Raw genomic sequence first — 56,252 nt, forward strand, 5'->3', positions numbered from 1 at the left:
CGAACTGCACCCCTACTTCCAGCAGCCCGACGTACAGGAGGCCAATGCCCGGCACGGCGTGCTCACTCAGGCGTGGTCGCCGATCGGCGGGATCACGTTCTACCCCGGCTTCGGCGAGGGCCGCGTCAGCGTCATGGACGATCCAACCATCGCCCGGATCGCCCAGGCGCACGGCAAGACCCCGGCGCAGGTGATGCTGCGCTGGCACCTCGACCAGGGCCGTTCGGCGATCCCGAAGTCAGTCAACCCCAGTCGGATCGCCGAGAACTTCGACATGTTCGACGTCGCCCTCACCGGCGACGAGATCGTCGCGATCAACGCTCTCGACACCGGTGTGCGCGGCGGCCCAGTGCCGGCCGACGTCACTCTGGAGGACTTCAGCATGGACATCCCCGAAGCCTGACCCGCCCACGACGGCTGTGCCGGCCCGACCCAGAGGCGGGCCGGCACAGTCTCGTGTTCCTCACACGCACACACGCACGATCCGGCCAGGTGTGTCCGGAAAGGAGCCCAACGATGACAGACAAGCTGCCACTGCTAAAGACCATGATCGTCGGCGGATCACTGTCCGGGCTCATGGCCGGGAATGCCCTGGCCCGCCAGGGCCACGAGGTCACGTTGCTCGAACGCGCCGACCGCCACCGCCCCTCGGGGCGGCGCTATCGGTGCGTGAGGCCGATCTACGCACCATCCTTGGCCCCGAACACGCCCGCGCCGCCGTCCAGATAGCCGGGCCCCGAGACGCCCGCGCCAGCGCCGCGGTGCCGTAAACCTGGGCCGGCCTCTATGATGGCCTGTGCCAAGCCGCTGAGACCGAACCCACTATGCGCCTGTGTTATCGCACTCGCGTCACCGCCGCCGGCCAGAATGGGGCCAACGCCTGGGTGCGCACCGACGATGGCCGCCATCACACCACTGGTGTGCTCATCGGTGCTGACGGACACCGCAGCGTCGTTCGTCACGCCGTTGCCCCGACCACCCGCATGCCACCTTAGCCGGATACGCGCTCCGGCTCGGCGTCGCTGACGAGGCCGACCTCGACTACACCGGTTACTGGCCAGATGGTCTCGACATCCGTGACAGAGGTGACCACGTGCTGCTCGGCTACCCGTTGGCCAGCCCCGACGGCTCCATCGCACCAGGCGACCGGCGCCTCGGCTGGGCCTGGTACGACGGCACGCGCAACTAGCTCTTCCGCCAAGCCGGTGCTGTCCGCTAACGCGAGTCTCCATCTAACCGAGAGCGGTTCAGATCTTGGGTCTTGGTGGGTCTCGCACTCTTTGCGGTACTGGTCTTTATGGGCGTGCTCTGCTGGGTGATCTCCGCCGGGTTCTACCTTGCCGGCAAGACTAGCCATGACCGGTAGGTCCCAATGAGTGAACAAGTGCTTATAGCGTTCATGAACGACTCACCCTGTTCAACCACATAAAAATGCGGGTCGGAGAGATGGCTCGCCGACCCGCATCGCCTTTAATTCTCCGTACGCGATTTCTTATCACTGATCATCGCGACAACACCCACCGCTGCCGCGCCCGCCGCCAGCGGAATCATGATAAATTCTACGCGCTGGGACTCGACGCCCGATGCAACCAAGACAAAGTTTGCGATCACAAAGACAGCTACCAGGATCCACGAAACCGTGGCAATCTTCCTATTTCTGTTCATTAGCAGGCGCCTCCATTCTGAATAGCGTTATTTCCAGCATGTACAAGAACTCCTACGATAGATCCTGTCACCGCGCCCGCCGCTGCACCAGGGACTGCACCCACACCTGCTGCGAACGCTCCGCTAGCACCACCGGTGAAAGCTCCACCTGCTGCCCCCTCGCCGAGAGCGTTGAGGTAACCGCTCTTGCAGTCACTTGCCGCAAGAGTCATGGCCTGCCCTCCTAGTCCCGGCTGACTAGTAGATGCGCCGGATCCCACGCCATCAAAGGTTACGTCCACTTGATGATCGCTGACCATCGTGTAGTGTGCCTTCACGCCCTGGCCTACCTCCGCTTCAAGGGCGGAGGTGTTGCCCGCGTTATCCTGGACCTGAATGTCCTCATTGTCCGCCTCGGTGAATGAGTACCCCTCCGAGAGTGTCACCGTCAGGGAATCAGCGTTTGCTTTCACAAGGTACGTAGAGTCCTAATTTTGAGCAGCTGCTTGTTGTGTAGCCGAAGCCGAAGTGGTGCCCGCCACCATGGATGGGCTGATGACACCACCTACTAGTCCGAGTGTCGCGATCCCGGCAACCGAGGTGCTAACAATATTTCTGCGGATGCCCATAGGGCGCCTCCGATCTTCTTGGTCCAAGAACGTGCTACCTAGAAAACGTAATTAAGAATATTTTCTCATATCAAGCAGAGTTGTTACGTTAAGATTACGATGCTATCTGGTTTTCACTGGCAATTATCATGAAAGCAGTTTTGAATCCAGTCGACTACACGTCGACCCTACAACCTACTCTCAGGGCGTGGGCCCGCGTTCACCGACCCCGCGACTAATGCGGTTTCTCGTCCCGGTGGTGTGTTGGCTCTGGTTGATGCCCGCTAGGCGAAGAGTTTCCCGACCTGATGCGCGCTGGAGTTCGCCAACCGCCGCCGGGAGTGGTCGTAGCGGCGGGTGGTTCGCGGGTCGGCGTGCCCCAACGAGTCCTGTAAGTGGTGCAGTGGCACTCCGAGCTCCAAAGCGAGGGTGGCGTGGGTGTGGCGCAGCACGTGGGAGCTCATCTTCTTCTCGATCCCGGCCCGTCGGGCCAGGGTCGTCAGGGTGGTGTGGGCGTTGTTCCGTGGCCAGGGGCGCCCGGTGCGGGTGGTGAAGATCAGGCCATCGCGCTCCAGGCCGAGAGCTAGTTCGTCCCCAGTGGCTCCGGTCATGGTGCGTAGAGCGGTGACGGTGTGTTCGGGTAGGTAGATCACCGCCTTCTTCCCGCCTTTACGCCTAATTACCAGCCGATCCGAGCTCAGTCCGGAGGTTCGGGCGGTGAGTGCTTCGCTGATCCGTACCCCGGTGGAGAGCAGCAGATCGACCAGGGCGTGGGAGCGGGCGGAGTGGGCTTCGGCGGCCTCGAGCAGGCGCATGGCCTCCCGGCGGGTAAGTGCCGCGGTGGTGGTCTCGTCCGCGCTGATTTTCGGTCGGCGCACGAAGTCGGCCGGGTTCGCCGCGATCGCATCCACCGTCAGGGCGTATTTGTAGAGTGCTGAGACCGCGGCGATCCGTCGACCCAAGGTGGTATCCATATCGCCGGCCTGGGTCCGGGTGCGGGCGAAGACATCCAGGTGAGCTCGTCGCACCTCGAGCAGATCCAATCCGGCGGCATCTAAGAACGTGCAGAACAGAATCGCGTCTCGCCGGTAGGAGGCGCGAGTGTTCTCGGATCCATAGGAGGCTAACCACGCGCCGATCAGCTGTTGGTGTCGGGTTGCGTTGGGTGCGGGCAGCTGATGTGCGTGGATCACGCTCAAGGTAGGTCCTTCAGGTCGGCGGGTCGGACGCGGACCCCAGTCTATAACATAACAGACATTATGTTCTGCTTGGTCCGTGACTCTGCGAAGACCTTGAGAGGGGTCCTAGAGTGCGGTATGCGCGAAAAATTTAGAAAGCTCTGGAGTGTCTGAGGTGCGTTGATAAGCTGTAGTTGGCCGGTCTTGTCGCAGATGGCTGCTGTGACCGCTAGATGGTTTGGGTCTTCGAGGAGGATGCCGTGGGGTTTGAAGTTTTCGGTCAGCGCAGAATACCGATGAAGGGCGCACCGAGTGTGACCATCCAAAAACGTGGTGTCATCTCGATCAACGCCGCGGCGCATAGCCTGATCGATACAGCTGAAGTTGTTGAGGTGCTCTTCGATCCTGATCGGCAGGTCGTAGCCTTCCGAGAAGCTGAGGTTTCTCCCTGCAGCTACCGGCTGCGCATCTCCCCCAGCTCTGGACAAGCGCAGATGGCGGCAGTCAGTTTCCTTCGCCACTACCGGATTGAACACGAGACGAGCCGGCGTTACGAGCCCTTCATCGAGGACGGCATGCTGTGCGTAAATCTACGAAGCGCCTCCGTTGAGGTGCACGGAAACCGCTCCCAGACCGTGACCACTGAGACCGAGGATCCCGGGGAACTCTGAACCGGCAAAGATGCTGCACGCCCGGGTCGGTGAACCCAGATGTGCAGCACCGGCATGGTGGGTCCCTAAGTCCTCTCGGAGCACCTCGGGTCACCATCGAGCAGACAACCGGCGCCCTTGCCGAAAACCAACCGTGAAGAGAGGATCACCAAGCAGGCTCAAACCCATGTCAGCTGTTCGGGCACCCACACTCCGCTGGCCTCTCTCGATAGGACCGGGTCGATGAATAGTGTCATCGATTCACGAACTTGCGCGATCGCGGCATACCGTTTCGCAGCTGCGGTATCTTGGGCCAGCCACTGATACGCCTTCCCCCAGCTCTGCGGAGTAATCAGCCGTCCGAAGGCACCCAGCTGTCGACATCGGGCCTCCACCCTGATCGCTTCTCGAAGCTCTGCGGAATATATTTTATATCGTCGAGTTCCAAGGTTATAGGATTAATTATATCGGTATGCGAATTTTCGATATAATATATATGTCACGATATTAGATTATGAGGGGGTCTCGAGAGTTTCCGTGCGGAACCATCCGATGGTCTCCACGGTTAGATACTGCCCGCACTCGGAGCAAAGCTCAGCAGTCCGCGTTGATTCACCGCATGAGCGACATATTAAATAAATACCTTCGCCTTCTTGCTGATTGGTATTCTCCTTCCCCCAGAGGGCTAAGGCATTCATGACTCCTAAGGCTGCCTTGCCGGCAGCCGCGAGGTGATATTCATATCGTGGCCGCACCTTTTCAGTATATGGACGACGCATAATTAGTCCTTGCTTCCGCATCCAGTCGAGACGGCTCGCTAGAGTACGATCCGAGAGGGCAAGACTTGCACGAATGCTTGCATATGTGTGCTGCCCCAGTAGCAGCTCCCTCAGCACCAGCAAAGTCCATGGGTCTCCCAGGACATCGGCGGCACGAGCGATGGGACAGGGTTCCTTCGAGAGGTCAGTTCTTAGTGCCATCGATCATCACTTTCCCAGGTGTAAGCTTCCTTTGAGGTAGTCTTAGAACAGTCTAGCCACGCGAGCCCATCTCATCACGCGAAGTAGAAGAGGTCCTTATGAAGATCCAGCACAGTACAGCACTTGTCACCGGTGCGACGGGGGGCCTCGGCCAGCAGTTCGTTGCCCAAATCCTAAGCCGTGGAGCGAAGAAGGTGTATGCGGCCAGCCGTCGGGAACACCACTGGAACGACGAGCGCGTCGTGCCCTTGCACCTAGACGTCACCGATCCCGCCGAAGTGCTTAATGCGGTTGAGGTGGCGCAGGACGTGAATTTGCTTATTAACAACGCCGGTGTCACCGGGCCTACCTCCTTATTGCACGCAAGCGAGACCGACATCCGTGACGTGTTTGAGACCAACCTCTTCGCACCGTTGGTCCTGACGAGATCATTTGCACCCGCGCTTGCTCAAAACGGCGGGGGTGCAATTATCAACCTCCACTCAGTGCTGTCCTGGCTGGCGCAACCTGGGGTTTACAGTCCCAGCAAGGCGGCATTCTGGGGTCTGACCAATAGCCTTCGTCTCGAGCTCGCTGATCAGGAAACACAGGTCCTCGGTGCGCATCTCGGGTATGCCGATACGCCGATGACCGAACGATTGACCGGTGTCGACAAGGTCAATCCCTTTGACGTGGTCGCGGCTGTACTGAATGCTCTCGAAGCCGGTGAAGAGGAGGCGATTACCGATGCCGTTAGCGTCTCGGTCCGCTCCGCCTTGTCCGAGAACACCACCGGCCGTCTGCAGTCGAGTCGCTAAGCCCTCAGGACTAACGAGATGAATCTGTACCTGCGTCTGCTCCTTCTGCGCCTCAGGGCCAAGCGCGCGCCGGCATTAGATCTCTGGGACACCGCAGAGACCCCTCTGCGTGTCGCGTTCACGGATCTGGATTTGCTGCGCCACATGAATAACGGCAAGTATCTCTCGATCCTCGACGTCGGCCGCATGGACCTGTTGCTTCGGTCCGGGTTATGGAAAAAATTACGAGGACGGGGCTGGTATCCGGTCGTCGCGGGACAAACCATCACCTACCGTAAGTCCCTCACCCTGGGGCAGCGCTTCAATCTTGCCACGCGTATCCTCGGATTCGATGATCGGTGGGCCTATGTCGAACAGGTCTTTCATGCCGGATCGAGCGTGTACGCCCACGCCGTGGTGCGTACACGGTTCCTCCGAGACAGCGGGGGGTCTGTCGACCATGACGAGCTGGCCGATTTTATCGGTGGCTTTCCTGTAGAACGCATGGTTCCGGACTGGATGCAGGAGTGGACCGCGGCAACCCAAAACTCGCCTCAACGATAGAAGAGTCTCGATGTAAAGTATTCCGAAGAGCCTGTGCAGATAGTCCAGGAGATATATTAATGTTTCGTAACGACCTCCGCTACGCGCAGCGAAATCACTCGAACGCTACATCCTTCGCTCACTGGAGTCCATGGAGGTGCCCCATTCGGAAATCCGCTGGGTAAACTAGACTCGGTGATGTTACCCCGTGATGAGGATCATGCTGCCAATGTGAAGGGTTCACCCATCCGATCGGTCCGCCTTGCCGAACACCTACTTGTCAGTAACCAAGACCTAAGTCTTAACCATATAGGACGACTGGGTGTAGATCATGGATGAAGGACACGATATGGGTAGGCGTTCAACGGTAAACAAGCAGCAAGTGACTCGCGGAATCGTCGAGGCAGCCTCACGATGTTTCGCAGAATCCGGGTATGCCCAGGTCACCGTCGACGACATCGCCCACGAAGCGAAGATCTCGAAGCCGATGCTCTATCGTTACTTCGATTCCAAATCCGAGTTGTATGAGGACGTATTGCACGCCCATGGCCGGGAGTTCATGGGCCGCCTGGATGTAATCCTGGATCGGTTCTCGACCCTAGACCAGTCTGAAGTTGTTCGGGAACTGCCGATCCTGGCGGTCTTCGTGACCTACGCGAAGGACTCTGATGATGGATATCAGCTGCTTTTTGAGTCGGAAGCCATTTACGACCCGGAATTTTCCGAGATCGTGCAAGATTTCATCCGCTCGGTACGGACTAAGCTCATGTCGTTGCCTTATCGGTGCTTCAGTGAAGGTGTCACCGATGAGGTCAGGCATGCCGAGTCCCAGGTGATCCTGGGTTCGACGATCAACATCGCCCGGAGGATCAGCCGAGCTCGAGGTGGAGGAGCTGAGGGGGCTGTATCGCTCGCTGCTGCTGTTGCCTAAGCTCACCGATACCGAACCGGACTGCGTGAGGACCCAGCTGAGGCTGGCCTGCTGAGATTCTGCGGTGGGTGATTGCTTGTCGTAGGTGCGCAGTTCCGTCAGACCGTGGGCACCGATGACTTCGAGGAGATCCTCAAGACCGGGCGTCCCACCCGGGAGGAGTCGATGCACAAGCCGGCCGGGGACTCCCCGCAGGTCAGTTTCAGGGTCCCGCGCGAGCTCTATGATCAGCTCGGGCGACTGGCCGAACCGGGCCAGTCGGCGAACCAGGTCGCCCGCCGGTTGCTGGCCGAGCACCTGGATCAGATGCGCGGGCACGCGACATGAGTCCCACCCCGGACCTTCACCCCGGCGCCCCGCGCCTGGGCGAGTCTCCGAGGCGCGGGGGCTCGCCGAAGATCAACTTCGTGATGGCTCACGCAGACTACGCCGAGCTGGAGGACTACGCCCGAAGCCTCGGGGAGAAGCCTGCGGTGTTGATGCGCAGGCTGCTCACCGAGGCCCTGACTGCCGGGGCTGGGAGCTGGGAAATTTCAGCGGGACTCATCACCGTTGCCCATAGGCGTTGAACAGGCGGGCGGCGTGTGCGGCGGGGTTCGAGTCTACCCACCGGCATTTGTGCAGGTAGGTGTAGAAGCTGGCGACTGCGGTGAGTCGGCGAGTAGATCACCGATTGTCCTAGTCCGCGTTGACGCATGGATAACCAGTAGACATCGACGGTTGCCCGGCTTGATTCGAAGAGGTCTTTGTTCGCGGCGTTGAGGTACGCACACCAGTTGGCGATGTCGAAGTGGTAGGTCCGGCGCAGGCCCCTTGAGCCGAGGGTGTTCAGTCAGGCTTGGATCAGACGAGCGTGACGATCGGTATTACTGACTTGGGGCGTAGTGGTGCTAAGCAACGGAACCGGTGCGCTGAGCGGTGAAGAGGCCACCGACCCAGCGTAGTCCCTTACTGCGTGATAAGGGACATTATCACGCAGTAAATCGACGCTGCAGATGACCAGCACTTCCATGCATAGCTGCACCCCGGGGAACCCTTCCGACTACCCTTGGAGGCATGCTTCCTTCCCAGCGCAACCGCCGCCGAGACAATGCCGAACTTGATGCCGCCGGAGCGGACTGGGCCCTCGAGATTGACTACCGAGCCCGTCAGCGCATTGCGGAACTGTGGGACGTTATGGATGAAAATGCTTATATTGACCTGAAGCGCGTGGGGAGAATTCTGCGGGCGCAGGGAGGGTGGCGCGCTAACTATACTGTTAGTTCTCTAGACCTCGTGAACTGCAAAACCCCATTGTACGCACTTGACATGGTGGCTGCGGGAGCAACTGCAACGGCCTCTGAAGACCGTCGCCACGAGTACGAAGATCTTGTCAATGACGTCCTCAATGAACACCGCATCGGGTACAAATTCATCGACGGTGAACTTGTTGCCTATCAAGACGATGAGCTGATGCAGGAATCCGTCGAGCCAGCACTGCGCCTGCTGGTCGGTGAGAAGTTCAACAAGGCGCACCAGTCCTACCTGGCAGCCCTGCACCAAATCAGCCAGAACGAGGCCGGGAACGCCATCACAGACGCGGCAACCGCGTTGCAGGAAACCCTAGAAGCTCTTGGATGCCAAGGGAAAGACCTCGGCAAGCTGATTGCAGATGCGCGAAAGAAGGAGCTGTTCGGACCGCAGGACTCACCGATGACGGAGGGCATCCAGTCCATCGTGAGATGGGTTGCTTCAGAGCGAAATCAGATCGGGGACGCGCACCGATTCTCCCCTGCCCGTCGTGAAGACGCGTGGCTGATAGTGCACGTGGTGGGTGCCATTATCGTTCGTCTGGCGGAGGGTAGCTCGCGACCCGAGCCCAAGAAATAGGTGTTGCTCCCGCGGACCGGTGGGAGGGGGATGGTGCCAATCAAGCTCAGCGCCGCTTTGTGTGTTACACTTGTTGGGTGGGAATCAAATTCACCGCCTCGGCCGAGAAGCACCACATCCCCCACGGGGACGCGATGTACGCGATCGAGCACTCCGTGGCCCGGGTCAAGATCCCGGGACGGGACGGGCACCCCGGCCCGGTGATTCTGATCATCGGTCACCCACACGGGCAGACCGACAGGTACCTGGAGGTCATGTACGTCATCGACCCGCCCCGAGGGCTGAGCATCTTCCACGTCATGGACCTGACCGATAAGTACCGCCACCTGCTCCCGGAAAGGAACCAGGCATGAGCACCGAATACACCGACGACTACTACGCCAAGCTCCTGGAAGACATCCAGGCCGATTCCACCCCCATCGACCCGGCCGCGGTCGATCACACCCCCGGCGCGGGGGCCGCGGACCTGATCAACGCCACGGGCACCTCCAGCATCGAGGAGTTCCACCAGGTGGCCTACGGCCGGCCCCGCCTCGGCGAGGACCGCCGACCCGCCCCGCGGCTGGGCACCCGCGTGCCGGTGGAGATGAAGCAGAAGGTCCAGGCGCTGGCCAAGCAGCGCGGCCTGCACGAATCCGAGGTGGTCTTCGAGGCGCTGAACGCCTACCTGAAGAACGTCGCCTAAGCCCCTTGCCAGCTACTCAGAGATCGGAGACGGGCATGTATCGAGAAGTCGAGACCGTCGCGGCCTACGCCGTGGAACACGCGACCCCTGAGCAGATCGCCGGGACGCTGCGCGTGCTCGAGCTGATGGCAGCCCCCGCCCACACCGAGACCTTGGCGCGTGCGATGAGCACCGATGCCGCGGGCAACCCCCTAGTGGATACCCCCGAGCGCGCGGCCGCGCAGCACCGGTGGTCCAGCGCCCAGAGCGTCCAGGACCAGATCGAGGGGCTACGCGAGGCCCTGGCCTCCGCCCGAGACCGCCGCGATCGCACTGAGGAGGACACCTGATGACACCGGGAACCGAACACGAGCTGACCCCCGGGCGCCGGCCCCTGGGTACCAAGCAGCCGGCCGGTCATTCCCCGGCGATCAACGTCAGCATCCGGGACTGGGTCCACGCAGCGCTGAAAGACCTCGCCGCCCAACGGCAGAGCACCGTCTCGACGGTGGTCCGGGAGATCATCAGCGAGCAGATCCTCACCGGTTACACTCCGACCAGCGCGGCGAAGCGCGGGGTCGGCCCGCGCAAGATCCTGAACTTCCGGGTCCCGGCCGCGGTCTACGCCCGGTTGAAGGAGACCGCCGAGCACTCCGAGGTGAGTCAGGGCAAGCACAGCGCCTTGGCCGCGGCGATGATCCGCGACTGGCTACTCAACGCCGGTTACGGCCCCGACGAGCGGACCTGAACCGCTCGAGCTCGAGCACGCACCGGGTAGGGTTGAGACCCAGCCCCACCCACCGCGCACCTCCCTTCGTCGACGACGAGGCCGGTGCGCCACCTGATCTCCGGTGCCGACTGTGATTTCCCTTCCGGTCGGCCCCGGCCCCGGCCCGGGACGTCTGATACCGTCCCCGGCCACCAGCAGGGCCCGGTCCTTCGCGAGTTCTTCGCCACGGACCGGGCCCTGACTCATCCCTTCGTGAGCACGACGTCGACGACGAGCTCGCAAGCGCCTCGCGCAGCGCACATGCGGCCACGTCGACGTCGCCTGTGGTGAAGCGGCCGGCGCCTGGCGGCGCCGCGGTCCTACCCCCAAATGGACGCCGCTGGCGCGGCGGCTGTGCCCGTCACGGCACCAAGGCCCGCGCACACGATCCGCCCTCCCTACCGGCTGCCGTCTCCAGGCCCAGGCGATGCCGGCCACCGGTGCTCGCTAGCTCGCCCCGGGCCGTATCCGCCTGGCCCTTCCGTCGTCATCCTGCAGGGCCCTCACGGATCGAGCGGGCCTTGGCACCGCACCGGGATTCCCCGTTTTGTGCCTTTCGACTTGGCCACGATACGCGCCGTCTCCAAGCTGGCAAGCCCCTCCTACGTCGGGGCCGGCGGCCCAGAAAATCTGCCGCGGCGCTTCGCTTATTTCCGCGGCAGATTTTCTGGCCCTTGCCCTGACGGGTTGCCAGCTTTCCGCCGACGCTGCTCGCTTCCGCTGCGCCGAAAGGCAAAAACGACCGGGGGGTATCAGCCCCGCAGATGGAAGCGCACCGCTTCCCGCCAACGCCACGCAGAAGGGAACACCGACCATGATCACCATCACCCACACCCACGAGGCCGGGACCATCATCGAGGGCACGGCCAAGGGCGACGGCACCGCCACAGTACTGAAGGCCCACCGCTACCGGTGGGGCCGGTCCATCCCCGCGTGGTACCTCCCGCACTCCCGGGATGCCCGCCCGAACACCTACCGGATTACCCGCCTGGTCACCGCCCTGGAAGAGGCCGGATTCACCGTGGCCCAGGAGCTTGACCACACGGTACGCAGCGCGGCCGAGGTCGAGGCCGCCAAGACCCAGCGCGCGGCAGATCGCGCCGAGGCCCTACAGGCCAAGGCCGAACGCAAGCACGCCGACGCCGAGACCGCCCAGGCCCGCAACCGCGAGGCCCTGGACCGGCTGCCCGAGGGCGGGGAGCCGATCAAAATCGGTCACCACTCCGAGAACCGGCACCGCCGCGCGATCGACACCGCCCACCGCCGCATGGGTCAGGCCATCGAGGCCGAGACCGCCGCCGAAGAGGCCGAGCGCCGCGCCGAGATCGCGGCCAAGGCCACCGCACGCCGGTACTCCCCGTTCCAGGTCGCCGGGCGGATCGAGAAGGCTGAACGGCAGATCCGCCGGATCTGGCGGATCCTGGACGGACACACCACCGAGTCAGGTACCCCCTACGCCCGCCAGGTGCCCGCCGCCACCGGTGAGCGCCGCGAGTACGCCCTGTCGCTGCTGGCCGAACAGGAAGACCACCTGAGCTACTGGCAGGACATCCGCGCCCAGCAGATCGCCGAGGGCAAGACCGGGGACTACTCCCGGGAGAACATCGGCAAGGGCGACGCGGTGAAGGTCAACGGGTCCTGGTGGAAGGTCGCCCGCGCGAACCCCAAGACGGTCACCTTGTACATGGACGCCGAGCGGGAGGTGACCAGCACCTACCGGCCGGGGTATGCGAAGATCACCGATCACCGCAGCGCCGAGCAGCTGGCCGCCGCACTCCAGTAGCAGAGCACCGGTTGCGGGAAGGCCCGCCGGCCCCATGCCAGGGGCCGGCGGGCCTACCTCGTGCCCCCAGCGAGCTCGCCCCGGCACCCGCGGCATTCGGGGTGAAGCGGCCGGCGCCTGGCGGCGCCGCGTCCTTATCCCAATTCGACGCCGCTGGCGCGGCGGCTGTTGCCGTCGCGCCAGTCGGCCCGCGCACACGATCCGTCTCCCTACCGGCTGCCGGTTCCAGGTCCAGGCGATGCCGGCCCCAGGAGCTCGCGAGCTCGCTCCAGGCCGTATCCGCCTGGCCCTTCCATCGGCATCCGGCAGGGCCCTCACGGATCGAGCGGGCCTTAGTGCCGCGCCGGACTCCTGAGTTTTTTGCCTTTCGACTTGTCCATGATACGCGCCGTCTCCAATCCGGCAAGCCCCTCCTACGTCGGGGCCGGCGGACCAGAAATTTTGCCGAGGCGGTCGCTACGCTCCCTTATTTCCTCGACAAATTTTCTGGTCCTTGCCCTGCCGGGTTGCCGGCTTTCCGCCGGCGCTGCTCGCTGCGCTGCGCCGAAAGGCAAAAAACGACCGGGGGGGGTATCAGCCCCGGACGGGGAAGCGCACCGCTTCCCGCATTCAGTACCGAAGAAGGGAAAAACCCATCATGACGACCCAGAACGCCACTCTGGAAATGATCGACCCGACCGCGCTGATCGTGGACACCAACGTCCGTTCTACGCCCGAGCTGGGAGAGGACTTCATCGCCTCGATCAAGCACCACGGGGTGCTCACTCCCGTGCAGGGCTACCAGGCCGAGGACGGGGTTCACATCGTGGCCGGTCAGCGTCGGACCCTCGCCGCGATCCGCGCCGAGCTGGCCACGATCCCGGTCTACGTCACCGACCCCGCGCAGAACGAAGGGGACCAGCTCGCCGCGCAGATCGTGGAGAACATCCACCGCGCGGAGCTGACCGACCGTGACCGCGCCGAGGGCATGGAACAGCTCGCCGCGTTCGGCATGGACGCCGGGCAGATCGCCCGCGCGCTGTCGACGACCCGCAAGGAGGTCAAGCACACCCGCGAGGTCCACGCCTCCGCGACCGGGGGCAAGGCCCTGAACGCCGGGCTGACCCTGGATCAGGCCGCGATCCTGGCGGAGTTCGAGGAGCACCCCGAGGCCCTGGCCCGGCTGGAAACCGTCGCCGGGGACAACCCGGCCCAGCTGACCCATTCCGCGCGCAGTGAGCGCTCTCGCATCGAACGCGAGACCCAGCGCGCGGCCGAGCACGCGGATGCCGAGGCCCGGGGGGCTGAACATCCTGGACGGTGACCCGACCTGGGACACCAGTGTGAAGGCCGTTGTCCTGCGGGAGCTGACCCACCAGGACGGCTCCCCGGTCACCCAGGACGAGGCCGACGCCGTGCACCTGTCCCACTACGGTGAGCCGGTCTACGCCGTGGTCGATTGGAAGGCCCGTGGCCTGCGTCGCAACGGCTCCGCCGCCGGGGGCGGGATGACCGAGGAGCAGAAGGCCGAACGCCGCGAGGTCGTGGCGAATAACCGGGCCCTGGACGATGCCAACGAGGTCCGCCGGGAGTGGTTGGCCGGGCTGGTCAAGCGCGCGAAGCTTGCCCCGAAGGCATCCGAGTTCACCGCCGCGACCCTGGCCGAGCGATCAAGCCGGATCGACCGGAACGCGGCGGCGAAGATCACTGGCAAATCCGATCAGTACGAGTTCGCGCTGTGGGGCTCCAAGACCCCGTCCAAGGCCGGACACGTCCTGCTGGCCCTGGCGGTCTCGACCTACGAAGGTCAGTTGTCTAAGACCTCCTGGCGCGGGCACCGAGGCGAGTACGCCGCCTACCTCACCCAGCTCGCCGAATGGGGGTACACGCTGAGCGAGATCGAGCAGACCATGACCACCAAGTAGACACGTAGACATGTAGACACACAGGCGGGGCCGGGGAGAATCCCTGGCCCCGCTTGCGTGCGATACCCCCAAAACCACTAGCTAAGTAGTACAGATATGTGCTACACTAGAGGTAGTTCCACAGGGGAACCCCGGGGGTATCAGCCCGGGAACATCATCAGAAGGGAAACCCCAGATCATGACCACGTTCACCAACCTCCACGACTTCGTCCGCAACGCCACCCCCGGCCAGACCTGCCGGGAGACCAAGCTCGGCAAGGAGCACCGCACCATCACCGATCACTTCCTGCTGGCAGTCAGGGGCGTGGATGAGAACGGGGAACGCCACATTGCGACCTCCACGATCCGCACCACCTACAGCCCTGGGCGCGGCTACCGCTCCACCCACTACCCGGATCACCAGCTCTCGGCCAACGAGAACTTCACCAGCGAAAAATTCACCTTCCCCAGCATCACCGACGGCGAGCTGATCCACGTCGAGGCCAAGCGATTCTCCGCCAAGCGCCTGAACGAGATTCACGCCGACGCCCTGGCGCTGGACCCCACCTGCCCGTTCTAACCCCTCCACCGGCCCCAAGCGGGCGGGGTGCATGCACCCCGCCCGCCCCGGGTCGGCGTCGATGATCAAGCCCGCCAGAAGGAGAGGAGAATCTGCGGAATCGTGCGGAAAGCGACTACCCACACCACGTATTCTGTAGTACAATATAGACATGGCCATCGAATACACAGAGAGTGCCGCAAAGCACGGACTGACCCAGCCCGAAGCGACCCACGTCATGCTGAACTACCGGTGGAAGGTCGAGAAGTTCGGGGAACCCCGTCTCCCCGGCCTCCCCGCCCCGGACCTCTACATCGGAGCCTCACCCTCGGGGCAAATGCTTGAAGTCATGAGCTACCGTCAAGAACCCCGAGACCTGGTGATCTTCCACGTCATGCCCCTGCGGACCAAGATCAGAAACCAAGCACTGGACGAGCTAGAACGCCGGAGCAACCAGCAGTGACCACGCGAAAGGACGCCACGATGAACCCCACCCCCGACCACGAGGCCCTGAGCCGCTGGGCCGAATCCGACGCGATGCCCGAAGCGATCAAGACCGCCGAGACCATCCGCGAAGGCACACCGGAGAACCACGCCGCAGAACGCGCCATGCTCGAAGCCGTGACCGGGCGCCCCAACCTCGGGGCGGTCCACTCCGGAGCCGGGGCCTCCCCGCGGCGTCAGGTGCGCCTGCCCAAGGCCATGAGCGACCGCCTGGACGCCTTTGCTGAGGCTGAGCACAAGAAGCCCTCCGAGGTCATCCGCGAGGCCCTGGAAAAGCACCTCCCCGCCGCCTAACCCCCCGGGGTGGCTCGCTGATCGAGTCCCGCAGCGGGTCACCCCACCCAAGGGGCCTACGCGGCCCCCTGGGGACCCCCGCGCCAGCGCCCCGGCGCTGGACCCGGGCACCCAAGCACCGGCTGCCGCCGGTGCTTGAAGCCCCAGCTCGGCCCGGATTCGTTGCCCACTGCCCCCATGTGCACGGCTCCCCCAGACCCCCACCGCTAAAGCGGTCTGGGGGACCCGCACCCATGTGGACAGCGGGACCCACCGGGACCGCCCGACCACCGGCGGCAAGGCACCTTCACGCCGGGAGCTCGAATTTCGGGATCGCCGCCCGTGGACGGCCTCTACGTGCCTGGGCACACGAAAGGCGCAGCACGCGCGCCTACGACAGGTTGGACCCCGTACAAGGAAGCAGCACACGTACCGCGCCTATCGGCTTCACCCTCACCCCGCCAGCCCGGGGTGAGCACCCCGGACCAGGGGTGATCTACCCCAAGACTCAGCCCTCGGACCGGTACTCACGTTCGGTGTCCAAGACGTCCTGGACCAAAATCTCCCACGAATCGGCAGAGATCCCCTCATGGATCCGCGACGCGTACTCCTCGAGGTCGTTCGGATCGTAGACCCTGTCCGACCCAGCCGATCCCGTGGCCAGGCCACCGCAGCGGGGACCCGACCGTGCGCACACGGGGACCGTAGTTGTGAAGGCATCCCGCGGCCAGCGTCATGTCCCTCGTATCAGCCCCGCAAGCCCTTCTCTTGCTTTGATGGGTCTATCGACAGAAAGACACCCCCGGAAAGTTTTTCGACAACCTTTCGTATCGTGTTGGTGATTAGCTAGATGCCTCGAGCGGCGCCGGCCATCGGGCAGTCAAACGGATCGCGAGCCCCCAAACCCACTCGATTCAGGTACTGCACCACCGCTGCATAGGACTGCAGCAACGTGACCTCGTGATAATTGATCCCCCGCGCGGCGCAGAAGTCACGCGTAATTTCCTGAGCCCGACGAAGGTGCGGTCGAGGCATGCTAGGAAACAGGTGGTGCTCAATCTGGAAATTCAACCCACCCATCAGGTAGGTGTTGAACCGGGTGCCCACGATGTTCCGCGAGGTCGTCACCTGACGCATCAAGAAGTTGATCGTGGCCCGATCCTGGATCTGCGGCATGCCCTTGTGGTTGGGGGCGAACGAGGCCCCCATGTAGAACCCCCACACCGCGATCTGCACCCCCAAGAAGGCCAAAGCCAGGCCCCAGGGTAAGAACCAGAACACCAGGCCAGGCAGTAGGACTAAGCGAACCAGCAACAAAGCGATTTCGACGCGGCGTCTTTTCAGTTTCTTCTGAGTGCACACCGTGATGATGGCATCTCGGTACAAGTTCAGGCCCTCTAGGAGCAGGAGCGGGAAAAACAAGTAACCCTGACGAGCAGTGAGCTTTTTAGACCATCCCGTCCTGGCTTGTGCCTGTTCCGGAGTGAAGGCGATGACCGGATCATAGATATCAGGATCCTTGCCGACGGTATTCGGTGCAGCATGGTGGCGATTATGCTTATTCGTCCACCAGCCAATAGATAACCCCACGAACAGGTTGCCGACGATCAGCCCGAACCAGTCGCCGAGTTTGTTGCCGGAGAATATCTGCTTGTGCACGGCTTCGTGGCCGAGGAAAGAAAGCTGGGTCATCAGCACACCCAGCACGCCCGCGAGGATGAGCTGGTACCAGGAATCCCCGAGCAAGACGAAGCCGGTGATACAACCAGCCAGGGACAGCAACAACAGCGAGGTCATCACCGTGTAGAAACGAGGTGTTCGATGCAGCAGACCGGCGTCGACGACCAGGGTCTTCAGGGCGGCGAAGTCACTGGTGGCCGCCTTCGCCCCGACGCCGCGGCGCGCACTAGCGCCGAGGCGCGGTTTTTCCTCAAGAATATTGCCGGGTTGGGCACTCATGACTGTCCTAAAAAGATGGTCGTGTTGCCCGGTTTACAGCTTGGATCGCTACCCCGATTACCTACGAGCCTAATAAATAGACTCTACCACCTGGGAAATTATTTCCGCGGCCGTGAGCTTGGAAAATCCTGTCAGTATTCTGCATGGCTGAAATTCCGGAACGGATGCACACGAATCCCCGGTGGATTTTAGTCGAGATTGAGGGCAAAAATTGGATTTATCCTCCACTGCCGGCCTCCGGAGCGCGGAATAAGCGGTGCTGCTCTCCATTCGAGGGTTGTTGTGGGTGGAGCCTGGTTCTTGGGTTGAGCGGGTCCCGGGTCTTCGTGGGCACATCAGCTCGCCCTGGGCGGTTGCCCCAGGGGTATCCGCGAGGGCCAGCGAACAGACTCTCTCTCCTGGCTCTGCCTGATCCGTACCCGCCACCCGCATCGCTGAGAGCAAGGCCCTAGGAGGTACGGTGTGCCCGATCGTTGAGGGTGGGATGATCGTGGGCTTTGTGGAGGGCCGGAGGGCAACGCCAAGGGTGTCGTTGGCGCGATGGCACGTCCACCTGGCCACACGGTGCCCCGAAACCGCTAAGACTGGGCGATGGCCAGCACCGAGGGGCATTCCAAGCGTTCCCGATTGTTCATAAACCAGGGTCACATCCGGCGTTTCTGTACAGTCAGTAAAAACACTAGTTTCTGGACACTTTTCGACCCCTCCCCGGCCCTCAAGCTGCTTGAGGCCGCGGTGTCCACAAATCGACCGATTAAAAGACAGGACCCGATCATGACCGAGACGTATCCAACCGTGCTCGACCACGACCAGTCGGGATGCCCGGCCAGCGCGGATGACCACCACCTCATCGACTGGTCACCGGCCCCCTACGCCACCAAGACGCACAGCGCCGGCACGTGCCTGTACTGCCGCCTGGCCTTCATCACCCGGAAGGTGTCCACGTGAAGATCGGATACGCCCGAGTCAGCACGCAGGACCAAGGCCTAGGACTGGAGCAACAGCGCGCCGAGCTGATTGCGCACGGGTGCGAGCGAGTGTATTCGGACATCGTCAGCGGCGCCAAGACCAAGCGCCCCGGCCTGGAGGCCGCCAAGGCGTACCTGCGCGAGGGAGACGTATTGGTCGTGACCCGCCTGGACCGACTGGGCCGGACCACCGTGGACACGTTGAAGACGATCAAGGACCTGGATGAGGCGGGCCAGCGCATCAAGGCCCTGGACTTGGACCTAGACACCCGCACCCCGGCGGGCCGACTGGTGGCCAGCGTGATCATCAGTCTCTCCGAGTGGGAGCTGGACATGATCCGCACCCGCACCCGGGAGGCCCTGGCCACCGCACGCGCGGCCGGACGCGTGGGTGGCCGCCCGGGTCTCCCGGCGGAGAAGAGGTCAGCGATCCTTGCTTCGGTGCAGGCGGGGATGAGTGTGGTGCAGACCGCGAAGTATCACGGGGTGAGCCGGACGACGGTGTACAAGATCAAGGCACGGGCGAACGAGCAGTAGTAGCGCGCGGCAGGGGCGTGATGGGTGGAACGCCAGCATATTTCTAGCCCTCCTTGAACTCTAGTTCTAGCCCGTCTAGAATAGTAGGATGACGAGGAACCAAGAGATCTTGAAGAAGCTGCGCAAGGCAGCGCGGTCCGCTGGCTGCTCGTTCGAGTTCTCCCGCTCCGGGGGTAGTCACGACATCTACGACCTGGACGGGGTGATGATCGTGATCCCCAGGCACCGGGAGATCAACGAGCTGACGACGCTCAGCATCTACAAGGCGGCAGAGTCGAAGTTGGGAAAGAAGTGGTGGCGATGACGAGCTATCAGGTGATCGCACAGCGATCCGAGAAGTACTGGCACTTAGAGGTCGAAGGACTCCCCCAGGGCACTCAGGCCCGGAACCTCGCCGAGGCCGAGGCGATGGCCAAGGAGCTCATCTCGATCTTCACCGGTCAGGCCATTGAGTCCATCCAGGTGATCTTGGAGGTGAAGGTCCCGGAGCGCATCCGCGAAGCTCAGGAGGCCGCGGTGCGCTATCGCGCCGAGGCCGAGCAGGCCTCGAGTATGGCCGCGGCGAAGTCGCGTGAGGCGGCGCGGTTGATGAAGGAGCAGGGGATGACGTTGAAGGACATCGGGCAGACGCTGCACGTGTCGTATCAGCGGGCCGGGCAACTGGTCTCCGGGTAGGTCTTGCTCGACGAACGCATCACGGTCAGACGGTGGCCGTTGATGCATCAGTACCTGCCGAAAGAGGCCGACCTGGACCGGATCGCGGCGAAGATCAACACCCGGCCTCCTCGGATGCCCGGTTGGGACACCAGCTGCGACCGATTTCTCGACGCGCTCAGACCTGACTGCGCCAGAAAAGGGATCGGGTCTATCGAGACGGTCTAGGATGAACGGATGGAGTTGGCGTGGTCGTCTAGTGGGGCTAAGGAAGCGGACACGTGAGTGGGCTAATCGCGGTGACCGGCGGTTCACGTGGCATCGGCGCGGCCGTCGTGGAACGGGTCGCCGCAGCCGGGAATGATGTCATCATCGGCTTCCGCAGCAATGAAGACGCGGCACACGCCGTGGCAGAGAAGGTTCGCCGAACTGGTCAGCAGGCGGTGGTGACGCGTGTGGACGTCACCGACCCGCAGTCGTTGGACAAGTTCTTCGAAGCGGGGGCGGCCCTCGGCCCCATCACGGGTCTCGTCGCGTCAGCCGGCGCAGTCAAGGCGGTCGGTCCGCTCACCGAACTCGACCCCGAAACAATCAAGCACGACCTCGAGGTCAACCTCCTCGGGGCAGTACTGACCGCCCGAGCGGCGATTCCGCACCTCACTGTATCCGGCGGATCGATGGTCCTTATCGGCTCGGCTGCAGCCACAATCGGCAGCCCCGGTGCTTACGTCCACTACGCTGCAGCGAAAGCCGGTACCGCTGCACTGACGATCGGACTGTCCAAAGAACTCGCCCCGTCTGGGATCCGCGTCAACTGTGTCGAATCCGGCACGGTCTGGACCGAATTTCACCAGGATCCGGAACGACCAGCGAAGGTCGCCGCGTCGATCCCGTGGGGTCGAGCCGGCGAGCCAGTCGAGATTGCCGGTGCCGTCGCATGGTTACTGTCCTCTGAGGCTGGCTACGCCACCGGTGCCACACTGCGCATCGCCGGTGGGCTCTGACAGTGTCCGTCGCAGACAGTCATCGGCTATCGAACCGACGATGATCATTGGTAAGACTGATGCTGATCTTCTGCGCCATGATGTCCCTTCCAGGAAGCGGTGATTGACGGTGTGAAACCCCGAGACTGCTCCCGCCGGCAGTCGGAATATAATCCACGCTGGGGTGAAAAAATTGGAGCAAGCATCCCCTTGCCCGCGGGGCTGAACTGCTCTGAGAAAGGCGCTCCGGATGCTCACCCGAACCTTGATGCCGAGGCGTGGCATGCCCCCCCCCCCGTGTTGGGAGGGCAGGCGTTGCGCAGTGGAATCTTGAGCGTAGGCTGGGCGGATGAGTCCATGGCGTGCATCACACCCCACCCACTACCACGACCCCTACTTCGAGCTGTTGCTCAAAGCCCGTGGATACGCGGTACTGTGCGGCAACAGCGATACCAGTGACCTGTACTTCCACGACGATCGAGTCGATCAGATGCTCCAGGAAGCCCACCACCTGACCAAGAACCAGCTGGGCGATGATACGCCCCCTGATCCGGCGGTGCGGGTGGTCGATGTGCTGATGGTCTTCGCCGAGACCGTGAACCAGATTCGGCGAGAACTCGACAAGCCCGAGTATCCGCTGGGGCGGCTCTTACTGACGATGGAGCTCAACGTCGCCGGATGGCTCGATGATGAGCAGCTGACCGCGATGCGCAAGGTGTTGCTGCGCAGGCTCAACGGCCAGCCATGACCCCGATCTCCAGCGGCTCTTGCTCGAGGATGGCGTAGGAGACCTTCTCGGAAAGCTCCACGGCGAGCTGATCGACCTGGGTGAGATCATCCCCCTCGATCCGCAGTGGCTCCTTGTTCTCGAAGGCAGTAAAACCCCAGGGTGTCCAAGTGCCGGCGGTGACCAGGATCCCGCTGATGCCGGGTTCGATCAGCAGCGCGGCGAATTCGTCTCCGATGGTGATGCTCATCGGCGCAGTCAGCGGCAGGCCCGTGTGGTGCAGCTGCAGGGCGATCTGGCGTGAGATGCGCAGGTGCTCCACAGCGGAGTCGTGACGCAGGGGCAGGTGGTGATCAGCGGGCACCATCGTGGTCTCCATCGAAAGTCGTAGGCTCTTCGATGGAAGCGTAGCACCCCTCAAGCCCAAAACGCTTTACAATGCAACCTATTTTCTAAGAGATGACAGCGGTATTACGTCAACGACTCCACCGGCGTAGAAGCCATGAGCCGGGGCGGGGGTGTCAGTGCGCCCGCGGGATCGGCTGCATCCGTTCACCGATCGTGCCGTGGGGAAGTGGTAAAGCCCAGCACAAGGGGGCGACGATGCACGATGAACGGTCCGGGCGCGGTCCCTTCCGGATGCCAAACGACCCCGTGCAGAGCGTGTCGCTGCGCACGGGGCCGTTCGGGTTCTCAATCACTCGCACCTTCTGGAGGTACTCCCCACTGTAGGAACCCACCCTGCGCGCGACCTGTGCCGAACCCACCGGAGAGCCCGACATCGCCTGGACTACTCCTGGACCACCCAACGCAGACCCCTCCCAACGGGAAACTGCGGTTAAAAGTCCCGCCTCACGGCCACTGCCAGCACGACATCTCAAAGTTCATTTCTAACGCATCGGCCCCGCGCCGGCGCTTCCACTCCGTCACCAAATGTGACGCGCGAGTGGCTCATCACCGCAACCCCCTGTCAGAAGCGCTCTGCAACCTGTAAACGCCTGACCCCCCGCAGGGGAGCGGTCTACCACGATGAGCTATCATCTCTCGTTGCCGCGCCCTGCCCAATCCGCTCGGAATGGAGCAAATCATGCGCACCAGCCATAACCGTCCCGTCGTTGATATCCAGCCTGGACACGAGAACGATCCCCGGGCCCGCACGAATCTAAATTTCGCCTACCATGCCCTCGCCTGGGTTGGCTCAGGGCCGATGGCCATAGGCAATGGGCCCGTCCTCGAGCTCTTCACCGGCCTCCTGTAGTCAGCGACCGTTTAGGAAATCAAGAAGAACTGCCCCACGAAATACGGAGCCTAACTCAGCATCCTGAAGGCTCTCCAGCAATAACAGCTGAAGGGCCTTCATCGTTTGGAACACAACATGGAATCAATTCTTGGCGGTAATCTTCCACTCGTACTTGCTCCAGGGCCAGCGCTTGCTGCAAGTCTTATTGTGCACCTGGCTTTCGTACCCGATTTTTACTAGGTAGCGGGCCGCTGAGTCATACGCTCTCGCACATGTTAAATAGTTGGGGGAGGACCCTGAAAGGACTTTGGTGGCAGCTTGAGCGGGCGGGGTCGCAACGGAGCTGAGCCCCGCCGCAAGGCAGACTGCGGCTGCTACCGCGCCAAGGCGGTGGAACGTGGAAGGCTTAGGGTGGACTGATGTCGGACGTGCCATGGGTAATCTTTCGTAGTTGAGCGATATGGACACCTTGATGTTGCTGATTTCAGACTAGACGACATCTGATGGTTCTGCGAGTGAACGAATCGCAGAACGTGTGGTGACAGAATGTAGTCGACTCTTTGGACATGCGCTAGGGCGAGGTTCGCCGGATCAGTGCTATGAGGCAGGGGTCGAGGTTGTTGAGAAGCAACCGCGCAAGGGAGTGACGGATCCTTGGTTGACCCTGGGATTGGGTCGCGGGACTAGATCTCTTTTTATCGCCTTTAGGTTCACGGAGCGTGTCACGGGTTGCCGCCGCCGTGGCGATACCAACACGAGCTGGTGAAGCGCCCTGGGTTTCTTGAAGACTCCTGATCTTGGAAACGAGGGTGGGGTTATGCCGGAGGAACCGGCGCATGGGAAGTCGACGACGCGTCGCTACTCGCTCTAGACGAAGGTCCCCGTACGGATGGTGAGGACGCTGCGCGCTGAACTAGGCGTGACGCAAGGGACCGCGCAGTGGGTCGCGACGCAGCTCGACTACGGGGTTGAGTCCGTGGGGATGTGAGTCAAGCAGGTCGACATCGACGATGGTGTCACCGCCGACGAGAGCAGCGCCGAAACGCAGCGAGTGCGTGAGCTGGAGCAGGAGGTCCGGGAGTTGCGTGGAGCCAAGCGACGGCAACAACTAGGGGATGCGTCAGAGATGTATCCGCGCACCTCCAGGTTCGTCTCCGTCAATCTGACAAAGCTAAGTCGAGATCGACCCTGCGCGGATCGAGGAGGCGGTGCGCGCAGCCGAGGAGCGCGCCGTCCCCCACTTTGACTACACCACCCAGTGGGCGTTGGGCTGCGCGGAGTTCATCGACCGCGAGATCATCGCGGCCCGCGCGAACAGCACCGCTGACAGGGAAGGCTGAATCGTCATGCGGATCGGATACGCCCGGGGCAGCATCCGGGACCAACGCGAGGCCCTAGAGGCCCTGGGCTGTGCCAAGGTCTTCACCGACGTCGCCAGTAGCACCCGGGCGAGTCGGCCCGGGCTGGAGCTGGCGAAGAGCCACGTCCGCGACGGCGACGTGTTGGTGGTGACCCGCGTGGACCGGCTCGGCCGGACCGCTTACGACACCTTGAAGACGATCAAGGAGCTCGACGAGTCCGGGGTGCGGGTGGAGGCGCAGAAGAAGAACCTGGACACCGGCACCCCGGCCGGACGCCTGGTGGTGACGGCGATGGCCGGCCTGACCGAGTGGGAACGGGACATCCTGCGCGAACGCACCCGCGAGGGACTGGCCCACGCCCGGGCCACCGGCCGGGCCGGTGGCCGCCCGCCGGCCCTGACTGGACCGGCGCGCGATGCCGCGCTGGCGCAGCTGGCCGGGGGCATGTCGGCGTCACAGGTGGCGGCGTTTCATGGGGTGTCGAAGTGGATGATCCAACGGCTTCAGCGCTCGGCTGCAACGGAGCGTGTGGATCAGGGGCTGACGTCTGAGGATGATCGCCTGATCACTGTGATTAAGGTCATGCTCCCAATGTGATGCGTTGACCCATCCGATTGGTCTGCCACAACGAATGCCTACTCGTTAGTAAACAACACCTAAGTCTTAACCATATGGCATGACTTAGGTGTAGATCATGAATGAAGGACACGACATGGGCAGGCGTTCAACGGCGAACAAGCAGCAGGTGACTCGCGGGATCATCGAGGCCGCCTCACGATGTTTCGCAGAATCCGGTTACGCCCAGATCACCGTTGACGACATCGCCCACGAAGCGAAGGTCTCGAAGCCGATGCTCTACCGCTACTTCGACTCCAAGGCCGAGCTCTATGAGGACGTGTTGAACGCCCATGTCCGGGAGTTCATGGGCCGTCTGGATGTGATCCTGGATCGGTTCTTGATCTTGGATCAGGCCTCGATCGTTCGGGAACTGCCGATCCTCGCGGTCTTCGTGAACTATGCGAAAGACTCTGATGATGGGTATCAACTGCTCTTCGAGTCGGAGGCCATCCACGACCCGGAATTCTCCGGGATCGTCCACGATTTCATCCGCTCGCTGCGGACCAAACTCCTCTCCGTGCCCTACCGATGCTTCAGTGAAGGTGTCACCGATGAGGCCCGGCATGCCGAATCCCAGGTGATCCTCGGTTCGACGATCAACATCGCCCGAAGGATCAGCGGAGCTCGTACCGAGCTCGAGGTGGAAGAGCTGACGGGTCTGTATCGCTCGCTGCTGCTGTTGCCCAGGATCGCCGAGATCGAACCGGACTGCGTGAAGAACCAGCTGAGATTGGCCTGTTAGAACTTCAGGAACCGGTGGCGCGGTGTTTCTTGTCGTTATCCAGGACCTGGCGCCCGGAGAGATCCCGTCCCAGCCCGTCGTGTGCTTCTGGGCGAGGTGCGCCTCGCGGAGATCGGTGCGAATCGCCAGTCCCACCAGGGCGCCTGGCCAGCCTCACCCTATCGGGGGAGGCCGGCCAGGCATCAGAACTTGCCTACGCAGCACCTATTTCACCGGTCCTGCGCAGGACTCGATGCACCGACCGGGCAGCACCGCAATCGACAAGGAGTAGCCACCGCGATCCGCGGGCCGCGATTCGTACTCCGGTCCAGTACTCTCGATCCGAGGATGACTCCAGGGCGCGGGCGGTGAGCTGTTGCAGGACCTGAAGTTCGCCCTACCACCCGTCATTATCCCGTCGTGCCAAGCGTGCGATCTCAGGCATCGCATGAGGCGATCCAGCTTCTTGCCGACATCAGCTGAAAGGCACCCCTCGATGAGCACCACCTCCGCTGCCCGACCCCTGGGGCTGATCTTCGCCGCCTCTCACGAGGCGGCGATGGCTCAGAGTATCCAGCGCATGGAGTACGGACTGAAGCGCCTAGACGATGAACATCAGACCCTGCTGCGCTACGGGGCCAGCGCTGAGGCGCTTGCTGCAAACCGGCTGACCCACCACCACCTTCAAGACCGCTATGCACAGCTCACCGATGCCTGGCACGTCGTCCGAGCCGAGCTCGAACTGATGCAGTCTTACACCGCATCTGTGGACCCGCTGCTTCCCCACAGGATCCGAGCACACGCTGGTCAACACTGCCCTTCCACTGCCACTGGCGCCCACCGTCCAGTCATCACCTGCACATCACATCCGGTGGGGATCACTGGAAGCGTCTCGGATTCGATGTATCAGTGCGCTGGCTGCGCGGTCACCCTCGGCGAGACCTCCACTCCGACCCAGATCGCATGAACCTGGCTCACCTAGACTCGATCGCATGAGGATCAGCGAGGAGCAGCGGTTCTGGCAGAAGGTCATCAAGGGGCCCCCGTGCGGATGACTGCTGGCTGTGGACCGGTGCGATTGGCGATGACGGGTACGGCCGATTCTGGACCACGCGCAACGGGGACCAGAAGATGATCCGCGCCCACCGCTACTCCCTCGCCCAGACCCACGGCGGCCTGGAGGCTATCGCCGAGCTCGAGGCCTGCCACACCTGCGATAACCCGATCTGCGTCCGCGTCGATGCGCACCACGTCTACCTCGGCACCCGGGTCGAGAACATGGCCGACCGCGCGCGACGTGGCCGGCACAACCGACAGACCGCGGCGCAGTTCTGGCGGTACCAGTCCCAGCAGGAACGCGCGGGCATGGCACGCGCCCTACGCGACCATGTCCTGGCCCACGGATGGGATCAGTCGATGATCGCTCACCTGTTACGGGGGGCTACCACGGGTCAGGGGCAGTTATTTTGAAGACCACCACGGTCAGCACGGCATCGTCGGGCATCGAGGGGTAGAAGTTGGTGCGCAGGTCCTCCACGAAGACGGCCATGTCCGTGCCGGGGAGTGCGTGGGCTTGTTCTGCGGTGAGCCGCGCGGCCGGGTAGGACTCGACGCTTTCGACCCATCCACGCATCGGCGGATAGTTCTCGTCGTCCCCGAAGTGGAAGGTGGCGGAGCCGGGGTGGATCTTCTCGTTCCAGCGCACGGTGGTTTGTTTCTGGTGGCGCAGGATCGGCCCGTAGTAGCTGGGGTGGAACATGATCTGCTGCATCGATGATTCCTCCGGGTGGATCAGGCAGCGGCTGCGCTCACCGAATCCTGCGTGGCTGCGTCGTTCGTCGACGAATCCGCGGCTGCGGTCTTGCTGGCACCGAGCTTGAGGTATCGGGCGACCTCACCGGTGGTGAGTTCCAGGCGTTCGGCGATCTGAGCGTTCTTCAGCCCCTCGGCCTTCATCTGCTGCACGTAGGTGGTCGCGTTCTCCGCCGGGGCATCGAGGCCCTTCAGCTGCTCCTCGAGCTCGGCGATCTTTGCCCGCAGCTCCTCGCGCTTGGCATCGACCTCCAGGGTCTCGGAGAAGAACCCCTCAGCCGCACCCAGCAGGCGCTGCTCGCGTTCCATCTGCGCGGCCGCCGCCGCCCGCGCGCGTTCCCGCGCGGCGATCTTCGTGGACGACTTTCGCTTCGGTGCAGCCATGATTCTTCCCCTCACATCACTAGCGGTCACAGACCCGAAAACTCCTGGTCGGGTAGGTACTGCCGAGTCTACACAGCGGCGTCCCACGACGACGCACGATCCATGACCCGAGGCCCGCCGCGGGCGCCGGTGCTGAGCCACTTCGGTGGCTCAGCACCGGCAACCGCGGAACGGTTTTACACCGTCGGCACGCTGCACCCAGGACGAGTCAGCCACCGTCCCAGCGAACACTTGCGTCTCATTGTCAGGCTGACTCGTCCTGTGCACAGCTCACGGCCATGGACAATCCCTGCACACAACCTCTCCCCCGCAAGCTCCTCCGAAGTTGTGCACAGCGCTTGACCACAGCCGTGGCCTCCCGTGCAAAACCGCGAGCATCACAGATGCTCGGACACCCTGAAGCGTCCAGAGCTGTTCCTCGTCGTTCCTCCTCGGACTCTGAACCCTTCAACGTCGTCACACCTCATGCATCCAATAACTACGGGACTGCTATTCTGAGCAATTCATAATTAGATGCGTGTAGAATCGTGCGCATGATGACCGTTCACAAGCTGTCGGCAGGCGACGGCTACCGCTACTACACCCACGAGGTGGCCAGCGGCGATCAGCTACGCGCTGAGGGACGGGAACTCGGGGACTACTACACCGTCGACGGGATGCCCCCGGGCCAGTGGGTCGGTCGAGGCATCGGCCATCTGGAGGTATCCGGCGAGGTCACCGAGGCGCAGATGGAAGCGCTGTTCGGCAACGCCGATGCCCCCATCGACCCCGAGAAGCTACGGGAAGCTTTCGCTGAAGCGCACCACAAGCACGAAGACGTCTATGCCCGTGTCATGGACCAGCAGCGCGTCGCCGCGGCGCAGAACGCATGGTTAGTTGTCGAGCCCTACCAGCAGGGAGCGACCCAGGAAGCCATCGCGCTGAAGGTCTCCGAGTCTCTGCCGGAGGGGCAGAGCATCGGCCAGACCGCGGTTGCAGCGCGACTGAATCAGTACCGTCTCGCGGGTAATGACATCGTGAAGATGAACCACCTCGACGGTGGGATGATCCCGCCGAATCGGCAGCAGTTCATCGACAGCTACTCGATGACTCCTGCCGAGACCAAGCACGCCGAATCCCTAGCAGCCAAGACCGCCGAGACCGAATCCGGGGACTGGCTGAAGGCCCAGCGGCTCGGGGGCAAGCCGCGCGAGTATCAGCCCAGTGAGTTCATGAACCGGGTCTCAGAAGAGGTCCGCCGGCACACCGCCACCCAGCACGAAGAACCCACCGGTGAGCAGACCAAGGCGATCCGGAACCGGGTCGGCGGGCAGCTCTACCGGGAGCTGCACGGACGCGATGCCACTCCCCCGGAACTTGTCCGATTCATCGCCAACGAGTCCAAGCCCAAGCAGCAGTCGGTCGCTGGCTACGACCTGGTCTTCACCCCGGTGAAGTCCGTGTCGATGGCCTGGGGACTCGGCGACACCCAACTACGCGAAGGCATCGAAGCCGCCCACAACAAGGCCGTCGCCGAGACCCTGACCTACCTCGAGGACAACGCCCTCTACACCCGACGTGGCCGGGATGGGGTGCGGCAGATCGACGTCGACGGCGGGCTGATCGCCACGAAGTTCCGCCACTACGACAACCGCACCGGGGACCCGAACCTCCACGATCACCTCGTGGTCGCCAACAGGGTCAAGGGTGCGGATGGGAAGTGGTCCACGGTCGATGGGCGGATGTTCTACCAGTACAACGTCGCGGCTTCCGAGCACTACAACGCCCGGATTCGTGAGCACCTGATGAGTGATCTCGGGGTGACTTTCGATGCGCGGGAGCAGCGGGGCAAGAAGATCTGGGAGCTCTCCGGCTTCACCCCGGACATGCTCTCGGAGTTCTCCTCCCGGCGGGTCTCGATCGACACCGCCCTGAAGAACCTCGAGCGGGACTTGATCGAACGCAACGGCCACGCCCCGACGCAGAAACAGCGCATCGCCTTATCCCAGCAGGCGACCCTGGCGACCCGGCCGACGAAGGACGGGCCGAGGTCCCTGGAGCAGATGAACGAGCAGTGGCAGGCCCAGGCGAAGGCCAAGACGAAGGACCTGCCCCTGGGCGAGAAGCTCCTGCCGTTCATCCAGAACAGTGCCCCCACCGATGAGAACGGTATCCGCCGCGGCCCCGGTGGCGGGGATGAACCGGGCCCCACGATCACCCCGACCGAGCACGCCCCGGGCATCCTCGAGGACCTGGAGGAGTCGAAGTCCACCTGGCGGATCTCCGACATTCAGGCCGCCACCGAACGCTACCTCGGGGACACCTTCCCGAACCAGATCATCCCCACCGCCACCGTTGCCGAGACGGTAGCCGCGGTGCGGGAGTCCTCCATCGGAATGACCCCGCACGATGACCTCCCGATCCCCGGTGCCTACCGGCGCGCGGACGGTTCTTCGATGTACCGGGTCGCCGGCAACGAACGCTTCACCTCCGCAGGTGTGATCGCCGCGGAACAGCACATCCTCGATGCCGCGGCCACCTCCCAGGTCATTCCCACCGCCACGCACGACGTCTTCCAGAACGCCTTGGGGCAGGTCGACCCCACACGGATCTCGGCCGCGCAGATCGCGATGGCCCGAGAGTTCACCACCGGAGAGCGACTGCTGGCCGTGGGCATCGGGCCGGCCGGTGCGGGTAAGACCACCTCGATGAAGCTCACCGTCGCCACCGTCGAAGGCGCCGGGAACAGCGTGCACGGGCTTGCGCCCACGGCGGCCGCGGCATCGGTGATGAGCACCGAACTCGGTATCCAGGCGACCACGATCGACTCCCTGCTCGGGCCCAACGGGGCCGAGGCGATCGAGAAGATCACCCCAGGCGACATGCTCCTGGTCGACGAGATCGGCATGGCCACCTCCCCGAAGCTCTCCGCCCTGCTGGACGTCGCCGAGCAGCGAGGCGCGGTCGTGCGCGGCATCGGTGACCAGCGGCAGCTCGCAGCGATCGGCGCCGGCGGTGCGCTGCGCCTGATCGACCAGCAGGTCGGTGCGGTCCACCTCGAGGACGTCTTCCGCTTCCGCAACGCCGACGGCACCGTGAACCACGAGGAGGTCGCCGCGTCCCTCGCGCTGCGCGAACCTGCGGCCCGCGGGGAGGACAAGCCCTTCGACTGGTACCTCGAGAATGGGCGGGTCACCGCTGGTGATCGCGATGTCATGGTCAAGGACCTGTTCACCAACTGGGTGACCCAGACCGAGGCCGGCAAGACCTCGCTGATGATGGCCCCGACCAACGACCTGGTCGACGAGCTCAACGAACTTGCCCAGGCCCGCCAGGCCCAGCGCGGCAAGCTCGACACGACTGGCCCGAACTTCACCACCGCTTCCAGTCACACCGTGCACGCTGGGGACACCATCGTCACCCGCCAGAACGCCCGCGCCCTGTCCACGAACCAGGGTAAGGACTTCGTGAAGAACGGGGACCTGTGGAACGTGGAGAAGATCAACGCCGACGGGTCGTTGAAGGTCCAGCACGAGAACCACCACGGCGTGCTCACCTTGCCGGCTTGGTACACCCGGGAGAACGTGGAGCTGGGCTACGCCTACACCGGCAACCGCGCCCAAGGCGCCCAGGCCCAGACCGCCGGCGCGATCCTCACCAGTAGCACCGACCGCGCCGGTGCCTACGTCCAGGGCACCCGCGGGCAGGAAGACAACCGGTTCTTCGTCGTAGTCGACGAGACCACCACACGCGATACCGTCCTGGAGACCATCGCCGGGAACTACGACCGCGACCTGTCCGTGCACGAGCAGACCCAGGCCGAGCGCGACACCCACCGGTCCGTGCCGCAGCGCCTGTCGAAGTACGAGGACCTGGAGCTCTACGCCCAGGAGCACGCGATGGCCCACGTAGCCCGCGAGGCCCTGGGTCGTGGCCGCGGCAACGAGATCGTCGGTTGCGAGGCGTGGCCGGCCCTGGCGCATGAGCTGGCCGATGCCACCGAGCACGGCCTGGATCCCGCCGGGGTGCTGGCGCGGGCGCACGATCAGCGGGACTTCGCCAACGTCGAGGATGACGCCGCGGTGCTGCACTGGCGCATCCAAGGACTGCGCGCAGCCGATGACGCCAAGCTTGATGCCGGGCACCCGCGCCCGTTCGCCGCGGTGCCCGACGAGCACCTGAACGAGCTCGCGACCCGCGCGGCCGCGAAGCAGCCGGCCCCCGAACCGGTGCTCGAGGACCCGAAGTGGCATACCCGCGAGTACGGCATGACCCCCACGCCCGAGTTGAACGCGCGCCGGGCGGAGCTGGCCGCGACGATGCGCGAGAACTCGAGCCCGCAGGATCGGTGGAAGATGGCCGAGATGGACGCAGAGGTCACCCGGCGTCGTTGGTCGACCCCGGCTCAGAAGGAGGCGGAGGAGATCGCCCGCGGGGAACGCGCGCGCGTGGAGCCCGGGCAGGACCACCACCTCACGCTGGCGCAGGCGTTGCGGGAGGAGCAGAAGATCCGCGCCGGACTGCTGCCCACCCGGGAAACCCCCGAGGTCCAGGCGCCGGAGAAGATCAGTCGCGGGGTCTCGGGGCACACGGTGAGCACGTACTGGCAGGACTACCAGTACACCCCGGCCGCCACCCGCGAGATGCTGGGCAAGCACCACGAGCAGATCGGCGAGCTGAACCGTCTCCGTGGGACCCAGATCGCCGAGCAGAAGCCCGTGTGGGCTGAGGCCCTGGGCGAGGTGCCGGCCAACCCGCGTAACGCCGAACGCTGGTACCGGGTGGCCGGTGAGGTCGATGCGTACCGGGCGAAGTACAACATCGCCGATACCGAGCCGGCACCGGTGCCGAAGGACTACGCTGCATCCGAGCGGGGCCAGTATCTCGCGCAGCAGGTCGTGGACGTGCACAAGCGCGGTGCACTCTCGAACCGGCCCGCGCGATCGGCGATCGAGAATGAGGCCACCGCCGAGCAGGTCGTGAAGCAGCGCGCCGAGACCGAGCAGCCGAGCCCGGCGGAGCAGAAGATCGACCCGGTCACCGCCGAGCGCAACGCGAAGCTGGACCGGCTGATGAACCGCACGAAGAAGAACCAGCCCACCCAGGCCCCGGAGAAGGCCGAGGACCGGAAGGACTCGATGCGCGAGAAGATCCGCAGGATCGAGGAGGCGCGCAAGCAGCAGCCCAACCGCGCCCCCGGGTACAAGCCCGGGCCCGAGCAGCCGAAGCCGACCGGACCCCGCCGCGGAATGGGCCCCGGCCTGTAGCGTTGTAGATACCAGAAGGAGGCCAGCATGACCGTTGAGAACCGTCTCAGTTTCGCAAACCGGAAGGTCTACTCGATCCCGGAGCGCTGGGAGGACCTGCACGGGCCCGACCACGGCGTGCTCGAGCTGCCCAACGCCCTGCACTGGGTCCCTGACCGCCGGATCGACCTGACGAACCCTGGCCAGCTGCGCATGGGCTACCGCGCGGTGCTCTGCGAAGGCCTCCCGAAGGACCAGGAGAAGTACCTGAACCCCGATCTGCTGCGCTCGATCTGGGCCGACATGATCATGCCCCCGCGCGTGCGCGCCCTCTGGCGCGCCCACTTCCCCGAGCACCTGCCGGAGACACCCTATGGCGTCCTCTAACGACGCCGAGCAGGCCCTGAAGTTCCAGCGGGAGGTCTCCAAGATCCTCCTGGAGCAGCTGAACCAGCACGGCTTCGTGCTCACCGGTTCCGGGGCGCTACGCGAGCACGGGCTGATCGACCGACCCACCCAGGACGTGGACATGTTCACCGAGATGTCCTCGGCCGAGCAGTTCAAGCCCGCCACCGACGAAGCCGTGCAGTCCTTGCGGGAGGCCGGCTACGACGTCGAGGTCCGCCGGGACTTCGACACGTTCAAGGACATCAACATCACCCGCGGGGACCAGCAGCTCGAGGTCGACTTCGGGGTCGACTACCGCGGGCACCAGCCGGCGCACATGGACATCGGCCCGGTCCTGTCGATGGAAGACGCCATCGGCAGCAAGGTCAGCGCCCTCTACGGCCGCGCGTACCCGCGTGATTTCCTCGACGTCGACTCCATCCGCCAGTCCGGGCGGTTCACCGACGAGCAGCTGATCGCGGCCGCGAAGGCCCAGGACCCCGGCCTGGAACAGCACCAGCTCGGCAAGATCATCCAGGGCATCGACCGGATGCACGCCGAGGAGGTCGCATCCTATGGCGTCAGCGAGGAGGAGTTCGAAGCGTTGAAGCAGCGCATGATCTCCTGGGGCAAGGAACTGACCGGCCAACCTCCCGCCGCACCGGAGACGCCGGCTGTGCGCGGGCTCGAGACAGACCGCGCGCTGCGCACCGAGGACACGGACCGGGAGCAGAAGATCCAGCGACTCCTCGACCGGACCGAGAAGGGCCCAAGGGCCGGCGCCGAGCCGAACGCGGCGCCGGAGCAGAAGCCGCAGCTGCGTCAGAAGCTCGACCAGGCCAAAGCGGATCAGCAGCGCCGCAGTATCGACCGGGGCCCGACGTACAAACCTGGCCCGAACGGAATGTGGGGAGCTCCAAGTAGGAGCGGTTTGTATGGGCCCCGGTTTGATCGCTGACTAGACTGATACCGGTCTTACCAACTCGATGTCGTACTAGCCATTCTGGCCGCTGGCGAAGCGCAGAGTCGGCACCGGTGGTTCTTCACCTTGAGATAATCCCCAGGGAGTCACCTGGCCGCTGGTGTCTTGCAGGTAATCCGGCGCGTAGACAACGAATACTTCTTCACCCGCGGGCGTGACCATAGCTGTCTTCGCCTCAACATCAATCTCACTCATCGCCCGCGGGTGGACGAATATCAATCGTGGGAGACGTAAGTCGCGACCCGCCAAGTGAGTCGTTGTTCCCTTCTCAGAGAACCACAAGACCATGTCGCCCTCCTCCGAGCTCAAGTCATTAGTGTCTGTGGAGGCCTGAAGGTTAACTTTTAAGGTGCGCCGGGGGGTCGGGGCCACGCCTCCTTCGAGCGCGATTCGCAGTGTGCGCAGCCACAACCGCTCGATAGGCTCAATAACTGCGGGCATGGGGAACGTCTGCCTAAGGTGTTGCTGGATAACAGCCAAATCATCCGCCGCCGACCGTAGTTCGTCAGCATGAGTCAGGTGGTCCTGGTTTACCTGCTGCTGGGGGGAACCCAAGACGTGAATTTTGTGCCCCTCGAGATGAACTTCCAGCGTTGCCGCCTGAGAGATGGCACAGATAATCGTCGCGCCATCGCGGACTTCGGCAGGGCGAGCCCCAGATGCTCGCTGGCTCATAGTAATATCTACGGATTGGCCCTCGGCGAAGGGCGCCCGCATCTTGACCGTCACACGACCAGACAGAGACATCTCCAAGGTGTAGCCAGCGTTCCCCGGCGCACTGTAAGAGACCGTGCCTTCATCATCAGCCAGTACGTCTCCGTCCTCATCCAGGATGACGAGCCTTACGGGCTTGCCTAGGAGATCCTCGTCCCCCTTTCCCGCCGAGATAATCAATTCACCGACCTCGCCTTGTAGCTTGAAGAATCCCGGACCCTGGTATTTGCCCAACTCGACGTACTCGCCAGGGACACGCAAAGTGCCCCTGTCTCCAAAACCGAAGACACCCTCGGTTTGGGCAATCAGTTCGCTAGCAGAGGCTGGTATCCGCAGTGTGAAGTCCTGCGAGATTGGGCTTACCTGACCAGCATGCGGATGCTTCGGGACCGGCGAAACCAAGGTCCGCTTGCCGTCATGCCAGAAGGAGACACCCCAATGAAGATCAGTACTGTCAGCAATTTCGCCCAATCCCTCAACACGAGAAACTAAGTCTGCTAAACCCCCTGCTAGGATGGCGCGCTCTTGCCCGTACACTTGCGCGGCCCGCATCGTATAATCATCATTACGCTCTAACAGATTTAAAATGTCAGGATGTTTCGATATCAGGACGTCCAGCCTCGGACGATCTATATATCTGATCTTTACGGAGGCAGCAGCGGAGAGGTCTTTTACCTCCCGGTGTTGTGGGAGAAGCGTGAGGAACTTGCTCATGGATTCGTGGATCTTACTAGGAAAGACCAGAACCCACTCGTCTGGATTGTGTTTCAGCGCAGACTTGAAGGATTTAGCGATCTGCCTCTTCCGTGAGTCGGGCTTACTGGTAAGCCCGTCCTTGTAGCACTTCAACTGGTAGATGATAGTTTTGGCCTCGTACTCAACGAGCACGTCCCGGCCGCCATCGCCTCCCGAGTCCTCGGGGGACCATACCTTCTTGGCGTCAGCATGAACCCGGTGGAGGAGAGCCTCTACGAGCTGGTCGAAGTCATTTTGCTCCAGCCGTTGCCAATCGGGTCGGACTTTCTGGCTTTTTTCCTTCATAGCGTCGCGCACTCCTAGTCTTAGCTACGAACCCAGGGTATGTCAGAGCATCAGCATTCGATGACTGATCACACAATTATCTCCAACTCAGTAACATCGACAGCTCAACCTCATCGAACAGGCCTGCCTAGACCCCGATAAAGGGTCTAGGCAGACAGACGGGCCGGACAAATAAGATCCTTAGTTTACTTGTCAGGCCCGCTGGCGGCGTCCTGTGAGTTCCGCGTGGACGGATTCGGGAGCATCGGGCCACCACCGGTCGCCGTGATCTGTCTCCGGTAGCGGATCTGACACCTCAGCCGCAGAGCTGAAGAGCTCCTGACGGGTCGGGAAGGTCTCGCTTTTGAATACGCCACGACGGCGCAGCAGTTGCCAGCCCTGGAAGCCCACCCAGAGCATCACCACGGCCGCGATCACTGCCAGGATGATCGCCACTGGCTCGACGAGCTCGAAGGCCTCTGGGTTGGTGAGGTTGAATGCCGAGACAGCGTTGTTGAACGTGTGTCCCAGCACCAGGCCCCACACGGTCGGGGCGATTCGCCAGATCAGGATGATCAGGAACGCCCAGATCAAGAACCCCGGGATCGCGTTGGGGCCGTAGTACAGGTGGAAGCTGAGCCTGGCCAACATGGCGAGCACGATCGCCATCCACGGTTTCACCCGGGCAAAGAGCATGAGCATGATGATGCCCGGCACCAGGGGAAGCTCCTCCTGCACGCCCGCACTGAGCACGTTGAGGAACAACCCGCCAGCGGCGTCGCCTTCGAATTGGGGCTGGTACTTGTAGGCAGTCTCCGGGGAGATGCGGTCAATCGCCACGGTCAGACCGTTCTTGATCTGCGAGGCGCCGAAGGCCATCAACCCACCCAGCAGTACCCAGCCCATCGTGCGGCGATTGACCGGATGGACGATCCCGGCCGAGCGGAAGCTGATTCCCAGGATCTTGAAGACCCCAGCCAGGATCGCTGTGACGACCACGATCACGGCCCAATCCTGGACGAACGCCTCCGTACTGGTCGCCCAGGGCGATTCATCGAGCTTGGGGTGAAAGAAGCTGTAGACGGCGCCGGAGGCTGCAAGTCCAAATTGGAGGTACAACAAAGTGACTCCGCCCCAGGCGATGACCAGGCACATCGGCCACTTTCGCAGCTCGAGGACGATCTCCCGGAGGCGATCGCGGATGGTTTTCTGCTTCGTCATGATGGGCTCCTGTCATGAGGTGCTAGAGGGTGTGGGTGCGGTCTACATCGGGGTGATCAGCGACGTCGCCGGCGATGATCTGCTCCATATCCGGGTCCGGGGAAAGGTCGACCGGGCTCATCTCCTGATGACCCTTTCGGGCGTCCCTGCACCCTTTGAGATGACGGTCGATCACCTCCAGCCCGGGCCAGAAGAACCGTCGGTGGTAGTCGGCGTAGGCGCTGGTCGGTGAGCGATGGTTGTACATCGCTTCCCACCAGGCTGCCCACATGCCCGTCAGCTCCTCCACCACGACGCCGTGCCGATACCAGCACGGCAAGATGTAGCGCGAGTGATCCGTGGAGAAGTAGCGCCGGTTGATCCAGGCGATGTAGTCGCTGAGGTGCTCCCAGAGCTTCTCGCGGTTCTCACCGGTGACGTAGCGCCAGGACCACAGGACCGGCTTGAACTTCTGCTCCCCGTCGTCGGTGAACTGATCCAGCAGCCACTTCACCGACTCCTGGAGCTCCCCCAGGGCGCCGTCGTGGGATTCGACCAGGCCCAGCAACCGGTCGAATGGGTCGGGCGACTCGTCGGGCTCCTCGGGGCCCTCGGGCTCAGGCGGCTCCGGAAGCTCGCCCGTCACCGGGTCGGCGTGCTCGTACTGCTCATCCATCACAGGCTCCAGTCGATCGCTTCAAGATCAGCCGGGCGACCGCAGTTGCGCGCGGTCTCCGAACGCATCCGCTGGATCTCCTTGCCGTCCTCGCGCTGCCAGTAACCGGTGAGCTTGACCTGCAACGGGGTGAGGTTGGCGTAGCGCAGGATCGCGGTGCCCTTGGCGATTTCGTTGATCTGCTTCGGAGTCATCACCTGCTCCTTCTGCGTCCCGACCTGAACGGAACGCCCACCGTTGGCTTGGCTGGTGGTCGAGCGGGTCTTCCGGTCGTAGGTGTCCATGAGATCGGAGAGCTCGCGGGTCTCATCGGTAACGCCCATACCGGGGAAGTAGTACTTGACGTTCGCGGCGTTGGCGATCTCCTTGGCCTGGGCATCGCCCCACCGGTCCTTCAGCTGCGAGGCTTCCTGGACGAAGACGCTGAGCTCGATGCCACGGCCGCCGGAGTCGGTGACCAGCGAGCCCATCTTCGGGAACGCCGCGAGGTTCGCTGCCTCATCCAGCACAGCCCTGAACGGCGGCCAGAACCGGCCGCCGGGGCGGCTGATGGCCTGGCGCTTGGCCTCGTCGAGGACCTCGGAGGCGAACATCGAGGTGATCGGGCCGGCGCCGTTGTTCTCGGAAGGATCGGCCAGCAGAATCAAGGTGTCGTGCGAGCTGAGGAAGGCGGCGATGTCGAAGGCGTCCTCGGCGCGGCAGGTGAGCTGTTCCATCACGCGCGGCAGGGCCAGGGGCTCCAACAGCTCCGAGAGCGCGGACTGCACCGCGAAGTTGCCCTCCCCGTTGTCCCCGGACTGCATGCCCTGGAGGTAGGACAGCGCGTCACGGGCTCCCGGGACCGTCTGGTGCTGGCGCAGCAGCTCGACCGGTTCGGGGTCCATGAGGTTGTTGCCCCACTGCTTGACGTCTTCCATGCTCTTGTCGGAGATCGCGGCCGTGAACAGCATGCGCCCCAGGATGTTGCCGGCCCGGGAGTTGAACCAGTCCCCGCCCTTCACGCCCTTCATCGGCTGAGCGCTGCCCCAGGCCTTCCCCCGGCGCAGCGCGACCTCGATGTCCTCGGAGCCAACCACCGGGTTCCACATCGCCTTGCGATGCCAGCCGGAGATGCCCATCAAATCGAAGGCCCACGCTAGGCCGCCCTTCTGTTCCCGAGGGGCGGCGGTGATGTCGAGAATGTCCGCCTTCGTGGAGGTGGTGATGACAGCACCCGGGGCGTCGATGACCCACCCGGCTGCGAGGTAGGCGGTCTTGCCGCTTCGGGGGATCGCGTAGATCAGCTTCGATTCCTCGGACTGGCCGTAGAGCTTCTTGCCCTGGGCGATACCGAGCTCGGTGACCAGCATCTGCGGGGGGATCTCGTCGACGACCTTCTCCAGGCGCTTGCGCTCCTCCTTCGGCTTGGAGGGGTCGATCATGATGTTCTTCAGCGGCTCGCGCGCGGACTTCAGCGCCGCGTCGTAGCTCAGGGTGTCCTTGACGTCCTTGTACGTGGCCCGGTGCGGGAGAGCCTGCTTGTCCGAGCTCCCGCGGCCACCGCTGGTCTTGACCCCCACCAGATACGACACCACGGCCAATCCGATGCCGATCAGCACGCACAGGATCAGGATCGTCCAGAACAGTACCCCCATCTCGGCGGTGCCGGCGGAGTACAACCCCGCCAGGTCAAAGACGTTCTTCTCCCAGGTGCCGGTGGCCACCCGCGCGGTGAGCGTGGCCGCGGCGTAGATGCCTCCGATCACGCCGGCGAAGACGAAGAACACGGCGAATTTCGCGGCGGTTTCCATTACTGGGCCTCCTTGGCTGAAGTGGGGGCGATGGTGTCCACGCGCATCTGCGCGCCGACGTTCTCGCGGGTCACGGCGATCTGCCACACGCCCTTGTCGGTGGCCAGGCTGATCACTGCCCGATGGGGGTTGGCGGTGAAGGAACTGGACTCGACTCCGGTCACCTCTGTGACGGTCGTGTAGGACGGGTCAAAGCGCAGGTGATCGGTCTTGAACCGGTCAGTGGTCTGGTTCGCCAAGGACTCGTGCCAGGCCTGTTCGTCGATCTGGGCGATGTACTTGCCCATCACCTCCCACGCCAGGTCCGTGGCCTCCTCCTGGTCGTCCTGGCTCCACTGCTTGAAGACTTCCGTCTGGTCCGGGGCCGCGGTCGGTGTGCTCCCGGCGTCATCGGCCGGGTCCGGGGCACCGAACTGGCCGTAGCGCTCGGATTGCTGGGCTTCTTCTTCGGTGATCACGTCCGGGTCCTGACTCTGTTCGGGAGTAGCCGATGAAGCGGGCTTGATCGCGACGTAGGTTGCCGCGCCGGCGGCACCGAAAACGGCCAATCCCAGGACGATGATCGCGATGATCTGGCTTCTCTTCATGATCTGGGCCTTTCCGTTATGCCTTCTCGCTGTCGGGGATGTGCAGGTAGTTCGAGACCCCTGCCGCGTCCATCTCCCGGGTGTCGTATCCGTAGGGAACCAGCGCGTTGTACTCCTCGAGCAGGACCTTGTCCCCGCGGACTTCCTTGACCACCGCGACGTGGCCGTATTCGGGGTGGGACCCGGAGGCACCGGGGGCGAAGTGCGCGACGGCGCCGACTTCCGGTTCGTTATCGACCGGCCAGCCCTTGGCCTCCCAGGTCTTGGCCCACTCGTATCCGTTGCCCAGACGCATGCCCTCGACGAAGGAGGTGTTGGTGTACTTGGGCTTGTTCGGGTCATGGGCCCCGAGCTGCTGGTTCACACGCCAGAATGCGAAGTCCACGCACTGGCGGTTGTAGAACGCGGTGATCGCGTTGGCGGCTGAGGTATCCGAATCTGGCCAGGGGTAGTCATCCTCCCCGGAGGTCTCCCCACCGGAGTACCCGCCTTCCTTCTTCGGCTTCTCCCCGGAGGCGCAGTTCTGCCCCTCGGCGGAGCTGGAGCCCTCGTCCTGGTCCTCGGATTCGTCATCGCTAGAGTCGGCTTCGGGTGCTTCCGATTCCTCAGCGAGATCCTCAGACTCGGTGCTGTCACCGGATTCGTAGGCCTTGGCCTTCTCCTTGATCAGCGGGACGTAGTTCTCCGTCTCGGGGTAGGGCGGGATGCCACCGTACTGGTGCACCGCGCCTTCCCCGGCGTTGTACCCGGCCAGTGCGAGATCGACCTGATCGGTGCCGGAGGACCCAGCGAGATCCTTGACCGATTTCATGATGTCGCGCATGTACTCGCCCTGGGCCTGGATCGCGGCCAAAGGATCTGACTGGGGCTTGCCGTGCGAGTACTTCTCCCAGGTCGAGGGGATGAACTGGGTCAGCCCCGAGGCCCCGGCCGGGGACTGGGCATCAGGATTCCACTGGGATTCCTGCTCGATCTGGCCTGCCAGGATGTGGGAGGGGACCCCGGAAACCTTGGAGGCATCCACGATCGCATCGGCCCATTCCTTCTTCGGGATCTCCCCGGCCACCGCTTGCCCGCCACCGGGGTTATCCGATGACCCGGCCGGCGCGCAGCCGGCGGCGGCCGGTTCCGGGCCACCGCCGAGCAGGATCACCGGCAAGGTGCAGATGACCCCGAAACAGATCACGACCGCGGCCACGATGCCCAGGATCAGCCCGCCGGAGTTCTTCTCACCCATGATCGCCCCCCTCCTCGGTTGCTTACTTCTTCTCGAAGAAGCGCGCGTCAGTGATGTGCGTGGACTTCAGCGTCGCCGGCTTCGGGGACTTCACGGGGATGCCCATCGACTCCCCCACCTTCCACAGCGCCTTGCCCGCCCCGGCCGGTGGCGCGGAGTGGTCCGCGGTCGGTGCCAGCCCGGAGGCGGTCTTGTAGTTCGACGCGTTCTCCAGGCCCTGGGACCCGGCGGTGAAGGAACTGACCCGGGACATCTCCACATGGGTCAGCGGGCGGACCTCGGAGAGGGCGGCCAGATCGTCATCGGACATCGCCATCATCACCCACAGCCCGCAGCGCTTCATCAGGTCCTTGGCGATGTTCCGCTCGGATTCGGTGGACAGCATCGCGAAGTCCTTGGGCGAGTGGGTCACCTTCCACTCCCCCACGCCCTTGGACCGGTTGGTCCGGGAGAGATGGTCGGCCTCGTTGATCATGCCCTGGGCCATGCGGATGGGGAACCAGAACTCATCCATCAACGAGGAGTACCCGCGCCAGACGGTTTTCGGGGTGTAGTGATCCCCGGCGGCCGCGGCCTCGGCGGCCAGGCGCAGCTCGTGCTGGGCCAGCTCCCAGTGCGCGTCGATGGCGTCCATGCCCAGCCGCCAGGTGCTCATCATCGTCGCGGAGATCATCTTCGAATCTCCGGTAGGGATCGCGGAGGAGTCGAAGCAGAATCCGGCCGGGTTACCTGGGTCGATGCTCATCCCGGTCTCGGAGAAGATCTCGGAGAGTTCCCCGTAGACCAGGGAGGCGATCGAGCGGTACAGGGAGAGGTAGATCGTCTTGAACTTCTCTTCCTCCCCGGTGTGCAGCCCGGCGGCCTGGATCGCCCGTTCGGAGGGGTGATCGAAGAACGCCATCAGTGCCCCCAGGGAGGGCATCTTCTCGGTGGCCATGACGTGCTCGACGGCGAGCTTGATCATGGTCTCTTCCGAGTCGTCCAGGACCTTCTCCATGCCGCGGTTGATCCTGATCAGGGCCACGACGTTGGAGACGACCTTCTTCACCCCGTCGTTGATCATCGACTCCCCGACCTCACCGCCGATCATCTGACCGGCTGCGGTCAGCGGGCCCGGGTCCATCGGGTTGATCTTGGACCGCCCGCCGGTGGGCCCGAGCTGGAAGACCTTGGCGCCGGCTTCCTCGGCGTACTGGACGTATTCGCCCTTGATCGGGTCGAAGATCGCCAGCGGTGTCCCGGTGGCGTTGAGGGAACCGGCGACCAGCAGCGACAGGGAGGACTTGCCGTAGCCGTTGAGCCCGAACAGCATCGCCGCCGGGGCGGTGATGGCCTTGGCCGAGTACAGCGAGAGGTGGTCCATCGCCACCGCGGTCCCGGTGGTCATGTCATAGCCGATCGGGGCACCCCGCCTAGGCCGGTTGGTGCCGGCGATGAACGGGTACATCCCGGACATGTCCCGGTCGGTTTCCATCCAGCGTCGGGGCTGGGCGACCCGGTCCCAGGCCCCACCGTGCACGCCCTTGGCCCCGCGGCGGGTGTCCTTCTGGACCGGGATGATCGCCGGGCCGGTCTGCTTGGTCTTGGACTTCAGGTCATCGGTCTTCTTCAGCAGCATCGTTTAGGCTCCTGCCTTCTGGTCTTGCTTCTGCGCGCCGGCGGCGTGCCACAGCTCGGGCACCCCGGCGTAGACCCAGGGGAAGATCCCCAGGGGCAGCGTCTGGTGGAACGCGGCCTCCGGGACGTGATCGGCGAACCGCCAGGTCAAACCGGCCATGATGTTCTTCAGCTCGTTCTCGGCCGCGGACTGGGCCTTGCGGGTCGGTTCGAAGGTCACGGTGACCATCAGCGACCACTCGACCAGGGTCGCCCCACTGGTCATCTGGTTGGCGGCCAGTTTCGGGGCCGCGGACTTCTTCGCCCCGAAGGCATCGAAGCGCCGCTTGGAACCGGCCTCGGTGGAAGCGCCCTTGCTGGAGGAGTCGATGCGGGATCGCTGACGGGAGGCAGGGATCGGGCGGTAGTACATCGCCACCCGCTTGCGCAGCACGTGATCGGAGGCCGAGAACAGCTTCTCGTAGGTCCGCTCGGTGATCTCGGACGGGTCCGGGACATCCATCATCACCGTCATCGACGCCACTCCGTCGTGGAGCAGCACCCGCTTGTTCGTGCCGTTGAGGTACTCCGGTCCGGACCCGGCGAAGGGCCGCACGGTGCGGACCCCGTCGTGGATCTCCTTCTCCACCTCCGTGGAACGGTGCGGGTTGTACGCGGTGTACATCAGATCCCCGTACTCAGGCCCGCTCATGGTGTGGGACTGCCCCGACCCTGCCGCCGCGAGCATCGAGGCGTGCTTGGGCACCTTCTGGGTGACCTCGGCGAACGCGCCCTCCAGGTCCTCGTCCAGGTTCGACAGTTTCCAGCCCAGGGTCGCGTAGGTCTGGACCTGGGAGATCTTCGAGGGCAGCGCCTGGGTGGCCTCGAGCAGGACCTTCCGGGAGACTTCCGGGGCGTTGGGGTCCATCTTCTCCATGATGGATTCGGCCATCGGCACCGCGGAGCTCTTCATCGAATCCACCACGATCATCGCCCCCAGCAGCCCGTTGTCCCGGGAGAGCGAATGCAGCCACCCGGCGTAGGAGGAGACCTGGTGATTGACCTGGTCCTGGGGCAGGGTGCTGGCACCGGTGGGTGAACACAGCAGGCTCACGGTGGCCATGTCCACCGACTTGTGGTGCAGCAGCTGCACCGGGTTACCCGCACCGTCGACGTCGTCGACGGTGCGGATCTGGTTCAAGAACCCGGGCAGGCCCAGCTTGTTCTGCCGGTTGGACAGGTGGGAGTTGACGAACGTCGCTGACCCATCGGCTTTGCGCATGGTGTGGCGGGCGCTCTTGGCCATCAGCTGGATCACGGTCTTATCGCCATTGCCGATCGGGACGAATCCGACCAGCAAGACGAAGAACGTCAGTGCCAGAACCAGCAGCCCGACCACAGGGGAGATGAACATGATGATCAACAGGCTGGCCATCACGGTTCCCAACCCGATGCCGAAGACCGGGTAGGGCAGCCAACCGAAGATCTTGGTGCTTCCGGTGGGGATGGCGTTGCCGCCGTATTTCATGCGTGTGCTCATCGCTCGTCAAGTCCTCTCTCATCCATGAACTGGTCCCCCAGGTCCGGGGAGCTGCGCATCGTGTCTTGGATCATGCGGAACATGTCCATGTAGTTCCTGGACCCACCAGAGTCACTGGACTGGCCCTGGGCCCCGGCATCTTCAACGTCGGCCTTGTCCGTGGAGGGGGTTTCCCCGCCGGTGGTGGGGCTCTCGGCAGCTGTGTCGGTGGAGGAGGTGGAGCCTTCCTCGCCCAGGGGCTTGCTGGGGCTGGTCTGTTCCTCGGTGGGGGCGTTGGCTCCACCGGCGCCTTCCCGGTTTTCGGTCTCGCCCAAGCTCGGCTGATCCGTCGCGGAATCACTGCCACTGGTGTTCTCTGCCTCGCTCGAGGAGGAACCGCCAGCACCAGATCCGGTCCCGCCTCCCCCACCGCCACCGGAGGAATCGCCGACGCCCCAGCCGGACTGACCGAGGCTGGACCCGGTATCGACTTCCGCGCCAGCACCGGCCCCGCCACCGGCCGCGGCACCTTCACCGGCAGCTGCGCCACTTCCCGCGCCAGCTCCAGCATCCGCGCCGGCACCGGCCGCTCCTGCGGCTGCGCCACCAGTGGCGGCGATCGCCGCGACGGTGGCCGCGGTGGTCGCTGCACTGGCGATCTCGGCCCCGCCGCCGGAAGCACCGGCCGCGGTGGCCTGGGGCGAGATGACTTTCAGGATCGCGGGCAACGCGACCACGGCCACGGCGATGGTCATGATCCCGGACATCCCCGCTGCTACTCCGTCGGTGCCCTGCATGAGCTTGAACGCGAAAGAGTAGATGATCGCCACGACCGGTTTGAAGGCCAGGAACGCGATGACCCAACGGCCGACCTTGGAGAATTTCGGCTCGTTGTTGACCATGTTGATCGACTCGGAGATGGGCCAGAACATCACCAAGATCGGCAGCACCAGGGATCGGACCAGCATCAGAATCCACTGGACCAGTACTGCCAAGGCCCCGAGCAGACCGATGATCAGCGCCAGGGACCCGAAGTGGGTGACCAGTACCGTTGCGTTCAGGCCGGTCTCTTCGTAGTTCGTGGATGAGGCGTCGATGATCCACTGGGCCAGTAAGTCCATCGCGGGAATGGCTAAGGCCACGATGTAGGCGCCGCCGGCCGAGATCGCGACGACCCGGCCGAGGTTCTCCGCCGCGACGCGTAAGTCCTCGCCGCGGCAGAAGTACATCACCCGGATGCCGGTGATGATCAGTCCGATAGTGACCAGGATGACGGTGATCGACCCGGTGAGCTGTGTGGCCCAGGCCATCGTGTCCCCGGTCATCGAGATCACCGGGTTCACATCCAGCCAGGTAGTCATGAAGGACTTGAACAGGTTGTCCAGACCCGAGAGCCAGGATTCGACGAAGTTCATCATCGCCGAATCTTGGATCTTGGTTCCGACTTCACCGGCGGTGTCCTGGAACGCAGCCCACGGATCACCCCTGTTCTTCATGACCTTCTCGCCAAGGTCCTCGTTGAATTCGGCGAACGAAGGCATTATTTGCCTCCCTCGAACAGCGTGAAGTCACCCGGGGCGACTTCGGTTGCCTCCTCGCTGAAGGAGTTCTTGGCCAGCTTCCAGTCCCCGGCAGCCCAGACGAGGGTGCCGGTGCTCTTGGCCAAGACGGACTCGGTCTGCCCATTGGGGGTGACTTGCGTGACCAGTCCGATGGTGGCCTTCTCGTCGGTGTAGCTTTCGACGGTGAACCCGACGATCTTCTGCTCACTGCTTCTGGGATCATCTGGGTCGGCTGCCGGTTCAGAATCAGCGCGGTCAATGTCGTCCAGGAGAATCCCGCGCTGGTCGGGGGTGAAGCGGGAGTCATCGTAGATGCCCACCACGTTCGATGCGGCGAATGCGGCACCGACCGGGGAGTGGGCGAAGCAGTACCCGACCCCGTCCTTGCTCTCGGTCGGGCCCACCGCGTCCGAGAACGGGTAGACCAGTCCCAGATCTGAGGATGACTGCCCCACGTCTTCCGGCACCCGCAGGTTGGTCACGGTGGACCCGTCATCGGGGACGTCGCAGGTCGTGGGGGTGCTGGCGTTGGAGACCCCGGAGGAATCCGAGGGGGTGGAAGGAGCGGCCGTGGCCGATGCCGGCGACTGTGCTTGATCGGCTGGTTCTTCTTCACCGAACCCGGTGAGGTTCATGATGATCAGGCCAATTGCCATCAGGCCGATCAGGCCGATGACGGTCCAGGCCGCGGTCCTTTTCGTCTTGTCGTGGATCTTGGGCAGTGCCATGACCGCTCCTTACCTGTTGGTGGGATGGGGTGTTATGCGCAGTTCAGCGAGCTGGTGATGAAGATGCCGGCGATCGAGGCCGCCGAGGCGACCAGGGCCGCGCCGCCGCCCCAGTAGCCGATCTTCTTCATCGGCCCGCCCCCGGTCTCGTTCTGGTGGGCGAAGAACATCGTGATGCCGATGACGATCAGACCGATGATCGCCAACACCCCGGCGATGCCCTTCAGCCAGGCGGTGAAGGTGTCCGCGGCGTCGCAGAACTCGGTCGGGGCTGGCTTGACCTCGGCGTGAGCCGGGACCATCGACAGCCAGGTCGTGACCGCGAACAGCGATGCTCCGGTGACCGCAGTGCCGATGCGCTTGCGGACCGGGGTCTGAGTCTTGGTGGTGGGCTGTGCCATGAGGATCTCTCCTTAGTGATTGGTTCCGAGCCCCCGGTGTGGGGCCCGGGTGGGGTTGATCAGGGTGGGTTAGGGCAGGGTGGTCACGGTGCGGGTCTCGATGAACTTGGCCACCCGTTCCCGGGCCTTGGCCACGGTCTTGTGCTGGGCCAGGTCTTCGGTGAGCTCGATGCCTCGCAGCGCGGGGACCCAGGCGACCAGGTGCACCGGGTGCGCCCCCTGAAGCACGCGGATCCGGTGCTGGACCGGTTTCGGCAAGGTGCCCGGAGCGTCCGGGACCACGAGGATCCCGGTGATGAGCTCCTCCGTCTTGGCCAGCTCCTGGATGGCCTCGATGCAGGCGGCGAGGGACTTCAGAGTGGAGCGGGCCACCAGGATGACCGGGTGGCTCGAACACTCGGAGATGGTGGTTTCCTTCAGGCCCAGCAACTGTGCCCAGGTCCTCGCGCCGGCCTCGGGAGAGACGCCGATGATCACCGGTGGCGCCGATGACTCGTCAGCCGGCTCCGCAGCCGGCTGCTGCGGGCCAACGATCCAGTCGCTGGCTCCCGTCACAGATGATGCGGTGTCGGTGTGCATGTCCTTCTCCTTCTTCTCCACGGCAGATTCCCCGCCCTTTCAGCAGATCGAGATGCTCCGCGTGCTTAGTGGGTCTCAGATACCGCGGCGCGGTGGCGCCCGCGGTATCGCTTCACACCGGCTGCGCCCAGTGTCAAGGCCCCCAGCGAGAGCGCCCCGGCGAACCACGGCGTCGCGGAGGCATCTGCCAGGCCGGCGGAGCCGGTGGAAAGCGCCTGGCGCTTCGGGGCGGCCTGGACCGGCTGATCATCTGCCGGGGACTCGGCCGCAGCGGCAGGCGCCGACTCAGCGGTTTCTACCGGGGCGGCTTCCTCAGCGGCCGTCGCCGGCACCGGGGAAACCGGCTGCTGGGTAACGGCGACGGCCTCGGTCTGCTGGGCCGGCGCCGGAGCGGCCGATGCAGCAAGAGCCTCGGCGGCGGGGGCCGGCTGTTCGGCCGGTGCGGGAGCCTCGGTGGTCGGCGCCGCTGACTCGACCGGGGCAACGGGCTCGGCCGGCTGCGCCGGCGTCTCCGGTGCAGGTGCGGTCTGCGTCGGGGTCGAGGGTTGCTCAGGCGCGGGGGCGGGGGCGCTCGGCTGCTCGGGAGCGGGCTGCTCGGGCACCGGGTCGGTCGGCTGCTCGGGCTGTTCCGTGGCCGGCTGCTCCGGCATCTCGGGCTCCTCGGGAGCGGGCTGCTCCGGCTGTTCCGGCTCCTCAGGGGCCGGTTCCCCGGGCTGTTCCCCCTCACCGGGGCCCGGCGAGGGAACCTCGACCCCCGGTTCAGTGGGCTGATCCGGTTCGCTCGGGCCCGGTGAGGGGACCTCGACCCCCGGCTCCTCCGGCTCGGTGGGCAGCTCGGGCTGCTCCCCCTCACCGGGACCGGGCGAGGGAACCTCGACACCGGGCTCCTCCGGGGCCGGCCCCTCCGGCTGCTCGCCCTCCCCAGGACCCGGGGACGGAACCTCCACCCCCGGCTCCTCGGCCGCCGGCGCATCCTCCAGCACGGCAGGGCCCTGGACACTGGTCGACGGGGCGGACTCCTGCGGAGCGGCCTCATCACCCGGGGCGGCCTGCGCGGCCGCCATCGAGCCGATCATCAGGGCCGTGGCCGTCACGCCGGTGGTCAGCAGTCTGCGGTTGGTCATCATTTCTCCTTCGTCGGTTCAACTCGGTGGTCTGAGGTCACGAGATAGGTCTCGGAGATCGCCAAAGGCTTCTCAGCTGCGGTGAGCTGCCCATCGGCGGATTTCCACCCCTGCCCAGTCGGGCACATCACCTGACCGGTGATCTGTTCGCCGTCCGTGCAGAGTTCGGTCAGCTTGCGGTCCTGGAGGTACCGGTCCAGGCCGTCCCAGACGACCCCGTGCTGGATAGTGACGTCGTTGGCGTTGACCTTCTGCTGGTCGATGCTCTGCCCGGTCTCAGGATCATGGGTGGTCAGGAAGTCGGTATCGTCCTTGGTCCAGATCACGACGGCCTGGTCCTCGGTGGCCTGGACCCATTCGGTGATCCGGGCCCCCTTCTCCGGGCTGTGCAAGGACACGTCCTGGTCCTGGACGCTGGTCTGGTTCGGGGCCTGGGCGAAGACCACGCCCTCGGTGGTGGCAGCCAGGACCGCCTGGTCCTTTGGGATCGAGTCGCTCTGCCCGTCTGCGGTGGTGTACTCGTTGCTGGTCACCGCGACCGGTTCCGTACCGCGGGCGTTGAGCGTTCCCTCAGCCGTCCGGGTGGAGCCGTCCGAGGCGATGAACGTGACCTCACCTGATCCGTCGTCGATGGCTGAGGCGTTCTGCCCTTCCATGAACCGGACTTCCTCGGGATCCTCGACGGTGCGCGGGTCCCCGGCCTGCTCACCGGTGTCGGCGTGGTAGATCCTCAGCTGGTTATCCGCAAGCGTCACAAGGACCTCGCCGGCGAAACCGAGGGGACGCTGCCCCTCCTCGAGGGTCCAGCTGGTCGGCTCGGCGGCGGGCTCCTCGCCCTGGTCCTGGCCCTGCGCGAAGGCGTAGGCCGCGGTTCCCAGACCCGCCAGCGCTACGAAGCCGATCGCCGGGATCAGCATCCACTTCTTGTTCCGCTTCCGTGAGGCAACGGCCGGGGTGACCGCCGCAGGCGCCGGTTCCCGATCCTGCTCCTCAGCTGCTTCCTCACTGTCCATGAGCTCGGTGATATCGACGGCTTCCTCGAGCTCGGGGTCTGGGTCCGGCTCGAGGTCGGGGTCGACGTCGTGGGTGGATCCATCGGCGGTCATCTCCAGAGTGATCACGGCATCACCGTTGAGCACGGTGATGGTGATTGGGAACGACTCGGCGGCCGCGTAGACCTCGGCCAGGGCCTCCTCCGGCGTGACTGCCGTGGAGGGGCGGTCATTGATGGTCCAGGGATCGCCCGGGACGATGGTCACCTGATCGCGACTCATGAGCGCCCCTCCCCCACGGGTGATCCCCAGACGGTGGGCCCGTCCAGGGATGAGAGGCGACGCTGACCGGTGTTCACAAAGTCCTCCTTGGGGTTACGCCGTCTGAGCCGGCACGGCCTTGACGATCAGGTTGTGGGAGTAGTTGAAGGCGAAAGCCCCGCCGGCGTCTTCGACCGACGGGCCCGAGCAGGTGATCATGTACAGCGCGGGGTCCCCGTCGAGACGGAACAGCTCGTCTTGGGCGGGCAGGTCATCTTGGGCGACGGTGTAGACGTCGGTGACCACGTACTCGTGCACGGTCCCGGCCTCATCGGCTTGATAGACGTGTGAGCATTCGGGGATCTGGTGCAGGTATCCCCACGGGGAGAGTTCCCCGCCGGCCTCAGAGAGCACCCCGGGGGCGTAGTCGACGTGCCCGGCTTGAAGGACCGCGCCGTGTTCTGCGCCCAGGGGTGCGTCATCGGCGTAGATCGTCCCAGCCGGGGCGTCGGGCAGTTCGATGCTCGCGCCGTTCTTACCGGAGGGCTGAAAACCAGCGCGTTGTCCGATCGCCGGAATCTCCCAGGACAGCGGCGCCGGGGTGGCTCCCCGCTGCGGCGCCAGGTCACAAGTGCTTGCCCGGTAGGTGCGTTCGGGCGCGGGTGCCTGCTTCGTTCCGTCGGAGGCGACCTGGACATGAGCAGATGAAGCCTGCTCATCCGGAGCGGGGGTTCCGATCCACCAGGCCGAGACAATCCCAGCGGCGAGCAAGGGCAGCGCGATGACGCGAGTCCTCACGCGGTGTGTTCCGCGATGACGTGGCTCTGGCATGGGATCACACCTCCTTCTGGTCTTCAAGGTCGTTTATAGCAAGAGTCTAGGCATATTGCCCAGTCTCCTGCAATAATACTTGAGCATACGAATATCGAACTTTTTTGAGACAATGAGGAGCGTGCCGTCCATGAAACCCGTCGAAGACCAGAGCCCCGAAGTCCTTGCCGCCGTATATTCGTTTGGCAACGCGCTGCGCTTGGCTATCATCCGCAGGCTCCAGGATGGGCCGAAGTTCCGGGCCGAGATCATCGGGGACCTGGACGTCTCGTGGACCAGTGCTTCGCACCAGTTGCAGTACCTTCGCGAACAGGGGCTGGTGATCGCCGAGCAGGTGCCCGGAGTGGGCAGGCCTGTCAGGTACTCCCTCGACCCCGAACGTGTCGACGAGGTCCTTCAGGCGTTCTTGGCCTACTTCCGCGGAGACTCGCTGGACGCGCCCTAATCCCCGCGCCAACTCTCGTAGATTGGTCATGGAGGTAGAACCCCTCCCCCGCGCGCCGATGAGGCATGAGGGCACATGCGCTTGCTCGCGCAGGGAAGGGGTCGTATTAGTCTCTCGAGCGCAGAAGCTTCGAAAGAAGATCGGACACTCTCACGGCATCAGAAATTGCCGGGGTGCTTGCAGGGTCTGGTCGACTAAGACTCTGCCGGATCATGATTGCCCTCATTCCATCGGTAATGATGCAGCTAGGGCGCACTGAACCAACGGGCAGCGTACTGACCGGTGGATATGGTGGTGATGCGGACTGGTTGACCGCCTCAATTTTGAGTGCAACAACTAGCTACACTCACATATTAGTACCTACTAGGCGTTTCGAGTCAAGTTATATGTCTGACTCGTTCGCAGGGCTGTCGCCATCGGCGATGCTGGCCGAGGGCGACCCCGGCACCAGCATTGAGACGCCGATGTTTCGCGAAGGGGACCAGGATGAGCGAGATAACCAGGGCGAGCATCGTCAACAACACGACCACCTCACGCACCGGCACCAGATCAGGGTCCACCCACGTGAGGATGTAACCGACTGCCATCAGTACCGACATCGCGTACCCGAGCATCAGGCAGAAGTAGCTTGACCTCAGCTTCCGCAGCCGGGGATTTCTCCGGGCCTTCACGAGCAGGGGCACCATCTGGAAGGCCACCAGCCATAGGCCCATCGTGCTGAACAGCCAGTAGGCGATCCATCCAATCTCACCGATGAACTCGTCCGCTCCGCGGGAGCTGAATCCGATGCTCAATGAGGCGAAAGAGAGCACCGTTCCGATGGCGGCGGTGATGAACACCCAGTTCCTCAGCAGCAGGGGAACCGGTCCACCGCGCAGAAACGGCCGGGAGATCTCCCGGCTCAGGAGGGCATAGACGAGGATGAGCACCAGGTGACTCAGTAGATTGGCGTAGCTCCGCCCGCCCAGCATGGCGTCGTAGACGGGAAAGACGAAACTCAAAGATACGGTCACGGTGTAGACAACCAAACACTGACAGATCAGAAGAGTCTTCGTCGACCCACGCCCCGGGGTCAGTAACCGTACTGCCAGACTGGTGATCAGCCCGCTCAGGAAGATGACGGCCACGTAGTCGGAGAGCGTCATCACCACTCCTTTAGTTCAATGCGCTGTGCTCATCCAGGACTTTCAAATCCTGAAGGTCTCCCTGCAAGTATCTCGCTTGGACTTGGGCGATCTCGAGCAATTGGTCATCGGCGATTCCCCGGATGGCATCCACCCGTAGGGACTCGGAGTAGCCGGCCTCCTGAGGTTCGATGTACCCGCCAAGGACCAGCCCAAGGACCGGATCGAGCCCAAGAGCCTGGGCACCTTCGATGATCTCGTCGATGCGGAACTCAGCTGATCCGTTCAGACGCATGCTCATTGGCTTGGTCTTCAGGCCCAGCGCTTCAGCCATGACCTCCCGTGAGCCACGTGGGGTCGCGACATCCAACCAGATGGCGAACCGGTGGGGGTAGCTGATCCACTCTTCCCCTTGCACCATTTGCGCGTCGTAGACTGCTGCCCGGCTGATCGCCTGGGGCTGATCTGCCCGCAGCGCCCGATTGCCGATCTCACGGTAGACATATCCGGGGTTCATCGTCGCGGCCAGCACACGAGGATCGGGGATGGCTCCCGGTGGTGCGACCTCGGCGAAACGCTGCACGCGGGCCAACTCGCTCAAGGGGTTGTGCCCATAGGCTCGGCTGGCGTGGATGATCACCCCAGGGTCGATGCGGTTCTGCTTACGCTGCACGTTCAAGGTGATGTACTTGAAGCCGGCATCGGCGGCGAGGACGCTCCAGGTCCGCGGCTGGCCCATCTGGGCGTAGAACTGATCCGCCCACGCCTCGAGCTCGTCCTGGGTCAACCGCACAGATCAACGCTTTCTAAGAGGGAAGAGGTGGCCGCCTCCAACCTTAGTCGGATGTCACTTTCGATGGGTATCCCTGACCCCATGCTGTGCCCGGTGGCCGGCTTACTCGACCCTCAATCCACCCTCCAGCCCGTCACCGTTTTCGATCTGCCCTACTCGTGCAAACCGCCCCCAGATCGACCGCAGCTTGCCCCCTGCCGTCTCAGCACGGGTAATTTCAGCGTCGGTTTCCACCGGTAGCAGGGGCGAACCCCTCCAGGTCTCGTTACCCGGACCGCCGAACAGCAGCGGCAGCTCGGCCATGTGGATGGCCGCCGTGGCCGGCGTCGGGGTCCAGGAGAAGCGGTAGTACGCACTCGACGCCGCCGCGGACCTCAGCGCCCGGGACAGCCTCCGCGAGGCGCCCGAGAAGATCCCGTAGGTGGTGGGGCGGACCAGCAGCAGGCGCACCCACCGCGCCCAGCGCGGGTCGTCGTAGATGCTCTTGATGCCAGGGATGGCGGGCAGGTACATGCCCGACTCGGCGTCGTTGGTCCCGATCAGCACGTCCCGGCCCCGCGCGCCGGTGAGGATCTTGGCGCGCTTGGTCCCGGGCCCGGCGAACGGCGCGGCGTCCCACTGGATGCCGAAGGGCATGAAGCCGGAGCCGTAGAGCCAGGCGGCCTTCTCGATCGCCTGCTGGTACTCGATCAGGGTGGGGGCCGCGTGGGCCGCCGCCTCGGCGTCGAGCTTGGCGGTGACCTTCGCCCGCAACCGTGCGCTCATGCCCCGGATGCCCAGGGGCGGGCTCTGGGCGATCACGCGGCGGAACAGCCCGTCCGCCGAAGGGGTGCCCATCAGGGACAGCGCCATGTCCCCGCCGGAGGACTGACCGAACAGGGTCACGTTCTCGGGGTCCCCGCCGAAGGCGCCGATGTGCGCCTGGACCCAGCGCAGCGCCTCCAGCAGGTCCATGGCGCCGAGGTTCGGCAAGTGGTCCGCGCGGTGCCCGCCGAAGCCGAGATAGCCCAGCCGGTAGGTCGGCTTGACCACCACGACCCGCTGCTCCTCGACCAGCCAGCGCGGGTCGTAGACGGAGAACTCCGGGTTGGAGTTGGCGTTGCCGCCGCCGTGGATCCACACCATCACCGGAAGCCGCTCCCCCCGCCGGGCCGACTCGGGAGCCGTCACGGAGAGGAACTGGCACCGCGGGTCCTGGCCGATGTGCTCGGGAAACCCGCCGAGCAGGGTCTCGAGCATGACCGAGCTGGTCTGCGGGGACGCCGGCGGGTGCTCGACCTGGATCACATCCGCTTCCCGACTTGCTGCGGTGAGAGCTCGCGGCACACCTTGCGGCTCTGCCAGGGCATATCGAACACCCTGAAATCTCGTGACTTCACCATCTGCGCGTCCGGTGATCCCACCGATGGGCAGTTCGACCTGTTGCACGGCCACCTAGAAACCCTCGCAATCATCTGAGAATACCCCCTATCCAGGGACTACTGGACCCAAAGTACCCGCCCTTGAGCCCAAGGCTTCGAGATGCACGATCTGGGATTATTCGTGCCTTGAGCGTGGCGTGGGGTGTGAAGTGGGGACGCTTATGCCATGATAGGCGACATGGCAACAACGTATGCATCTCGCACATCGGGGCGAACGGCTAAGAAGACTCGACTTGAGCAGCCGGTCGCCGAACGGCTGGCACAGTGTGCCCGAGAGGCTGGTCTGTCTGAGTCTGCGTTTATTGCCCAAATCATCGGAAGAGCTGTCGGAGTGGAAGGTCAGTCCGAGCTTGATCTGAAACAAGCCAGTTAAAATACTGGCGGCCCCTCCGCCAAGAGGGACCGCCATTCGTCATATGTGAATCCCGCTGTCGACCAAAACTGCCGGGATTCAAGAACCAGGAGACTCGTTGTATAAGCGATTCCGAGGTTCGTTGTGTCCATAGTACCAGGATTCGACGTACCCGCCACCCGTTACGCCACGTCGCCTTCGTCTCGCACGCTCAATTCCGGGCGGTCGTCGATGGCCGAAGTGTTGCGTGCTCACCACCGGCTGGTTCGATTCAGCGGTGGCCACGAGAAGAACCAGGCCCACCTGGTCCGCGGTGACTCTCGCCGCTACCCCTTCATCCAGCTCAACCACCCCGACTGGATGAACTTCATCTGCGTCGATGTTGATGAGGGGGACGGGCTCGAGCGTCTGCTCTACCCGGGTCTCCCCCGCCCGCACGCGATTGTCACCAACCCGGCCAACGGCCACGCCCAGGGCTTCTGGATGATCGACCCCGTCTACATCGGTGAGGGTGCCGCTCCGCGACCGCGTCTGTTCTTCGAGGCCGTGCGCAATGCCTTGACCAACGCTGCCGGCGGTGATCCGCACTTCACCGGGCACCTGGTGCGCAACCCTTTCGCCCACTCCCCCGCTGGCGAGGTCACCTACTCCAGGCGCGCTGAGCCGTGGGCGCTGCGAGATCTTAAGAAGCACCTGACGGAGTTCGTCGATCCCGCCCTTGAAGCGTTGGGATACGTCGATGAGCAGCCGAAACTGTGGAACCCCGTGCCGGGCGGCCGTGCGCACACGCAAGTCGATCGTGCGCTCACCGAGCACGCCGAGGACCGGGCGCTCGGCCGAAACTGCGCGGTGTTCTATGCGACCCGGACCAGGCTGTGGAAGATCCACCGTGACGGCCGGCGGGTCGAGGAGCACGCGCACGCGATCGCCCACCAGATCAACTCCGAACTGCCAGCACCACTCGGGGGCCGCGAGGTCGATGGGATCGCCGCCTCCGCCATCCGGCAGGTCCACCGCGGCAAAGGCCGACAACGGGTGGCCACGGATGCCCCCGACGCGTACCTATCGGCCCTGGGACGTCGTGGCGGCCGGGCTCGAACTGCACCCAAGCTGGTCGCCGCGGTGGCC

57 protein-coding genes and 1 pseudogene (1 of these 58 running past the window's edge) are annotated in these 56,252 nt (G+C 63.9%); 34 read left to right on the top strand and 24 right to left on the bottom strand.

The genetic code is table 11. The annotated features are described in order from the left end of the window. A partial coding sequence (locus tag NBM05_RS03600; protein WP_254165173.1) for an aldo/keto reductase occupies positions 1-403 on the top strand: 403 nt, incomplete at its 5' end. Between the two features lie 113 nt (positions 404-516). After that, positions 517-729 (top strand): FAD-dependent oxidoreductase, encoded by a 213-nt coding sequence (locus NBM05_RS03605; protein ID WP_254165174.1) that lies wholly within the window; start codon positions 517-519, stop codon positions 727-729. Positions 730-2,536: 1,807 nt separating this feature from the next. On the opposite strand, the gene NBM05_RS03610 is transcribed toward NBM05_RS03605, so the two are convergent. Continuing rightward, positions 2,537-3,445 carry a tyrosine-type recombinase/integrase gene (locus NBM05_RS03610; RefSeq protein ID WP_254165331.1) on the bottom strand — a complete coding sequence of 303 codons (909 nt, stop codon included), beginning with the start codon at positions 3,443-3,445 and terminating at the stop codon, positions 2,537-2,539. A 245-nt stretch (positions 3,446-3,690) separates the two neighbouring features. Between NBM05_RS03610 and NBM05_RS03615 the strand changes: the two genes are divergently transcribed. After that, positions 3,691-4,101 (top strand): hypothetical protein, encoded by a 411-nt coding sequence (locus tag NBM05_RS03615; protein ID WP_254165175.1) that lies wholly within the window; start codon positions 3,691-3,693, stop codon positions 4,099-4,101. 491 nt (positions 4,102-4,592) lie between these two features. On the opposite strand, the gene NBM05_RS15795 is transcribed toward NBM05_RS03615, so the two are convergent. After that, positions 4,593-5,060, bottom strand: coding sequence for a winged helix-turn-helix transcriptional regulator (locus tag NBM05_RS15795; protein WP_373689275.1), 468 nt, complete (start codon positions 5,058-5,060; stop codon positions 4,593-4,595). Positions 5,061-5,158: 98 nt separating this feature from the next. Between NBM05_RS15795 and NBM05_RS03620 the strand changes: the two genes are divergently transcribed. The 15 genes from NBM05_RS03620 to NBM05_RS03690 all read left to right on the top strand — a co-directional run bounded on the left by NBM05_RS03620 (position 5,159) and on the right by NBM05_RS03690 (position 15,635). Next, positions 5,159-5,857 (top strand): SDR family oxidoreductase, encoded by a 699-nt coding sequence (locus NBM05_RS03620; protein WP_254165177.1) that lies wholly within the window; start codon positions 5,159-5,161, stop codon positions 5,855-5,857. Between the two features lie 18 nt (positions 5,858-5,875). Further along, a complete protein-coding gene (locus tag NBM05_RS03625; RefSeq protein WP_254165179.1) occupies positions 5,876-6,400 on the top strand; it encodes an acyl-CoA thioesterase in 525 nt (174 codons plus the stop codon). Between the two features lie 328 nt (positions 6,401-6,728). Continuing rightward, on the top strand, positions 6,729-7,310 hold the full coding sequence (locus NBM05_RS03630; RefSeq protein ID WP_254165181.1) for a TetR/AcrR family transcriptional regulator: 582 nt from the start codon (positions 6,729-6,731) through the stop codon (positions 7,308-7,310). Between the two features lie 105 nt (positions 7,311-7,415). Continuing rightward, positions 7,416-7,637, top strand: coding sequence for a YlcI/YnfO family protein (locus NBM05_RS03635; RefSeq protein ID WP_254165183.1), 222 nt, complete (start codon positions 7,416-7,418; stop codon positions 7,635-7,637). Positions 7,638-8,366: 729 nt separating this feature from the next. After that, positions 8,367-9,179 carry a hypothetical protein gene (locus NBM05_RS03640; protein ID WP_254165185.1) on the top strand — a complete coding sequence of 271 codons (813 nt, stop codon included), beginning with the start codon at positions 8,367-8,369 and terminating at the stop codon, positions 9,177-9,179. A 77-nt stretch (positions 9,180-9,256) separates the two neighbouring features. Continuing rightward, positions 9,257-9,532 carry a hypothetical protein gene (locus NBM05_RS03645; RefSeq protein WP_254165187.1) on the top strand — a complete coding sequence of 92 codons (276 nt, stop codon included), beginning with the start codon at positions 9,257-9,259 and terminating at the stop codon, positions 9,530-9,532. Beyond that, positions 9,529-9,864 (top strand): ribbon-helix-helix domain-containing protein, encoded by a 336-nt coding sequence (locus NBM05_RS03650; RefSeq protein WP_254165189.1) that lies wholly within the window; start codon positions 9,529-9,531, stop codon positions 9,862-9,864. The genes NBM05_RS03645 and NBM05_RS03650 overlap by 4 nt, the downstream gene beginning before the upstream one ends. Before the next feature lie 35 nt (positions 9,865-9,899). Next, complete coding sequence (locus NBM05_RS03655; protein ID WP_254165191.1) at positions 9,900-10,193, top strand: hypothetical protein; 294 nt, start codon at positions 9,900-9,902, stop codon at positions 10,191-10,193. Continuing rightward, positions 10,193-10,591 (top strand): hypothetical protein, encoded by a 399-nt coding sequence (locus tag NBM05_RS03660; RefSeq protein ID WP_254165193.1) that lies wholly within the window; start codon positions 10,193-10,195, stop codon positions 10,589-10,591. Before NBM05_RS03655 ends, NBM05_RS03660 begins: the two co-directional genes overlap by 1 nt. 835 nt (positions 10,592-11,426) lie before the next feature. Continuing rightward, positions 11,427-12,395, top strand: a complete 969-nt coding sequence (locus tag NBM05_RS03665; RefSeq protein ID WP_254165195.1) for a DUF3560 domain-containing protein — start codon at positions 11,427-11,429, stop codon at positions 12,393-12,395. Positions 12,396-13,032: 637 nt separating this feature from the next. After that, positions 13,033-13,698 (top strand): ParB/RepB/Spo0J family partition protein, encoded by a 666-nt coding sequence (locus NBM05_RS03670; RefSeq protein WP_254165196.1) that lies wholly within the window; start codon positions 13,033-13,035, stop codon positions 13,696-13,698. A gap of 19 nt (positions 13,699-13,717) precedes the next feature. Beyond that, on the top strand, positions 13,718-14,299 hold the full coding sequence (locus tag NBM05_RS03675) for a hypothetical protein (protein WP_254165197.1): 582 nt from the start codon (positions 13,718-13,720) through the stop codon (positions 14,297-14,299). 178 nt (positions 14,300-14,477) lie between these two features. Further along, positions 14,478-14,858, top strand: coding sequence for a hypothetical protein (locus NBM05_RS03680; protein WP_254165198.1), 381 nt, complete (start codon positions 14,478-14,480; stop codon positions 14,856-14,858). Positions 14,859-15,009: 151 nt separating this feature from the next. Then, on the top strand, positions 15,010-15,300 hold the full coding sequence (locus tag NBM05_RS03685; RefSeq protein ID WP_254165199.1) for a hypothetical protein: 291 nt from the start codon (positions 15,010-15,012) through the stop codon (positions 15,298-15,300). 20 nt (positions 15,301-15,320) lie between these two features. Beyond that, positions 15,321-15,635 carry a YlcI/YnfO family protein gene (locus tag NBM05_RS03690; RefSeq protein WP_254165200.1) on the top strand — a complete coding sequence of 105 codons (315 nt, stop codon included), beginning with the start codon at positions 15,321-15,323 and terminating at the stop codon, positions 15,633-15,635. Positions 15,636-16,460: 825 nt separating this feature from the next. Here the strand turns inward: NBM05_RS03690 and NBM05_RS03695 are convergent. Next, on the bottom strand, positions 16,461-17,573 hold the full coding sequence (locus NBM05_RS03695; protein ID WP_254165201.1) for a fatty acid desaturase family protein: 1,113 nt from the start codon (positions 17,571-17,573) through the stop codon (positions 16,461-16,463). A 774-nt stretch (positions 17,574-18,347) separates the two neighbouring features. Between NBM05_RS03695 and NBM05_RS03700 the strand changes: the two genes are divergently transcribed. From NBM05_RS03700 to NBM05_RS03725, 6 genes are all read left to right on the top strand, one after another. Next, positions 18,348-18,521 carry a hypothetical protein gene (locus tag NBM05_RS03700; RefSeq protein ID WP_254165203.1) on the top strand — a complete coding sequence of 58 codons (174 nt, stop codon included), beginning with the start codon at positions 18,348-18,350 and terminating at the stop codon, positions 18,519-18,521. Then, a complete protein-coding gene (locus tag NBM05_RS03705) occupies positions 18,518-19,078 on the top strand; it encodes a recombinase family protein (protein ID WP_254165204.1) in 561 nt (186 codons plus the stop codon). Before NBM05_RS03700 ends, NBM05_RS03705 begins: the two co-directional genes overlap by 4 nt. 88 nt (positions 19,079-19,166) lie before the next feature. Further along, on the top strand, positions 19,167-19,382 hold the full coding sequence (locus NBM05_RS03710) for a type II toxin-antitoxin system HicA family toxin (RefSeq protein WP_254165205.1): 216 nt from the start codon (positions 19,167-19,169) through the stop codon (positions 19,380-19,382). Then, positions 19,379-19,753 carry a hypothetical protein gene (locus NBM05_RS03715; protein WP_254165206.1) on the top strand — a complete coding sequence of 125 codons (375 nt, stop codon included), beginning with the start codon at positions 19,379-19,381 and terminating at the stop codon, positions 19,751-19,753. The genes NBM05_RS03710 and NBM05_RS03715 overlap by 4 nt, the downstream gene beginning before the upstream one ends. 260 nt (positions 19,754-20,013) lie before the next feature. Continuing rightward, positions 20,014-20,736 (top strand): SDR family NAD(P)-dependent oxidoreductase, encoded by a 723-nt coding sequence (locus NBM05_RS03720; RefSeq protein ID WP_254165207.1) that lies wholly within the window; start codon positions 20,014-20,016, stop codon positions 20,734-20,736. A gap of 328 nt (positions 20,737-21,064) precedes the next feature. Next, positions 21,065-21,463 carry a hypothetical protein gene (locus NBM05_RS03725; protein WP_254165208.1) on the top strand — a complete coding sequence of 133 codons (399 nt, stop codon included), beginning with the start codon at positions 21,065-21,067 and terminating at the stop codon, positions 21,461-21,463. Here NBM05_RS03725 and NBM05_RS03730 read toward each other — a convergent pair. Next, positions 21,447-21,821: a hypothetical protein gene (locus tag NBM05_RS03730; protein ID WP_254165209.1), complete on the bottom strand. Its 375-nt coding sequence runs from the start codon at positions 21,819-21,821 to the stop codon at positions 21,447-21,449. The two genes, NBM05_RS03725 and NBM05_RS03730, sit on opposite strands and share 17 nt — an antisense overlap. A 1,678-nt stretch (positions 21,822-23,499) precedes the next feature. On the opposite strand from NBM05_RS03730, the pseudogene NBM05_RS03735 reads away from it, so the two are divergent. From NBM05_RS03735 to NBM05_RS03755, 5 genes and pseudogenes are all read left to right on the top strand, one after another. Next, positions 23,500-23,775 (top strand): annotated as a pseudogene (locus NBM05_RS03735) (IS3 family transposase); the annotation flags it as partial. A gap of 253 nt (positions 23,776-24,028) precedes the next feature. After that, entirely contained in the window at positions 24,029-24,640 is a 612-nt protein-coding gene (locus tag NBM05_RS03740; RefSeq protein WP_254165210.1) for a recombinase family protein, read from the top strand. Between the two features lie 115 nt (positions 24,641-24,755). Further along, positions 24,756-25,403, top strand: a complete 648-nt coding sequence (locus NBM05_RS03745; protein WP_254165211.1) for a TetR/AcrR family transcriptional regulator — start codon at positions 24,756-24,758, stop codon at positions 25,401-25,403. Positions 25,404-25,878: 475 nt separating this feature from the next. Beyond that, the gene (locus NBM05_RS03750; protein WP_254165212.1) at positions 25,879-26,349 is read left to right on the top strand and encodes a hypothetical protein; all 471 of its coding nucleotides are present in this window, start codon (positions 25,879-25,881) and stop codon (positions 26,347-26,349) included. Between the two features lie 164 nt (positions 26,350-26,513). After that, on the top strand, positions 26,514-26,852 hold the full coding sequence (locus NBM05_RS03755) for a hypothetical protein (RefSeq protein ID WP_254165214.1): 339 nt from the start codon (positions 26,514-26,516) through the stop codon (positions 26,850-26,852). Here NBM05_RS03755 and NBM05_RS03760 read toward each other — a convergent pair. Beyond that, a complete protein-coding gene (locus NBM05_RS03760; RefSeq protein WP_254165216.1) occupies positions 26,824-27,153 on the bottom strand; it encodes an ASCH domain-containing protein in 330 nt (109 codons plus the stop codon). The genes NBM05_RS03755 and NBM05_RS03760 overlap by 29 nt on opposite strands. 20 nt (positions 27,154-27,173) lie before the next feature. After that, positions 27,174-27,578 (bottom strand): hypothetical protein, encoded by a 405-nt coding sequence (locus NBM05_RS03765; RefSeq protein ID WP_254165218.1) that lies wholly within the window; start codon positions 27,576-27,578, stop codon positions 27,174-27,176. Between the two features lie 533 nt (positions 27,579-28,111). Here NBM05_RS03765 and mobF point away from each other — a divergent pair. The 3 genes from mobF to NBM05_RS03780 are packed head-to-tail and all read left to right on the top strand — an operon-like array spanning position 28,112 to position 34,148. Next, the gene (mobF, locus tag NBM05_RS03770) at positions 28,112-32,824 is read left to right on the top strand and encodes a MobF family relaxase (protein WP_254165220.1); all 4,713 of its coding nucleotides are present in this window, start codon (positions 28,112-28,114) and stop codon (positions 32,822-32,824) included. A gap of 27 nt (positions 32,825-32,851) precedes the next feature. Continuing rightward, complete coding sequence (locus tag NBM05_RS03775) at positions 32,852-33,190, top strand: hypothetical protein (protein ID WP_254165222.1); 339 nt, start codon at positions 32,852-32,854, stop codon at positions 33,188-33,190. Then, entirely contained in the window at positions 33,177-34,148 is a 972-nt protein-coding gene (locus NBM05_RS03780) for a nucleotidyl transferase AbiEii/AbiGii toxin family protein (protein ID WP_254165224.1), read from the top strand. The genes NBM05_RS03775 and NBM05_RS03780 overlap by 14 nt, the downstream gene beginning before the upstream one ends. A gap of 36 nt (positions 34,149-34,184) precedes the next feature. Here the strand turns inward: NBM05_RS03780 and NBM05_RS03785 are convergent, their stop codons facing one another. The 15 genes from NBM05_RS03785 to NBM05_RS03855 form a co-directional block, all read right to left on the bottom strand. Further along, positions 34,185-35,927 carry a hypothetical protein gene (locus NBM05_RS03785; protein WP_254165226.1) on the bottom strand — a complete coding sequence of 581 codons (1,743 nt, stop codon included), beginning with the start codon at positions 35,925-35,927 and terminating at the stop codon, positions 34,185-34,187. A gap of 192 nt (positions 35,928-36,119) precedes the next feature. Then, positions 36,120-37,127, bottom strand: coding sequence for a CPBP family intramembrane glutamic endopeptidase (locus tag NBM05_RS03790; RefSeq protein WP_254165228.1), 1,008 nt, complete (start codon positions 37,125-37,127; stop codon positions 36,120-36,122). A gap of 22 nt (positions 37,128-37,149) precedes the next feature. Next, a complete protein-coding gene (locus NBM05_RS03795) occupies positions 37,150-37,782 on the bottom strand; it encodes a hypothetical protein (protein WP_254165230.1) in 633 nt (210 codons plus the stop codon). Continuing rightward, complete coding sequence (locus NBM05_RS03800) at positions 37,782-39,572, bottom strand: type IV secretory system conjugative DNA transfer family protein (RefSeq protein ID WP_254165233.1); 1,791 nt, start codon at positions 39,570-39,572, stop codon at positions 37,782-37,784. The genes NBM05_RS03795 and NBM05_RS03800 overlap by 1 nt, the downstream gene beginning before the upstream one ends. Continuing rightward, positions 39,572-40,159: a hypothetical protein gene (locus NBM05_RS03805; protein ID WP_254165235.1), complete on the bottom strand. Its 588-nt coding sequence runs from the start codon at positions 40,157-40,159 to the stop codon at positions 39,572-39,574. The genes NBM05_RS03800 and NBM05_RS03805 overlap by 1 nt, the downstream gene beginning before the upstream one ends. Positions 40,160-40,175: 16 nt before the next feature. Beyond that, positions 40,176-41,396 (bottom strand): CHAP domain-containing protein, encoded by a 1,221-nt coding sequence (locus NBM05_RS03810; protein ID WP_254165237.1) that lies wholly within the window; start codon positions 41,394-41,396, stop codon positions 40,176-40,178. A gap of 22 nt (positions 41,397-41,418) precedes the next feature. Beyond that, positions 41,419-43,014, bottom strand: coding sequence for a putative type IV secretion/conjugal transfer ATPase (locus NBM05_RS03815; RefSeq protein ID WP_254165238.1), 1,596 nt, complete (start codon positions 43,012-43,014; stop codon positions 41,419-41,421). A 3-nt stretch (positions 43,015-43,017) separates the two neighbouring features. Beyond that, entirely contained in the window at positions 43,018-44,532 is a 1,515-nt protein-coding gene (locus NBM05_RS03820; RefSeq protein WP_254165239.1) for an SCO6880 family protein, read from the bottom strand. Beyond that, positions 44,529-46,052, bottom strand: coding sequence for a hypothetical protein (locus NBM05_RS03825; RefSeq protein WP_254165240.1), 1,524 nt, complete (start codon positions 46,050-46,052; stop codon positions 44,529-44,531). Before NBM05_RS03825 ends, NBM05_RS03820 begins: the two co-directional genes overlap by 4 nt. Beyond that, positions 46,052-46,801, bottom strand: a complete 750-nt coding sequence (locus NBM05_RS03830) for a DUF8175 domain-containg protein (RefSeq protein WP_254165241.1) — start codon at positions 46,799-46,801, stop codon at positions 46,052-46,054. The genes NBM05_RS03825 and NBM05_RS03830 overlap by 1 nt, the downstream gene beginning before the upstream one ends. A gap of 32 nt (positions 46,802-46,833) precedes the next feature. Next, the gene (locus NBM05_RS03835; RefSeq protein WP_254165242.1) at positions 46,834-47,202 is read right to left on the bottom strand and encodes a TrbC/VirB2 family protein; all 369 of its coding nucleotides are present in this window, start codon (positions 47,200-47,202) and stop codon (positions 46,834-46,836) included. Positions 47,203-47,271: 69 nt separating this feature from the next. Beyond that, positions 47,272-47,781, bottom strand: coding sequence for a hypothetical protein (locus tag NBM05_RS03840; protein ID WP_254165243.1), 510 nt, complete (start codon positions 47,779-47,781; stop codon positions 47,272-47,274). Between the two features lie 65 nt (positions 47,782-47,846). Beyond that, positions 47,847-48,905: a hypothetical protein gene (locus NBM05_RS15340; protein ID WP_302183671.1), complete on the bottom strand. Its 1,059-nt coding sequence runs from the start codon at positions 48,903-48,905 to the stop codon at positions 47,847-47,849. After that, positions 48,905-50,179, bottom strand: a complete 1,275-nt coding sequence (locus tag NBM05_RS03850) for a hypothetical protein (protein WP_254165244.1) — start codon at positions 50,177-50,179, stop codon at positions 48,905-48,907. The genes NBM05_RS15340 and NBM05_RS03850 overlap by 1 nt, the downstream gene beginning before the upstream one ends. A 93-nt stretch (positions 50,180-50,272) precedes the next feature. Then, on the bottom strand, positions 50,273-50,956 hold the full coding sequence (locus NBM05_RS03855; RefSeq protein ID WP_254165245.1) for a class F sortase: 684 nt from the start codon (positions 50,954-50,956) through the stop codon (positions 50,273-50,275). A gap of 163 nt (positions 50,957-51,119) precedes the next feature. Here NBM05_RS03855 and NBM05_RS03860 point away from each other — a divergent pair, with 163 nt between their 5' ends. Continuing rightward, positions 51,120-51,434 (top strand): ArsR/SmtB family transcription factor, encoded by a 315-nt coding sequence (locus NBM05_RS03860; RefSeq protein ID WP_254165247.1) that lies wholly within the window; start codon positions 51,120-51,122, stop codon positions 51,432-51,434. A gap of 377 nt (positions 51,435-51,811) precedes the next feature. Here NBM05_RS03860 and NBM05_RS03865 read toward each other — a convergent pair whose 3' ends face one another. From NBM05_RS03865 to NBM05_RS03875, 3 genes are all read right to left on the bottom strand, one after another. Further along, positions 51,812-52,579, bottom strand: coding sequence for a hypothetical protein (locus NBM05_RS03865; protein ID WP_254165249.1), 768 nt, complete (start codon positions 52,577-52,579; stop codon positions 51,812-51,814). A 10-nt stretch (positions 52,580-52,589) separates the two neighbouring features. After that, positions 52,590-53,351: a hypothetical protein gene (locus tag NBM05_RS03870; protein ID WP_254165251.1), complete on the bottom strand. Its 762-nt coding sequence runs from the start codon at positions 53,349-53,351 to the stop codon at positions 52,590-52,592. 102 nt (positions 53,352-53,453) lie between these two features. Next, positions 53,454-54,785, bottom strand: coding sequence for a carboxylesterase family protein (locus tag NBM05_RS03875; RefSeq protein WP_309248108.1), 1,332 nt, complete (start codon positions 54,783-54,785; stop codon positions 53,454-53,456). 570 nt (positions 54,786-55,355) lie between these two features. Between NBM05_RS03875 and NBM05_RS03880 the strand changes: the two genes are divergently transcribed. Then, a protein-coding gene (locus NBM05_RS03880) for a replication initiation protein (RefSeq protein ID WP_254165255.1) crosses the window boundary here: on the top strand, positions 55,356-56,252 show its 5' portion. 348 nt of this gene lie beyond the right edge of the window; only the first 897 of its 1,245 coding nucleotides appear in the window; the start codon lies at positions 55,356-55,358; its stop codon lies off the right edge, out of view.

The sequence above is a fragment of the Rothia santali genome (genome assembly GCF_024199905.1).
Lineage (GTDB): Bacteria > Actinomycetota > Actinomycetes > Actinomycetales > Micrococcaceae > Rothia > Rothia santali.

Excerpts from the sequence above, each read along its gene's own strand:
- NBM05_RS03670 (WP_254165196.1), top strand. The coding sequence starts at position 13,033 with ATGACGACCCAGAACGCCACTCTGGAAATGATCGACCCGACCGCGCTG.
- mobF (WP_254165220.1), top strand. The coding sequence starts at position 28,112 with ATGATGACCGTTCACAAGCTGTCGGCAGGCGACGGCTACCGCTACTAC.
- NBM05_RS03820 (WP_254165239.1), bottom strand. The coding sequence starts at position 44,532 with ATGAGCACACGCATGAAATACGGCGGCAACGCCATCCCCACCGGAAGC.
- NBM05_RS03785 (WP_254165226.1), bottom strand. The coding sequence starts at position 35,927 with ATGAAGGAAAAAAGCCAGAAAGTCCGACCCGATTGGCAACGGCTGGAG.
- NBM05_RS03640 (WP_254165185.1), top strand. The coding sequence starts at position 8,367 with ATGCTTCCTTCCCAGCGCAACCGCCGCCGAGACAATGCCGAACTTGAT.
- NBM05_RS03710 (WP_254165205.1), top strand. The coding sequence starts at position 19,167 with ATGACGAGGAACCAAGAGATCTTGAAGAAGCTGCGCAAGGCAGCGCGG.
- NBM05_RS03865 (WP_254165249.1), bottom strand. The coding sequence starts at position 52,579 with ATGACGCTCTCCGACTACGTGGCCGTCATCTTCCTGAGCGGGCTGATC.
- NBM05_RS03690 (WP_254165200.1), top strand. The coding sequence starts at position 15,321 with ATGAACCCCACCCCCGACCACGAGGCCCTGAGCCGCTGGGCCGAATCC.
- NBM05_RS03605 (WP_254165174.1), top strand. The coding sequence starts at position 517 with ATGACAGACAAGCTGCCACTGCTAAAGACCATGATCGTCGGCGGATCA.
- NBM05_RS03750 (WP_254165212.1), top strand. The coding sequence starts at position 25,879 with ATGAGCACCACCTCCGCTGCCCGACCCCTGGGGCTGATCTTCGCCGCC.
- NBM05_RS03780 (WP_254165224.1), top strand. The coding sequence starts at position 33,177 with ATGGCGTCCTCTAACGACGCCGAGCAGGCCCTGAAGTTCCAGCGGGAG.
- NBM05_RS03810 (WP_254165237.1), bottom strand. The coding sequence starts at position 41,396 with ATGGGTGAGAAGAACTCCGGCGGGCTGATCCTGGGCATCGTGGCCGCG.
- NBM05_RS03755 (WP_254165214.1), top strand. The coding sequence starts at position 26,514 with ATGATCCGCGCCCACCGCTACTCCCTCGCCCAGACCCACGGCGGCCTG.
- NBM05_RS03695 (WP_254165201.1), bottom strand. The coding sequence starts at position 17,573 with ATGAGTGCCCAACCCGGCAATATTCTTGAGGAAAAACCGCGCCTCGGC.
- NBM05_RS03745 (WP_254165211.1), top strand. The coding sequence starts at position 24,756 with ATGGGCAGGCGTTCAACGGCGAACAAGCAGCAGGTGACTCGCGGGATC.
- NBM05_RS03815 (WP_254165238.1), bottom strand. The coding sequence starts at position 43,014 with ATGCTGCTGAAGAAGACCGATGACCTGAAGTCCAAGACCAAGCAGACC.
- NBM05_RS03805 (WP_254165235.1), bottom strand. The coding sequence starts at position 40,159 with ATGAAGAGAAGCCAGATCATCGCGATCATCGTCCTGGGATTGGCCGTT.
- NBM05_RS03765 (WP_254165218.1), bottom strand. The coding sequence starts at position 27,578 with ATGGCTGCACCGAAGCGAAAGTCGTCCACGAAGATCGCCGCGCGGGAA.
- NBM05_RS03825 (WP_254165240.1), bottom strand. The coding sequence starts at position 46,052 with ATGCCTTCGTTCGCCGAATTCAACGAGGACCTTGGCGAGAAGGTCATG.
- NBM05_RS03795 (WP_254165230.1), bottom strand. The coding sequence starts at position 37,782 with ATGGATGAGCAGTACGAGCACGCCGACCCGGTGACGGGCGAGCTTCCG.
- NBM05_RS03700 (WP_254165203.1), top strand. The coding sequence starts at position 18,348 with ATGACCGAGACGTATCCAACCGTGCTCGACCACGACCAGTCGGGATGC.
- NBM05_RS03655 (WP_254165191.1), top strand. The coding sequence starts at position 9,900 with ATGTATCGAGAAGTCGAGACCGTCGCGGCCTACGCCGTGGAACACGCG.
- NBM05_RS03680 (WP_254165198.1), top strand. The coding sequence starts at position 14,478 with ATGACCACGTTCACCAACCTCCACGACTTCGTCCGCAACGCCACCCCC.
- NBM05_RS03685 (WP_254165199.1), top strand. The coding sequence starts at position 15,010 with ATGGCCATCGAATACACAGAGAGTGCCGCAAAGCACGGACTGACCCAG.
- NBM05_RS03625 (WP_254165179.1), top strand. The coding sequence starts at position 5,876 with ATGAATCTGTACCTGCGTCTGCTCCTTCTGCGCCTCAGGGCCAAGCGC.
- NBM05_RS03775 (WP_254165222.1), top strand. The coding sequence starts at position 32,852 with ATGACCGTTGAGAACCGTCTCAGTTTCGCAAACCGGAAGGTCTACTCG.
- NBM05_RS03830 (WP_254165241.1), bottom strand. The coding sequence starts at position 46,801 with ATGGCACTGCCCAAGATCCACGACAAGACGAAAAGGACCGCGGCCTGG.
- NBM05_RS03665 (WP_254165195.1), top strand. The coding sequence starts at position 11,427 with ATGATCACCATCACCCACACCCACGAGGCCGGGACCATCATCGAGGGC.
- NBM05_RS03730 (WP_254165209.1), bottom strand. The coding sequence starts at position 21,821 with ATGGAGACCACGATGGTGCCCGCTGATCACCACCTGCCCCTGCGTCAC.
- NBM05_RS03840 (WP_254165243.1), bottom strand. The coding sequence starts at position 47,781 with ATGCACACCGACACCGCATCATCTGTGACGGGAGCCAGCGACTGGATC.
- NBM05_RS03650 (WP_254165189.1), top strand. The coding sequence starts at position 9,529 with ATGAGCACCGAATACACCGACGACTACTACGCCAAGCTCCTGGAAGAC.
- NBM05_RS03835 (WP_254165242.1), bottom strand. The coding sequence starts at position 47,202 with ATGGCACAGCCCACCACCAAGACTCAGACCCCGGTCCGCAAGCGCATC.
- NBM05_RS03790 (WP_254165228.1), bottom strand. The coding sequence starts at position 37,127 with ATGACGAAGCAGAAAACCATCCGCGATCGCCTCCGGGAGATCGTCCTC.
- NBM05_RS03740 (WP_254165210.1), top strand. The coding sequence starts at position 24,029 with ATGCGGATCGGATACGCCCGGGGCAGCATCCGGGACCAACGCGAGGCC.
- NBM05_RS03620 (WP_254165177.1), top strand. The coding sequence starts at position 5,159 with ATGAAGATCCAGCACAGTACAGCACTTGTCACCGGTGCGACGGGGGGC.
- NBM05_RS03660 (WP_254165193.1), top strand. The coding sequence starts at position 10,193 with ATGACACCGGGAACCGAACACGAGCTGACCCCCGGGCGCCGGCCCCTG.
- NBM05_RS03760 (WP_254165216.1), bottom strand. The coding sequence starts at position 27,153 with ATGCAGCAGATCATGTTCCACCCCAGCTACTACGGGCCGATCCTGCGC.
- NBM05_RS03715 (WP_254165206.1), top strand. The coding sequence starts at position 19,379 with ATGACGAGCTATCAGGTGATCGCACAGCGATCCGAGAAGTACTGGCAC.
- NBM05_RS15340 (WP_302183671.1), bottom strand. The coding sequence starts at position 48,905 with ATGACCAACCGCAGACTGCTGACCACCGGCGTGACGGCCACGGCCCTG.
- NBM05_RS03630 (WP_254165181.1), top strand. The coding sequence starts at position 6,729 with ATGGGTAGGCGTTCAACGGTAAACAAGCAGCAAGTGACTCGCGGAATC.
- NBM05_RS03800 (WP_254165233.1), bottom strand. The coding sequence starts at position 39,572 with ATGGAAACCGCCGCGAAATTCGCCGTGTTCTTCGTCTTCGCCGGCGTG.
- NBM05_RS03725 (WP_254165208.1), top strand. The coding sequence starts at position 21,065 with ATGAGTCCATGGCGTGCATCACACCCCACCCACTACCACGACCCCTAC.
- NBM05_RS03860 (WP_254165247.1), top strand. The coding sequence starts at position 51,120 with ATGAAACCCGTCGAAGACCAGAGCCCCGAAGTCCTTGCCGCCGTATAT.
- NBM05_RS03850 (WP_254165244.1), bottom strand. The coding sequence starts at position 50,179 with ATGAGTCGCGATCAGGTGACCATCGTCCCGGGCGATCCCTGGACCATC.
- NBM05_RS15795 (WP_373689275.1), bottom strand. The coding sequence starts at position 5,060 with ATGGCACTAAGAACTGACCTCTCGAAGGAACCCTGTCCCATCGCTCGT.